Source organism: Stenotrophomonas bentonitica (genome assembly GCF_013185915.1).
GTDB classification, from domain to species: domain Bacteria; phylum Pseudomonadota; class Gammaproteobacteria; order Xanthomonadales; family Xanthomonadaceae; genus Stenotrophomonas; species Stenotrophomonas bentonitica.
On sequence record NZ_JAAZUH010000002.1, the window covers coordinates 333,728 to 389,478 of the forward strand.

Consider the following 55,751-nt stretch of genomic DNA (forward strand, 5'->3'; position numbering starts at 1 on the left):
GCCCGAGCTTCTTGAAGAACTCCGGGTCCTTAGGGTAATCCGGCAGTTCCGGCTCCTCTTCGGCATTGAGGTGGTAAAGGTTGCCGTAGAACTCGTCGAAACCGTGGACCGTGGGCAGGAACCGGTTCTGGTCGCCAAGGTGGTTCTTGCCGAACTGGCCGGTGGCGTAGCCCTGTTCCTTGAGCAGTTCGGCGATGGTCACGTCCTCGGCCTGCAGGCCGACCGGCGAGCCGGGAATGCCGACCTTGGTCAGCCCGGTGCGGAAGCCGCTCTGCCCGGTGATGAAGGAGGCGCGGCCGGCGGTGCAGCTCTGCTCGCCGTAGGCGTCGGTGAAGCGCATGCCCTCACGGGCGAGCCGGTCGACGTTGGGCGTGCGGTAGCCCATCAACCCATCGGTGTAACAGCTGAGGTTGCTGATGCCGATGTCGTCGCCCCAAATCACCACGATGTTGGGTTTGGCCGCGCTTTTGGAACTCATGGGGATTGCCTCCGATGGATGCTCCCAGAGTGGAATGCCGGCCGGGGCTTGGCATCCGAAGGACTACTGGCATGCGCTGCGTAGTTGTACTGGAGATGGCCTGAATGCGTTACCGTCAGGACACGCTCCCCCAAGGCCTTGTCATGAAGACTGCAGTTTTCAGTGCCCGCCCTTACGACCGCCATTTCCTGGAAGCTGCCAACCAGCAGAGGGGTACGGCAGATGCCTTCACGTTCGAGTACTTCGATGTGGGCCTGGACCTGGCAACTGCCACGCTGGCGCAGGATTGCCAGGCCGTCTGCGTATTCGTTAACGACCGCCTGGATGCACCGGTGCTGCGCGCCCTGCATACCCTGGGCGTGCGTGCGGTGCTGCTGCGCTGCGCGGGCTTCAATAATGTGGACGTTGCGGCGGCCGAGCAGCTGGGCCTGTTCGTGGCGCGGGTGCCGGCGTACTCGCCTGAGGCGGTGGCCGAGCATGCGGCGGCGCTGATCATGACGCTCAACCGGCAGACCCATCGAGCCTACAACCGCGTGCGAGAGGGCAACTTCATGCTGGACGGGCTGCTGGGCCGCACCCTGCATGGCCGGACTGTGGGCATCGTGGGCACCGGCAAGATCGGGCTGGCTACTGCGCGCATCATGAAGGGCTTGGGCTGCACGGTACTGGGGTTCGATCCGTACCCGTCGCCCGCGTTTGCACAGATTGGCGAAGCGGTGGCGCTGGAGGAGCTGCTGACCCGCGCGGACATCGTCTCGCTGCATTGCCCGCTGACCCCGGAGACCCATCACCTCATCAACGAGGAATCGCTGGCGCGGATGAAGCCCGGCGCGATGCTGGTGAACACCTCGCGCGGTGGGCTGGTGAATACCGATGCGGTGGTGCGCGCACTGAAGTCACGCCACCTCGGGCACCTGGCCATTGATGTGTACGAGCAGGAAAGCGCGCTGTTCTTTCAGGACCTCTCGGGCGAGATCATCGACGATGACCTGTTCCAGCGCCTGATGACGTTCCCGAACGTGCTGGTGACCGGTCACCAGGGTTTCTTCACGGTCGAGGCGCTGCAGGAAATCTGCAGCATCACCTTGGGCAACCTGGCCGACTTCGCCAATGGAGTGGAGTGCAGTAACAGGGTGTCGGCTGCTTAGGCAGCTTTGGAATGACCGTCACTCAGTCGCGTCCTTCTTGCCCGCGAAGGCGGCGTCGAGGCGTGCCTGCAGGCCGGCCTTAACCTGATCCATGTGCCGCGCAGCTTCTTCCCTGGACAAGGCCGGACGGGGATCAGCACGTGCATCCCGCATGCCTTGGCGCAGAGGTTCGGTGTATGCGGTATTTTCGCGAGCCCGCTTGAGGGCGTCGTCGCGATCGGGGCGACGGCGACGGTTCTCTGGATCATCCGAGTAGCCATTGGCATCCACTTGGGAGTAGGAGGGCGACTGCCTACGCAGCTTTTGCCTCCCGGTCTTCCACGCCGGTGTAACGGACGGCGGGTTTTTCGGGCTCGCCATTCACGAGCCCAAGGGGCTCGCCGTTCCATAACGGTGTGATGACAATCCGGCCCTGGAAGGCTTCTATCCGCACCTGTGCGCCGACGGCGAAGCCGAAGGTCCGCATCCAGGCACCGCTCAGGGTGATCAGGGGGAGGGGGCCGAACTCGTCGCGGCAGTGCTCGTCGATCTGCGGCACGGCGCGGATGTTGTGGGCGTAGCGGGGCCGGTAGCGGGGCAGCAGTGGCAACGGCGGGGTAGGCGGTTCTAGGGGCGACTGGTCCGGAGCGAGCGTCATGTGTTTGCCTCCATCAAGGGAATGGCCCTCGCCGTTTAGGGCGAGGGCGTCGGGAGGTCAAAACCGTGCAAGTCATACGGCGGGCATATTCCCCGTGAAGGGTCTTGTATTAGCCGCCCTCCCGACATGGGACACCACTAGTTTCGACTTGCGGAGTTTTGAGCTCCGGGGCCGACCTTCGGCAGATCTGCCCGACGAGGCAAAGTGATTGTTTCTGTTGAATTTTCGATTTCGATAGGCTGTGCCTACTGATTGACGTGACTGACCCGTGCAGCGCGTGAAATGGTGCTTTGGGGTGTGACCGTGGGCACAATTGGGGGTGGCGGCCGTGGCGACAGCCTCGACGTGGATCGGTTTGGGTGGTGTCGTGAAAGGCGCAGGCTCGGTGAGGGTTGCGTCGGTCGTTCAGCCGGGCAGAGCCCGGCTCTACCCGGTAGGTAGCCAGGGCGGGACGCAACGCCGACCGGGCCACGCCGACGCCCCGCCGTCATTCATGTCTATACATGTGCGCAGGATTGCCGAATTCGTCACTTGCCCGCGCAGTGCGACAACGTGTCGCAGCCAATTCAGGCCTCTTCCTGCGCTGGATCATTGTCAATGGACTTCTTAAATGGTGCATAACGGCATAAAATCAGGGGGCTGACATGTACGTCCTCCGTGCCGCCCCTTGGGACCGGTACACCTGCCTTTGGCTGGCGGGGCGCGCTTGAGATGGCATTCCCTACGCAATTGGATCGACCGATGATTCCGTTGAAACCCCTTGGGCGCTGGTTGCGCCCGGGCCTGCTGTTGGCTTTGTCCGTGTTCCTGACGGGCTGCAGCTCGGCCATTCTCGACCCGAAGGGCCAGATCGGCCATGACCAGAAGACGCTGCTGATCACGGCTACCGTGCTCATGCTGCTGGTGGTCGTGCCGGTCATCATCATGACCCTCGCCTTCGCCTGGAAGTACCGTGCCTCGAACACCAAGGCCCGTTACGAGCCGAAGTGGTCGCATTCCACCGCCATCGAAGTGGTGGTGTGGTCGATCCCCTGCATGATCGTGCTGGTGCTGGCAGTGCTGACCTGGCGCTCCTCGCACTCGCTCGACCCGTACCGACCGCTCGAGTCGGACACCAAGCCGGTAGTGATCGAAGCCATCTCGCTGGACTGGAAGTGGTTGTTCATCTATCCGGAAGAGAACATCGCGACGGTCAACGAGATCACCTTCCCGGTCGATACCCCGCTGAACTTCAAGATCACGTCCGACTCGGTGATGAATGCGTTCTTCATCCCGCAGCTGGGCACGATGATCTACTCGATGACCGGCATGGAGACCAAGCTCCATCTGATCGCCAACGAGATCGGTGAGTTCCCGGGCATGTCCTCACACTACAGCGGCGCGGGCTTCAGCAAGATGCACTTCACGGCGCATTCGGTGACCAACGAGCAGTACCAGCAGTGGCTGGCCAAAGTACGCGCCGAGTCCAATACGCTGGACAAGACCGCCTTTGCTGCCCTGGTGGACGACAAGAACCACGACTGGCACCCGGTGACCTATTTCGGCACCAGCGAAGCCGGCCTGTTCGACTGGGTCATCGCCAAGCACATGGGCAACAACCAGCACTACGGCATGGACCACAAGGCGATGTCGCACGAAGGCCATGAAATGCCGGCCGGTGACCATGAAGGCCACGACGCAGCTGCCGCTCCGGCAGGTGCCGACGCGGCCGACCATGCCGAACACACTGCAGACGAGCACGCCGCCGCCGGTCACGCCGGCCACGCGGGCTCGGGAGAATAAGCATGAATCTGTTGGGTAAACTGACATTCGCTGACATCCCGCACGACCCGATCATCATGACCACGCTGGTAGGCGCGGGCATCGGTGGTCTGCTCCTGCTGGCGGTCATCACCAAGTTCAAGCTGTGGGGCTACCTCTGGAAAGAGTGGTTCACCTCGGTCGACCACAAGAAGATCGGCGTGATGTACCTCATCGTCGCCTTCGTCATGCTGCTGCGCGGCTTTGCCGACGCCATCATGATGCGTGCCCAGCAGGCCATCGCCGCCAATGGCGCCGAAGGCTTCCTGCCGCCGCATCACTACGACCAGATCTTCACCGCCCACGGCGTGATCATGATCTTCTTCGTGGCGATGCCGCTGATCACCGGCCTGATGAACGTGGTGGTGCCGCTGCAGATCGGCGCACGCGACGTGGCCTTCCCGTTCGTCAACTCGCTCAGCTTCTGGCTGTTCGTGGCGGGCGCGGGCCTGGTGATGATCTCGCTGGGTGTCGGTGAGTTCGCGCAGACCGGTTGGCTGGCCTTCCCGCCGTTGTCGGGCAAGGAGTACAGCCCAGGGGTAGGTGTCGACTACTACATCTGGGGCCTGCAGGTTGCAGGCCTGGGTACGACACTGAGCGGTATCAACTTCTTCATCACCATCTTGAAGATGCGTACCCCGGGCATGAAGCTGATGCACATGCCGGTGTTCACCTGGACCGCGCTGGTCACCAACGTGCTCATCATCGCTGCGTTCCCGGTGCTGACCGTCACCCTGGTGCTGCTGACCCTGGACCGTTACCTGGGCACGCACTTCTTTACCAATGACGGTGGCGGCAACGCCATGCTGTACATCAACCTGATCTGGATCTGGGGTCACCCGGAAGTCTATATCCTGGTGCTGCCGGCCTTCGGTGTGTTCTCGGAAGTGATCGCGACCTACTCGCGCAAGGCGCTGTTCGGTTACAAGGGCATGGTGTACGCCACTGCCTGTATCGGCGTGCTGTCCTTCATCGTGTGGCTGCACCACTTCTTCACCATGGGTTCGGGTGCCAACGTCAATGCCTTCTTCGGCATCACGACAATGATCATCTCCATTCCCACCGGCGTGAAGATCTTCAACTGGCTGTTCACCATGTTCCGCGGTCGCGTGCAGTTCACCACCCCGGTGCTGTGGACGATCGGCTTCATGGTGACCTTCACCATCGGCGGCATGACCGGCGTGATGCTGGCCATTCCGGCCATCGACTTCGTGCTGCACAACAGCCTGTTCCTGATCGCGCACTTCCATAACGTGATCATCGGCGGCGTGGTGTTCGGCATGTTCGCGGGCATCAGCTACTGGTGGCCGAAGATGTTCGGCTTCCGCCTCAATGAAACCTGGGGCAAGGCTGCGTTCTGGTGCTGGTTCATCGGCTTCTATGTGGCCTTCATGCCGCTGTACGTGCTCGGCTTCATGGGCATGACCCGTCGCATGCAGAGCTACCCGAACCCGGAATACCAGCCGTTCCTGATCGTGGCTGCCTTCGGTGCGGCGATCATCGGCGCCGGCATCCTGTGCCAGGTGATCCAGATCGCTGTGTCGATCCGCGACCGCAAGAAGACCGCCGACCTGACCGGCGACCCGTGGGACGCCCGTACGCTGGAGTGGGAAACCTCTTCGCCGCCGTCGTTCTACAACTTCGGTTCGCTGCCCAAGGTCACCGAACTGGACGACTTCTGGGAGCGCAAGCAGCGTGGTGAGGCGTGGGAACGCCCGGCGAAGTACACCGATATCCACATGCCGCGCAACACCGGCACCGGTGTGGTGATCGGCGCCTTCAGCCTGGTGTTCGGCTTCGCGATGATCTGGCACATCTGGTGGCTGGCCATCATCGGCCTGGTCGGCATGATCGGTACCTTCATCTGGCGCACCTTCGACAAGGACACGGATTACTACGTGCCGGCTGCCGAAGTGGAGCGCATCGAAACTGAGCACCGCCGTCACCTGCAGGCGCAGGGTCTGGTGAAATCGGAGTTGCAGGCATGAGCAGCACTATCGCCAACACCGTGAACCACGGGCACGCCGCACACGCGGCGGCCCATGGCCACGACGACCACGAGCACCACGACACCGGCGAGAACACCGTCTTCGGTTTCTGGGTGTACCTGATGAGCGACTGCCTCATCTTCGCCAGCCTGTTCGCGACCTACATCGTGCTGGCCGGCGGCACCAACGGTGGCCCGGGTCCGAAGGACCTGTTCGACCTGACCTTCGTAGCGTGGGAAACCACGCTGCTGCTGGTGTCCTCGCTGACCTTCGGCCTGGGCATGATCGCGCTGCACAAGCACAAGGTTGGCCAGATGTACCTGTGGCTGGGCCTGACCTGGCTGCTGGGCTTCGGCTTCATGGTCATGGAAGTGTGGGAGTTCAACCACCTCATCCATGAGGGCTTCGGTCCGGACCACAGTGCTTTCCTGTCGGCGTTCTTCGCGCTGGTGGGCACCCACGGCCTGCACGTGAGCGCCGGCCTGCTGTGGCTGCTGATCATGTTCATCCAGATCAAGCAGAACGGCCTGACCCCGACCAACAAGACCCGCATGGCGTGCCTGAGCCTGTTCTGGCACTTCCTGGACCTGATCTGGATCGGCGTGTTCTCCGTCGTCTACCTGAAGGGAGCGCTGTAATGGCACATGACAATCACGCACACGACCACGGCCACGGCGCCGCTGGCGAGAGCCACGGCAGCGTCAAGTCGTACCTGGTCGGTTTCCTGTTGGCGGCGGTGCTCACCATCATCCCGTTCTGGGCCGTGATGAAGGGCGGCCTGCCGGTGTTCACCACCGGTGTGATCATCATCGTGGCGGCAATTCTGCAGATCTTCGTGCACCTGATCTTCTTCCTGCACCTGAACCGCTCGTCGGAACAGCGCTGGAACGTCAGTGCGGCGGCCTTCACCGTCGTGGTGATCGGCATCATCGTCGCCGGCACGCTGTGGGTCATGCACAATATGAACGTGCACATGATGCATTGACGTCTTCGGATGTCGCGCAAGCAGAAAGGCCGCCCGGAAGGGCGGCCTTTTTGTTTGTAATTGCATGAGATGAGGCATCGGTAGGGTCGGTTCCCAAACGACCGCCGATAACGCATCAACGTCCGGTAACGCATGACCTGTGACGGAAACGCGCCTTCGTTTGGAGGTCATGCGTTAACGAACCTGGCATCGCTATCGGCGGTCGTTTGGGAACCGACCCTACCGGTGACGCATCTCTCCATTTCCATGCATCACGCCGCGTTGCGCAGGAACTCTTCGGCGTCTACCGGCCTGCCCAGGTGATACCCCTGCAGCAGGTCGCAACCCAGCTCATTGAGGTACGCGCGCTGCCCGGCGGTCTCCACGCCCTCGGCCACGATCTGCAGCTGCAGCGAACGGCCCAGCGCAACGATGGAAGACACGATCGCCGCATCTTCCGCGTTGTCTTCCAGATCCCGCACGAACGCGCGGTCGATCTTCAGTTCGGTGGCCGGCATGCGCTTGAGGTACAGCAGGCTGGAATACCCGGTGCCGAAGTCGTCGATGGAAATCTTCACCCCCATGTCGGTCAGGCCATGCAGGATCTGCAGGCTCGCTTCCACGTCCTGCATCGCAGTGGTTTCGGTGACTTCCAGGGTCAGGTGGTGCGGCGCCAAGGCATGCTTTTCCAGCGTGTTCTTCACCGTTTCAAGCAGGTTGGTGGAAGAGAACTGGAGCGGCGAAAGGTTCACCGCCATCGACCAGTCCGGATGCCCGGCGTCATGCCACTGCCGCAGCTGCGCACAGGCCTGGTCCAGCACCCAGTCGCCCAGCTGCAGGATCAAGCCGCTGCGCTCGGCGATGGGAATGAAGGTGTCCGGCCCCAGCAGCCCCAGCCCCGGGTGTTGCCAGCGCACCAGCGCTTCGGCGCCGATCACGCCGCCACCGTCGGCACGGAACTTGGGCTGGTAATGCAGCACCATCTCGTCGCGCTGCATCGCGCGGCGCAGCTCCTGCAGCAGCTTGAGCTGGCGGTTGGCGCTGACGTGCATGGATTCGGTGAAGAAGGTATGCCCGTTCCGGCCTGAATCCTTGGTGTGGTACATCGCCGCGTCGGCGTGCGCCATCAGCTCGCGCTCGGTGGTGGCGTCGGTCGGGTACATCGCAATGCCCAGGCTGGCGGTGACCTGCAGCTCCACGCCGTCGATCTCGAACGGCTCGCCCACCGTGGCGATGATGCGCTCGGCAATTTCGGCCGCATCTTCCGGCACGTCCAGCTGGATCACGATGACGAACTCGTCGCCGCCCAGCCGCGCGAAGGTGTCGTGGCCGCGAAGCAGCCCCTTCACCCGCTCGCTGACCTGGATCAGGAGCTTGTCGCCGGTCTGGTGGCCGTAGGCGTCGTTGACCGCCTTGAACCCGTCCAGATCGCAGAACATCACCGCGAAGCTGAAATTGCGGCGCTTGGCCTTCTCGATGGTCTGCTCGATCCGGTCCTGCAGCAGCATGCGGTTGGGCAGCTGGGTCAGCGGGTCGTGCAGGGCGGCCTGCATGAGCTTCTCGTTGGCCTGGGCCAGCGACTCGGCCAGCAGGCCGGTGCGGGTGCGCATCTGGCGGTCGAACAGCGAGGCGATCAGCGCGATGCCCAGCGTGCCCAGGGTGGTGACGATGACCAGCACCGCCAGCCATTTGGTGTCCAGGCCGCCCGCGTAGGCCGCCCCGCAGATGCTGCCTTCCGGAAAATTGGCCGCCGCCATGCCGGTGTAGTGCATGCCCACGATGGCCAGGCCCATCACCAGCGAGGCCAGCCCGCGCAGCAGGGTGGGGCGGCGCTGTTCGGTTCGCAGCCGGAAGGCGATCCACAGCGCGGCGCCGGCGGCGACAATCGCGATCACCAGCGAGGCGGCGAACCACAACGGGTCGTATTCGATGCCCGGTTCCATGCGCATCGCCGCCATGCCCAGGTAGTGCATGCAGGCAATGCCCAGCCCCATCAGCACCGCACCGGCGATCAGGCGCGGCCATGGCAGAGCTGGGCGCGACACCAGCCACAGCGCATAGGCCGAGGCACCCACCGAGGCTGCCAGCGAGTACAGGGTGATGGCCAGGTCGTAGCCGACCGGAATGGGCAGGTGGAAGGCCAGCATGCCCACGAAGTGCATGGACCAGATGCCCAGGCCCATGGCGGCGGCGCCACCGGCGAGCCACCAGCGGGCCACGCGGCCTTCGGTGCTGGCCAGCCGGCCGGCCATGTCCAGCGCCGTGTACGAGGCGAGGATGGCAACCAGCAGCGCGAAAACGACGAGACTCTGGCTGTAGCTGCCGGTCATGGAGAAGCCTGGGGGGACATGGGGAAGGAAAGGCGCGGGCGCCCGCCACGGTATCGGCCGGGACGGCACAATGTTGAGCGGGGGCATTCAGCCGGCGGTTGGGCGCACGTCTCGGTTGCTGCGACGCGGCTCGGCTATCCTGCCGCACAGACGATGAATTGGATTTGACATGGCCAAGCGGCTCACCGCCTACGTGTGCACCGAATGCGGCGCGGAATACAGCAAGTGGCAGGGACAGTGCACCGAGTGCGGCGCCTGGAACGTGCTGAGCGAAATCACGCTGGAAAGTGCGACCGCCGCCAAGTCGCCGGCGGCGCGCCGCTCGGGCTGGGCCGGCAAGGTCGACGCGCCGAAGATCATGGCGCTCAAGGACGTGCAGCAGACCGAGCACCTGCGCGTGAGCACCGGCATCGGCGAGTTCGACCGCGTGCTCGGTGGTGGCCTGGTCGAAGGCGCGGTGGTGCTGGTCGGCGGCGACCCGGGCATCGGCAAGTCGACCCTGCTGCTGCAGGCGGTGGCGAAGATGGCCGCCGGGTTGCCGGTGCTGTACATCACCGGCGAGGAGTCGCTGTCGCAGGTGGCCGGGCGCGCAGTGCGGTTGGACCTCCCGCTGGACAACGTCAACGCGCTGGCCGAAACCCAGGTGGAGGCGATCCTGCAGCATGCGAGCGCGGCCAAGCCGAAGCTGATCGTGGCCGACTCGGTGCAGACGCTGTGGACCGAATCGCTCACCGCCGCGCCGGGCTCGGTCAGCCAGGTGCGCGAGAGTGCGGCGCGGCTGGTGCGGTTCGCCAAGGAAACCGGCACCGCCGTGTTCCTGGTCGGCCACGTGACCAAGGAGGGCGGCATTGCCGGCCCGCGCGTGCTCGAGCACATGGTGGACGCGGTGCTGTACTTCGAAGGCGAGAGCGGCAGCCGTTTCCGCCTGCTGCGCGCGTTCAAGAACCGCTTCGGTGCGGTCAACGAGCTGGGCGTGTTCGCGATGGGCGAGAAGGGCCTGAAGGAAGTGTCCAACCCTTCTGCGATCTTCCTCTCCGGCGGCAGCACCCGTCAGCCGGGCAGCTGCGTGATGGTCACCCGTGAGGGCACCCGGCCGCTGCTGGTCGAAGTGCAGGCGCTGGTGGACGCCTCGCCGCTGTCCAACCCGCGCCGGGTGGCGGTGGGCCTGGACCAGAACCGGCTGGCCATGCTGCTGGCGGTGCTGCATCGCCACGGGGGCGTGCTGGTCGGCGACCAGGATGTGTTCGTGAACGTCGTGGGCGGGATCCGCGTGCAGGAAACCGCCGTGGACCTGCCGGTGCTGCTGGCGGTGCTGTCCTCGCTGCAGGACCGGCCGCTGGCCGAGAAGACGATTGCCTTCGGCGAAGTCGGCCTGTCCGGCGAGATCCGCCCGGTCCCCAACGGCGAAGACCGCCTGCGCGAAGCGGCCACCCACGGCTTCAAGCGCGCCATCGTGCCCAAGGCCAACGCCCCGAAGACCGGCAGCGTAAAGGGCATGGAAGTAATCGCAGTAGAGCGCCTGTCAGAAGCGATCGACGCGATCTGACGCGGCCCGTTACCCGCGCTTGAAAACCAACTCAATCGCAAACTGGCTGCCAAAGAACGCCAGCAACAGCAGCGCCATCGCCGTCAGCGTCCAATGCACGGCCTTGGCGCCGCGCCATCCATAGCGGCGGCGGCCGACCAGCAGCACGCCGAACACCACCCACGACAGCACGCTCAGCACGGTCTTGTGCACCAGCTTCTGCGCCAGCAGGTCGTCCACGAACAGCACCCCGGTGACCAGGGTCAGGGTCAGCAGCGCGAAGCCCGCACCGATCACCCGGAACAGCAGCGACTCCAGGTCCGCCAGCGGCGGCAGCGCACGCAGCCAGGGCCGGAAGTCGCGCCGGCGCAGGGCGCGTTCCTGCAGCCACAGCATGATCGCCAGCAGTGCGGCCACGCTCAGCGTGGCGTAGGCCAGCAGCGCCATCCAGGCGTGCGTGGCCAGCTGCCAGCCCAGCGGCTTGCTCGGCGCATGGCCATAGGCGTGGTACGCGCACAGCAGCACCGCAGCCATCGGGAACACCAGTACGCCCAGCGTCGCCATGCGCCCGCGCGCGGCCACCAGCGAGGTCAGCCAGGCCATGCCCAGCCCGACCAGCGACAGCGCCGCGAAGAAATGCATGTCCGGCCCGCCGCTGGTGCGGAAGGCCACCAGCGCGTGGTAGCTGCCATGCAGGACCATGGCCGGAATCGCCGGCCACAGCCAGCCCGGGGAGGCGGCGGCGTCATCGCGCACCACCGCGCGCACCAGCAGGCCGGTGGCGGTCAGGTAGAGCAGGGTGGCGATGAGAACGATTGTCATCGTGTCAGTTTCTCATACAACGCGCGGCCCCGGGCCCGGCCCGGCGACCGGCTATACTGTGGTTCTCTTTGTCTTTCGTTCTGAACAGGTTGCCTCCATGTTCGAGTCCCTGACCCAGCGCCTCTCCGGCACCATCGAGCGGCTGCGTGGCCGCGGTCGCCTCACCGAGGAAAACATCCGCGAGGCCACCCGCGAGGTCCGCATCGCGCTGCTGGAAGCCGACGTCGCCCTGCCGGTCGTGCAGGCGCTGGTCGAGCGCATCAAGGTGCGCGCGGTCGGCCAGGAAGTGCTCAAGTCGCTGACCCCCGGCCAGGCGCTGATCAAGATCGTCCGCGACGAGCTGACCGCGGTGATGGGCTCGTCCGCCTCGGACCTGAACCTCAACGTGCCGGCCCCGGCGATCATCCTGATGGCCGGCCTGCAGGGTGCGGGCAAGACCACCACCGTGGGCAAGCTGGCCAAGCACCTGAAGGACAAGCGCAAGAAGAAGGTGATGGTGGTGTCGGCCGACGTCTACCGTCCGGCCGCGATCGAGCAGCTCAAGACCCTGGCCGACCAGGTGGGCGTGCTGTTCTTCCCGTCCACGGCCGACCAGAAGCCCGAAGCCATCGTGCGCGCGGCGATTGATGACGCGCGCAAGTCGTTCGTGGACGTGCTGCTGGTCGATACCGCCGGCCGCCTGGCCATCGACGACGCGATGATGGCCGAGATCAAGGCCCTGCACGCGGCGGTCAACCCGGCCGAAACCCTGTTCGTGGTCGACGCCATGACAGGCCAGGACGCGGCCAACACCGCCAAGGCCTTCGGCGAGGCGCTGCCGCTGACCGGCGTGGTGCTGACCAAGACCGACGGTGACGCCCGTGGCGGTGCCGCGCTGAGCGTGCGCTACATCACCGGCAAGCCGATCAAGTTCGTCGGTGTCAGCGAAAAGCCGGACGGCCTGGACGTGTTCCACCCGGACCGTATCGCCAGCCGCATCCTGGACATGGGCGACGTGCTGTCGCTGGTGGAGCAGGTCGAGCAGCAGGTCGACAAGGACAAGGCGCAGAAGCTGGCCGAGAAGGTCGCCAAGGGCAAGAAGTTCGACCTGAACGACATGCGCGACCAGCTGGAGCAGATGCAGAACATGGGCGGCATCGGCGGCCTGATGGACAAGCTGCCGGGCCTGGGCCAGATCCCCGAGCATCTCAAGCAGCAGGTCAGCCAGGGCAAGGAAGTGCCGCGCATGATCGCCATCATCAATTCGATGACCAAGAAGGAGCGCCGCAACCCGGGCCTGCTCAACGGCTCGCGCCGTGCCCGCATCGCGCGCGGTTCCGGCCTGACCCCGGCCGACGTCAACAAGCTGATGAAGCAGTATCAGCAGATGGAAAAGATGATGAGCAAGATGGCCGGCGGCGGCATGAAGGGCATGATGCGTAGCATGAAGGGCATGATGGGCGCCATGGGCGGCCGCGGCGGTTTGCCGTTCCGGTGAACCCGCGAATCCTCGAACGCGCCGACAGTTTCTGTCGGCGTTTTTCTTTGCAGGCCCCGATCCTCTTGGCGCCGATGGCCGGCGCTTGCCCAGTGTCGCTTTCGGCTGTACTGGCCAACCACGGCAGCATGGGCGCAATGGGCGCAGTGCTCTCGCAACCTCAGGACATCGTGGCGTGGATGGACGCGTTCCGCGCCCAGTCCAGTGGCCCGGCCCAGGTCAACGTGTGGATTCCCGACGACGCACCGCTGCGCGACGTCGCTGCCGAAGCGGCCAGCCGCGCGTTTCTCGCCCAGTGGGGGCCGGAGGTACCAGCCGAGGCGGCCGACGGCGGCCCGGCCGATTTCGATGCGCAGTTCGACGCGCTGATCGCGGCGCGCCCGGCGGTGGCATCGACCATCATGGGCGTGTTTTCCGCAGTCCAGGTACAGCGCCTGAAGGACGCCGGCATTGCCTGGTTCGCCTGCGCCACCACGCTTGCCGAAGCCCTGGCCGCCGAAGCAGCCGGTGCCGATGCGGTGGTCGCACAGGGCTTCGAGGCCGGTGGGCACCGTGGCGCTTTCGACCCGGCCGCGGCCGAGCGACAGCTGGTCGGGCTGTTCGCGCTGGTGCCGCGCCTGGCGGACCGCCTGCAGGTGCCGGTGATCGCCGCCGGTGGCATCGCCGACGGCCGTGGCGTGGCGGCGGCCTTGATGCTGGGCGCCAGCGCGGTCCAAGTCGGTACCGCGTTCCTGCGCACGCCCGAATGCGCGATCGATCCGGCCTGGTCGCAGGCACTGGCGGCGGCCGAACCGGAAGACACCTGGCCCACGCGCGCCTTCAGCGGCCGACTCGGTCGTGGCCTGGCCACGACCTATGTGCGTGCTGCGGCCGATCCCGCCGCGCCGCCGCCGCGCCCGTATCCGGTGCAGCGCGGGCTGACCGCGCCGATGCGCGCACAGGCCAATCGTGAACACCGCATCGATGCGATGCAGGCGTGGGCAGGGCAGTCGGCCTGGATGGCGCCGGACCGCCCTGCGGCCGACGTACTGCAGGACATGTGGGCCGACGCCCGCGAGCTGCTCGGATGAGCGTGTACTGCAACGGGCACCCTGCGACTGCTGCGGACCTCGCGGCTGCACTGGTCAATTACGGCCACTTCACTTCGCTGCAGGTGCGTGGGGCCGCAGTGCAGGGGCTGGACCTGCATCTGCGCCGGCTGCGGCAGGGAACGGAGGAATTGTTCGGCACCGCGCTGGATGGCACCCAGGTGCAGGCGTGGATTGCGGCGGCGCTGCAGGCCGAAGGGGTGTCCGATGCGTCGGTACGGGTCACCGTGTTCTCGCGCGCGTTCGATTTCCGCCAGCCGCTGAAGGCGGTGCCTGTGGATGTACTGGTATCCGTGGCGGCGCCGGCATCCATGCCGGGTACGCCGAAGCGCGTGCGCAGCGTGGTGTACCAGCGCGACCTGCCGCACCTGAAACACGTGGGCACGTTCGCGCTGTTCCAGCACCGTCGGCAGGCGATGCAGGACGGTTTCGATGACGCCTTGTTCGTGGACGCGAAGGGCAGGATCAGCGAAGGCAGCACCTGGAACGTGGCGTTTGCGCGCGGCGGCGAACTGGTGTGGCCGCAGGCGCCGGCCCTGCGCGGCACGCACGAGCGGCTGCTGCAGGCGGGGTGGGGCGGGGAACCGCAGCTGGCGCCGGTAGGATTGGATCAGCTGGGCGGGTTCGACGCGGCGATAGGCCTCAACGCCACCGGCGTCTGGCCGATCGCGGGCATTGACGGGTACCGGTTCGCGGAATCGGAGGCGCTGTCGCAGCGCGCAGCCGAAATCCTGGCCGCCCAGCCGTGGACCCCCCTGTAGAGACACGCCACGTGTGTCCCGCAGGGCCCTATTCAGGTTCGACGATCTTCCCGGGCTTGGAATGCCCAGCCCCCGCCGCTATAATCGCCGGCTTACCGCGCCATCCTGGCGACTGGGCAATAGAGGAAATACCACCATGGTCAAGATTCGACTGACCCGCGGCGGCGCCAAGAAGCGTCCGTTCTACCACATCATCGTGACCGACTCGCGCAGCGCGCGCGACGGCCGCAACATCGAGCGCGTCGGCTACTACAACCCGGTTGCCCAGGGTGCCGAGTCCCGCATCGTGCTGGACCTGCCGAAGGTCGACGCATGGGTCGCCAACGGCGCCCAGATGACCGACAAGGTCCGCAACCTGTACAAGGAAGCGACCAAGGCCCAGGCCGTCGCGGCCTGATCCTGAAGGGCCGCGCCTGGCGCGGCCCGTCGGCATACGCAGATGAAAGATACCGAGCGCCGCATCCTGCTGGGCAGGATTGTCGGCGCTTTTGGTGTGCGAGGCGAGATCAAGCTCGAGTCCTGGACCGAGCCGCGTACCGCCATCTTCAACTATCAGCCCTGGATCCTGCGTACACCCGCCGGCCAGGAGAGCACCCTCAAGGGCGCGCGTGGACGCCAGTCCGGCAAGCATCTTGTGGCGGTGTTTCCCGATGTCACCGACCGCGACGTGGTCGAGTCGATGTTCGGAACCGAAGTCTATGTAGCACGCAGCGCACTGCCGCCGCCGAAGGCCGACGAGTATTACTGGGTCGACCTGGAAGGCCTGCAGGTGCGTACCGTTGAAGGCGTCGAACTGGGCCGGGTCTCGCACCTGTTCTCGACCGGCTCCAACGACGTGCTGGTGGTGCAGGGCGACCGTGAGCGGATGATCCCGTTCGTGCAGCCGGACTTCGTGGTGTCGGTGGATTTCGAGGCCAATCTGGTCGTCGTCGATTGGGACCCGGAGTTCTGATCGATGCGCATTGACGTCATCACCCTGTTTCCGGAATTCATGGCGCAGTCGGCCGCGTTGGGCGTGGTCGGCCGTGCGGCCGAACGCGGCCTGCTCGACCTGCACGGTTGGAATCCGCGTGACTACGCCGAGGGCAACTATCGCCGGGTGGACGACCGTCCGTTCGGCGGTGGCCCGGGCATGGTGATGCTGATCGAGCCGCTGCGCGCCTGCCTGGCCGCGGCCAAGGCGGCGGACCCGGCCCCGGCCCCGGTGATCTACCTGAGCCCGCAGGGCAGGCCGCTGACCCAGGCCAAGGTCCGCGAACTGGCCGCGCTGCCGCGCATGATCCTGCTGTGCGGCCGCTATGAAGGCGTGGACGAACGGTTCCTGGCCGCGGAAGTGACCGAGGAAATCTCGATCGGCGATTACGTCCTGTCCGGCGGTGAGCTGGGCGCGGCGGTGATCGTGGACGCGGTGACCCGGCTGCAGGAAGGCGCCCTGAACGACGCCGAATCGGCCGCCCAGGACAGTTTCGAAGGCCCGCAGGGGTTGCTGGACTGCCCGCACTTCAGCCAGCCGGCACACCATGAATGGGGCGATGTCCCGGACGTGCTGCGCTCCGGCAACCACGCCGCCATTGCCAACTGGCGCCGCCAGCAGTCGCTGCTGCGGACCTGGCTGCGCCGCCCGGACCTGCTGGACGAGTCCACCCTGTCCAAGGCAGACCGCAAGCTCCTCGACCAGGCCAAGGCAGAGCACGGGGCCCGGTAGCGCCGGCCGCCCAGATACGCTAGAATCGCGGATTCCCATCAGGCCTCAACCGGCCGGATGCCGGAAACCCAACAAAAAACGTGCAGCACAGTCCGGTGACTGCATGAGCCCACGTTGTCAAAACGACACGACCACCCGAACACTATCGGTGCACCCATGAGCAAGCTGAACAAGACCATCCTCTCGGATTTCGAATCCGCCCAGATCACGCGCGAGCTGCCGAAGTTCAGCCAGGGTGACACCGTCGTCGTCAACGTGAAGGTGAAGGAAGGCAACCGCGAACGCGTCCAGGCGTACGAAGGCGTTGTCATCGGTACCAAGAACGCCGGCCTGAACTCCGCGTTCACCGTCCGCAAGATCTCGCACGGCTACGGCGTCGAGCGCGTCTTCCAGACCCACAGCGCCATCATCGACTCGGTCGAAGTGAAGCGTCGTGGTAAGGTCCGCGCCGGCAAGCTGTACTACCTGCGTGGCCTGGAAGGCAAGGCTGCCCGCATCAAGGAAGATCTGGCTGCCGCTGCGCAGGCCAAGGCTGCCCGCCTGGCTGCCAAGAACCAGTAATCCCGACAAGCACCTTCGGGTGTCGCGTCAACGAAACGGCCACCTTCGGGTGGCCGTTTTCGTTTCTACCGCGGATCAGGGTCCGCAACAGGCGACGGCGGAGCAGCCGGAATCTCCGCCGGCACCGCCATCTCTTCCCGGTGCGTCGGCAGCATCGTCGCCTTGCGCCAGCCGCCCCAGCGGTAATACGCCAGCGACATCAGCATCGCGCAGAACGAACTGATCGGGAAACTCCACCACACCGCATCTGCCCCCCAGCGGTCCTGCAGCAGCTCGGCAAACGGCACGCGGATGCCCCACAACGACGCGGCCAGGATCAGCAGCGGCGGAATCACCGCACCAGTGGAGCGCACCACGCCGGAAATCACGAAGTTCACGCCGAAGAACAGGAACGACCACACCGCGATGTGGTTGAGATGGCGCGCCACGTCCAGCGCTTCGCTGCCGCTGGGCAGGAACAGGGCGAGCGTGTAACGGTCGAGCAGGATCAACGGCAGGATCAGCACGCCGGTCAGCAGGAAGTTGTACATCACCCCACTGCGTGCGGTGCCACGCACGCGCGACCAGTTGCCCGCGCCCACGTTCTGCGCCGCCATCGACGAGCACGCTGCACCGATCGCCATCGCCGGCATCTGCACGTAGGTCCACAGCTGCAGCGAAGCGCCATACGCAGCGGCGGTGTCGGTCCCGTAGCTGTTGACCATGGTCATCATCATGATCATCGACAGCGAGATCAGCACCATCTGCAGGCCCATCGGCACGCCCTTGACCACCAGCGCGCGCAGGATCTCCGTATCGATCTTGAACAGCGCCATGTCCTTGCGCCCCAGCCACAGCACGTGGCGCTTGTTGCGCATGTACCAGAGCAGGCCGACCAGCGACAGCGTCTGCGCGATCAGCGTCGCCCACGCGGCACCGGCGATTCCCAGCTGCGGGAACGGACCGATGCCGAAGATCAGCAGCGGGTTGAAGACGATGTCCAGCACCACCGACAGCAGCAGGAACCGGAACGGCGTGCGCGAATCGCCTACGCCGCGAAGCGCCGAACTCAGGAAGGCGAAGGCATACAGCGTAGGCATCGCCAGGAAAATGATGCGCAGGTACGCCTCGGCCAGCGGCAGCGACGCCGCCGGCGTACCCATCGCCGCCAGTAGCGGATGCGACAGCCACCAGCCGGCAATGGCGATCACCACCGACAACCCGATGAAGAACGTGGCGCTGGTGCCCATAACCCGTCGCGCCTGGCCGATGTCGCGCGCCCCCATCGCCTGGCCGATCAGGATGGTGGCGGCCATGCCGATGCCAAACACCGAACCAATCAGGAAGAACATGATGTTGTTGGCGTTCGCGGTCGCGGTCAGCGCCGCCTCGCCAAGGAAGCGGCCCACCCAGACCGCATTCACCGAGCCGTTCAATGACTGGGCGATGTTGCCGGCCAGGATCGGCAGGGCGAACAGGAACAGGTTGCGCCCGATCGGGCCGGTGGTCAGGTCAAGCGGCGCTTTGGCCATGTGCTATGGAGATCAGGTCCGGACAGCGGCACACTAGCACCAAGCCCGTCAGTGGGATATCGCGATGAACACGCCCTCCCCAACACCCCGCGCCGTGGTGCCGGTTGCCGGCCGATTCCTGCCTGACCGATTCATCCGCACCGCGCTGCCCCTCTTGATCGCCGCGCTGCTGGCCGCATGTTCCAGTACAGACCGCATGCGCGACACCCAGGTCCGGCCGGGCGACCGCCCCGAGTGCAACGTGGGCAGCCAGCGCCAGGATTTGAATGCCGGCGTGCCCACCCTGATCGGCGGCACCGGCTGCCGTACCGACCCGTCCCAACCGATGCCGCTGAACAAACGAACGGAGTAGCGATTCACCGATGACCGACGTTTTCGTGCCCGAACCGAGTGTCCGCCTGGATGTGTGGCTGTGGGCGGCGCGCTTCTTCAAGACCCGCAGCCTGGCCAAGCAGGCGGTGGAGACCGGCAAGGTCGACGTAGCCGGGCAGCGCCCGAAATCCTCGCGCGCGGTGCGCGTGGGCGAGCAGCTGCAGATCAGCCGCGGCGATGAAGTCTATGAAGTGCAGGTACGCGGCCTGAGCGACCTGCGCGGACCGGCGCCGGTGGCGCAGCAGTTGTACGCGGAAAGCGAGGCGTCGCTGGCACGTCGTGCCGAAGCGAGGGCGCAGCGTGCAGCGGCGCGGAATGGGTACCAGCCGCCGGAGCATCGTCCCGACAAGCGCGCGCGGCGGTTGATCCGTGCGCTGGGGGATCTGGACGCGTTGTAGGCATCGCAACCAGTGACCGCGATTTTCCACACGCGCCCATGACCCGGTAGCGTCGGTCGCTGGCCGACCCAGGCGGTGCCCGGGATATCGCAAACGCCGGCCCACCGCCAACCTTCCGGAGAGGCCCGCACCTGCGGACCTCTCCTGATGCCTCACCGGTGCAGGTCGTACCGGTCCAGCTCCATCACCCGTGCCCAGGCGGCCACGAAGTCCTGCACGAACTTCTTCTCGCCGTCGGCGCTCGCATACACCTCGGCTACCGCACGCAACACCGAGTTGGAACCGAACACCAGGTCGGCGCGGCTGCCGGTCCAGCGCTTCGTGCCGCTGCCACGCGTGCTGCCGACATACCCGTCGCCGCTGGCCTTCCACTCGGTGCCCATGTCCAGCAGGTTGACGAAGAAGTCGTTGCTCAACGTGCCAGGGCGTTCGGTCAGCACGCCATCGGTGTTTCCATCGACGTTCGCCCCCAGCACGCGCAGGCCACCGACCAGCGCGGTCAGCTCGGGACCGGTCAGGGTCAGCAGCTGTGCGCGGTCGATCAGCAGCGCCTCGGCCGGCACCTTGTAACGGCCCTTGGTGTAGTTGCGGAAGCCATCGGCGTACGGCTCCAGTACCGCGAATGATTCCACATCGGTCTGTTCCTGGCTCGCATCGGTGCGGCCCGGCGTGAACGGCACGCTGACCGTGTGGCCACCGGCCTTGGCCGCCTGCTCCACACCCACTGCACCAGCCAGCACGATCAGGTCGGCCAGCGATACCTGCGCGCCACCGTCGCCCTTGAAGCCGGCCTGGATCTTCTCCAGCGCGGCCAGCACCTTGGCCAGCTGCTTCGGCTGGTTCACAGCCCAGTCCTTCTGCGGGGCCAGGCGGATGCGCGCACCGTTGGCACCGCCGCGCTTGTCCGAGCCACGGAAGGTGGACGCCGACGCCCACGCGGTGGACACCAGTTCGGCCACGCTCAGTCCTGCCGCCGAGATCTGCTGCTTCAGCGCCGTCACGTCGTTGCTGCTGACCTGCGCCTTCGGCGCATCCGGCACCAGGTCCTGCCAGATGAAGGTTTCGGCCGGTACTTCCGGACCGAGGTAGCGCGCACGCGGCCCCATGTCGCGGTGGGTCAGCTTGAACCACGCGCGGGCGAACGCGTCGGCAAACGCCTGCGGGTTTTCCAGGAAGTTGCGCGAGATCTTCTCGTACGCCGGATCCAGGCGCAGCGACAGGTCGGTGGTGAGCATGGTCGGGCGATGTTTCTTCGACGGATCATGCGCGTCGGGAATCACCGCCTCCGCATTTTTCGCCACCCACTGGTGCGCACCGGCCGGGCTCTTGGTCAGTTCCCATTCGTTGCCGAACAGGATCTCGAAGAAGTCATGGCTCCACTTTGCCGGGGTGCGCGTCCAGGTCACTTCCAGGCCGCTGGTGATGGTGTCGCCGCCCTTGCCGCTGCGGAACTTGTTGGTCCAGCCCAGGCCCTGGTGTTCCAGCCCGGCCGCTTCCGGTTCCACGTCCACGTTGTCGGCCGGGCCGGCACCGTGGGTCTTGCCGAAGCTGTGGCCACCGGCGATCAGCGCGACGGTTTCCTCGTCGTCCATCGCCATGCGGCCGAAGGTGTCGCGGATGTCGATGGCGGCCTTGATCGGGTCGGGATTGCCGTCCGGGCCTTCCGGGTTCACGTAGATCAGGCCCATCTGCACGGCGGCCAGCGGGTTTTCCAGGTTGCGCGAGTGGATGTCGCCGTCGGCGTCGTCATCGGAGACCAGCACGCCATGGTCTTCGACCACGCCTTCGGAGCCATGCGCATAGCGCACGTCGCCGCCGAGCCAGGTGGTTTCGCGACCCCAGTACACATCCTGGTCCGGTTCCCAGGTATCCGGGCGGCCGCCGGCAAAGCCCAGCGTCTTGAAGCCCATCGATTCCAGCGCGACGTTGCCGGTGAGGATCAGCAGGTCGGACCAGGAAATGGCCTGGCCGTACTTCTGCTTGATCGGCCACAGCAGGCGGCGCGCCTTCTCCAGGCTGACGTTGTCCGGCCAGCTGTTGAGCGGGGCGAAGCGCTGCTGGCCCCGGCCGCCGCCGCCGCGCCCGTCACCGATGCGGTAGGTGCCGGCGCTGTGCCAGGCCATGCGCACGAACAGGCCGCCGTAATGGCCGAAGTCGGCCGGCCACCAGTCCTGCGAATCGGTCATCAGCGCGGTCAGGTCGGCCTTGAGCGCGGCGTAGTCGAGCCCGGCGAAGGCCTTGGCGTAGTCGAAGTCCGCATCCAGCGGGTGCGAACGGGAGGAATGCTGGTTGAGCAGGTCCACGCGCAACTGGTTGGGCCACCAGTCGCGGTTGGTGGTGGCGTCGCCGACGAGGGCGTGGTTGAACGGGCACTTCGCTTCGCTTTTCATGGGTCGTTTTACCTGTGGACTGGCGAATGTGGGAGGGGCCCCGCGGCGCATGCAAGGGCAGCCCATCTACCCTATGCAAGGCGTTGCTATCGGTAAATTTGATTGAAACTAAGGAATCGATAGTCGTGATCTATCAAAAGGGCGCCGGCCAAGGGAACCGGCGACCGGGTCAGCGCTTGAAGAGCATTCCCACTACGTCGCTTGCGCCGAATTTGCCATCGCCATCCTGGTCGAAGGCGTCGAAAATGCTGCCTCCGGATGCTGGCCGTTCGGCGGTCAGTGCCTGGCTGAGGTCACCGGAATTGCCCTGCTGGGCAAACTTCTGGGCGAGGAACGACATGACGATGGGCGCCAGAATGGCCAGCAGCTGGCCGGAGCGGCCACTGTCGAGCCCCGTCTGCTGCCCCAGCATCTGGGCGGCCTGCGGGGTCCGCCCGCCGAACAGGTGGCCCAGAATGCCGTCGCCGCTGGTGGCATTCCCGCCGCCGCCGCCCAGCACGGCACCAAGAATGCCGCCAAGGTCGAACCCACCCCCGCCGCCTCCGCCGCCCAGATGGTCCTTCTGAAGGGCGTTGAGCAGGGACTGGGCCCCCTGCGGCTCGCTGGCATTCTTGCCCAGCGCTCCCATCAGCAGTGGCAGCGCGGCGCTGATGGCCTGGGACGCCTGGCCTTGATCCACGCCAAGCTGTTGGGAAACCTGCTGCACGGCTTGGCCGCCCTGCAGCTGCATCAAAAGAGCATCAGTGATCGAATTGGTGTTCACGACCGACTCCTTTGCCCCGGGATGGGACGGCCGGAGCATAACGCCGCCTGCACGAAGGGCATGCGAAGGCTTCACGCGCACCCGGTAGCGCCGGCCGTTGGCCGGCCCACGGATCGCCTGGTCCGGCCAACGGCCGGGGCTACCGGCCAGATGGCCCGGTTGCCTTCTTAAACCAAGGCTTTCAACCGGTACAGCGCCTCCAGCGCCTGCTTCGGGGTCAACTCGTCCGGGTCGATCGCCGCCAGCGCCTCCTGCGCCTTGCTGGACGGGGCGGTGAACAGCCCGAACTGCTGCGGCGCATCCAGTGCCTGCGCGGTCACGCTGGCGGTCACGGTCTCGCCGCCACGCTGCTCCAGCTCCGCCAGCCGGCGGCGGGCCTGGGCCACGGTGGCCCGGGGCAGGCCGGCCAGCGCCGCCACCTGCAGGCCGAAGCTGCGGTTGGCCGGGCCGTCCTTCACCGCGTGCATGAACACCAGCGCCTCACCGTGCTCCACCGCGTCCAGGTGGACATTCGCGATGCCGCTGGTGCCCCCCTGGTGCTGCTCGTCGGCCAGCGCGGTCAGCTCGAAGTAGTGGGTGGCAAACAGCGTGTAGCAGCCGTTCTCGAAGGCCAGGTGGCGGGCCACCGCGTCGGCCAGGGCCAGGCCGTCGTAGGTCGAGGTGCCACGGCCGATCTCGTCCATCAGCACCAGCGACTGCGCGGTGGCATGGTGCAGGATGTAGCTGGTCTCGCTCATTTCGACCATGAAGGTCGACTGCCCGCGCGCCAGGTCGTCGCCGGCGCCGATGCGGGTGAGGATGCGGTCGATCGGGCCGATCACCGCGCGGCTGGCCGGCACGAAGCTGCCGATATGGGCCAGCAGCACGATCAGCGCGTTCTGGCGCATGTAGGTGGATTTGCCGCCCATGTTCGGGCCGGTGATCACCAGCATGCGGCGGTCCGGGTGCAGATCCAGGTCGTTGGGTTCGAACGGCTGCTCACGCACCGCTTCCACCACCGGGTGGCGGCCGCGCTCGATGCGCAGGCACGGCGCGCTGTCCAGCTCGGGGCGGGCCCAGTCCAGCGCCTGCGCGCGCTCGGCGAAACCGGCCAGCACGTCCAGTTCGCTGAGCGCGGCCGCACACTGCTTGAGCGGCTCCAGTTCGCCGCCCAGCGTGTCCAGCAGCTGTTCGTACAGCAGCTTCTCGCGCGACAGCGAGCGCTCGCGCGCCGAAAGCACCTTGTCTTCGAATGACTTCAGTTCTTCGGTGATGTAGCGCTCGGCATTGGTCAGGGTCTGGCGGCGGGTGTAGTGCACCGGCGCCTTGTCGCTCTGGCCCTTGCTGATTTCAATGTAGTACCCGTGCACGCGGTTGTAGCCGACCTTCAGCGTGGCGATGCCGCTGCTGGCGCGCTCGCGCTGTTCCAGGTCGATCAGGAACTGGTCGGCGTGGGTCGAGAGCCGGCGCAGTTCGTCCAGCTCCGCATCAAAGCCCTCGGCAATCACGCCGCCGTCGCTGAGTTTCATCGGCGGGGTAGGGGCGATGGCCGAGGCGAGCAGGTGCGCGCACTCGTCATGCGAGCCCAGCGACTCGCGCAGTGCCACCAGGCGCGGCGAATCCAGCGGTGCCAGCACCGCACGCACCTCCGGCAGCAGCCCGAGGCCGTCGCGCAGTGTGGAGAAATCGCGCGGGCGCGCCGAGCGCAGCGCCACGCGGGTCAGGATGCGCTCCAGGTCGCCCAGCGCACGGAACGCATCGCGCACATCGCCGTCGGCACCACGGTCGATCAACGTAGCTACCGCATCGTGGCGCTGCTGCAGCACCTCGCGCAGGCGCAGCGGACGGTGCAGCCAGCGCCGCAGCAGGCGCCCGCCCATCGGCGTCACCGTGGTGTCGAGCACGCCGAGCAGGGTGTTTCGGGTGTCGCCGTCAACGCGCGTATCCAGTTCCAGATGGCGGCGCGTGGCCGCGTTCATGGCGATGGCTTCGCTGGCCGACTCGGTGGCGATGGCGGTCAGGTGCGGCAGACGCTGCTTCTGGGTTTCTTCCACGTAACCCAGCAGCGCGCCGGCGGCAGCGGTGGCGCGCGGCTTGTCGTCGATGCCGAAGCCGGTGAGGTCATGCAGCTTGAAGAAGGCCAGCAGCTGGCGGCGGCCGCTGTCGGCGTCGAACAGCCACGGCGCACGGCGGCGGATGCCGCTGCGCTGCTTCAGGAAGTCCGGCCAGTTCTCTTCGTCCGGCACCAGCAGCTCGGCCGGTTCCAACCGGGCCAGCTCGGCCTCCAGCGCGTCGTCGGAATCCACCTCGTTGACCAGGAAGCGGCCGCCGGCCAGGTCGGCCCAGGCCAGCCCATAGCCGTTTTTGCCACGCGACAGCGCCATCAGCAGGGTGTCGCGGCGCTCGTCCAGCAGCGCCTCGTCGGTGACGGTGCCGGGGGTGACGATGCGCACCACCTTGCGCTCGACCAGGCCCTTGGCCAGCGCCGGGTCGCCGATCTGCTCGCAGATCGCCACCGACTCACCCAGCGCCACCAGCCGCGCCAGGTAGCCCTCATACGCATGCACCGGCACGCCGGCCATCGGAATGGGCGCGCCGCCGGAGCTGCCGCGCTGGGTCAGGGTGATGTCCAGCAGCCGCGCCGCCTTGCGCGCGTCGTCGTAGAACAGCTCGTAGAAGTCGCCCATCCGGAAGAACAGCAGCAGGTCCGGGTAATCGGACTTGGCGGCAAAGAACTGCTTCATGGCGGGTGTATGACCCGATAAGTCGTTGTTTTTCATGAATTATTGAAGCTAATCAGCACGTTAGACGAGGCGGCGCGGCGACAACTTGAGACACCAGAGGGCGCCGTAAGACGCTTGTGGGCACAAAAAGTGTCCATCTGGTGTCCATGGGAGACGGCGGAGCTAAAACAGTGTGTCCACGGGCGTTTTGCATAGTACAGTCGGCGTATGCCGCAGCGCCATGGACACAGCAATGTATCCACGACAAGGGTGACAGAGATGAGCAAGCAGCGATACAAATTGAGTGATCGGCAGTTGCGTGCGTTGACCATCAATGAGCGTCCGGCATTGGACGCCAACGGCAAGACCGTCATTGAAGCCAACCCCGATCCTAAGCCCTACCGCTTTGTGGACGACACCCAAGGAGCGCCCACCGGGTTTGGTGTGTACGTTGGCACCAGCGGCAATTCATTTGAGGTGCGCAAGCGGGTGGGGGAGCGTGTTGTACGCGTGTCACTGGGGTCCGTGGACGACATGTCGATTGTCCAGGCGCATGAAAAGGCCCGATTGGAAATTGCGTACATCGTTCAGTCGGGTGGAGAAAGCCCCCGGCGCAGGGACGCACAAGAGCGCAGAACGACGAGCGCAAAGCACATTACGGTGCGGGCGTGTATGGAGCGCTATATCGAACGACTGGACGCCCAAGTTGAGGCGGGCAAACGCAAAGCCAACAGCACAAAGGCCGTGCAAAACAGCTTGGCGCGACTGGCGCGCAATGAGGTGGGGCTTGCGGACATCCAAGTCAGGGATCTGACCCACGATCAAATTGTGAAGGCGTGGAACGCCTTGCGCACGTCGGCAATGCTCAAATCCAACCGGATCCCCGCAGAGGTCAAGCCTCTGTTGGCCGCAAAGGACAAATGGTGGTCGTTGCCAATGGACGAGTACGCGGCCATGGGCTTGTCGGGCAAGTACATTCAACGGGCAAAAGCAGCTGGAATTGAGGCCGTTGAACACACTTTTGCCGATTTGAACCGGGCCATTGATATTGTGTTGCGCCAAGAACGACTGGACGCGCACAGGGAAGGACGTGAGGTCGCAATTCAGTTCAACCCCGTCGAGTCTCTTTTTGATTTGGAATTGTGGCGCGGGGCAAAAGAGAAGCGCGAACACTACCGCAAAGCCCAGGTGCGCAATCCGCTGGGCAAAGAGGACGGCACACTGTCCACGGTGCTAAAGACGTTGGTGTTCCGCCGGAATTTGCAGAACAAACACAACGCCGTTGCCGTGGACTATCTGCTATTGACGTTGCTGTGGGGCGCACGACGCAACGAGGCCACGCAATTGCAGTGGTACGACAAGGTGTCCAAAGACGACCTCGCCAACGAGCGCGTGTCGTGGGTGTGGCTTGCGCCCAACGCTGGTGATATCAATCCCAGCACCAAGCGTCCAGGCTCACAAGTGTTCTTTCACGACACAAAAAATGGTGAAGTCCGTTTTTTGCCGGTTGCCTACTTTGCAGAAAAAATCCTCATCCAACGCTTGAATGATGCCAAGGACGCCGAAGCGCAATTGCCCAGTGAAATGGACCGGGCCAAGCGTGCGGTGGAAGAGGTTAAAAAGACCACATCCGATTACATGACAATTGCCAAAGCGCAGCGTGAGGTGTATCGGGTTGAGCAAAAGGCCGATCGCATGAAATGGGTGTTCCCAGCCCGCTCCACGCGTTCAAAGGAAGGTCACTACAGCGACAGCAAATCCATTATCAGAAATGTGCGTGTGGACGCGGGCATGTTGGATTTGCGTCAGGAGATTGACATTGGCTTGACGCCACACGATTTGCGCCGAACCTTGGGGCGATTTGCCGAAGCTCTTATGTCCGGCCGAATTGTCTCCGACATGCTCAATCACAAAGTCAACAATGGGTCAGCCAATGTCACGGACCTGTACAATGAGCAGGAGTGGGGGGCGTTGCGGGAGGCTTTTTCCAAAGTGGAAGAAGTGATGATTTCGACCAGTCCCCGTGTCTGGAATGTTTTGAAGGGCGCAGATAAGCCGTTCTTGGATGAGTTGAATGACAAGATGCCTGTCATTCATTCGGGCCTGAGGCCCGTGAAAAGCGGCGAGGAAGAGTGATGAGCAATGGAATGCTTTTCGTTGACGAATACACGGAAAAAAGAAAGGTGCGTGACCATTCCGTTGAGGAATTGAGGGTTCTGTACCGTGATGTTCGCGACTTCAAAAGATTGATTGAAGACGCAAGGCGCATGGATCAACGCACCGCTGAAACCACGTACACCCAATTTGGACACAGGCGCTTTCAAGAGTTGAGGCGCTTGTTTCATCCCATCAATGAACGGTTGGCAGCGCTGGACAGCGATGAGATACGTCGAAGCCGGAATTGGATCCTAGAGAATTTTTCAAACGCTCTGACTGTTCAGCGCAAAGATCGGTTGCAAGGGAAGATGGGTTCAACGATTGCAAGTCTGAGTTGTATCTTGGATGAAATTCAGGCTATTGGCGTGGACATACAGATCAAAGAGGTTTGACCAATGAGTGCTGTGACACTTAAGCGTGACGCTGATGGCTACCAAGCATTGCGTGCGAGCGAATTGGAGGCCGAGATTGAACGCGCCAAATCCGGGGCAATTCAGTCCGTGGGGCGCGAAGCAGCGTCCTATTATTTGGGGATCCACACACGCACGTTGTCGCGATACAACGCACAAGGCATGGGTCCAAAGTCAACCAGTCTGAGCAGCAGCGGTGGCCTGGGCCAAACGGCGAAAGTGTTCTATAAGCTCTCCGATCTGGACGAATGGCGCGAGCAGTTGTCGGCATCAAGCTACAAAGAACGCAAGATCAAATCGTCCGTGGCCGCAAAGAAGACGGAATTGGCATTGCTGGAACTGGAACTTGAGAACAAGGGGCTGCAATCTGAAATTGCACGGTTAAGGCGTCTGTTGGATAAAAAGGGCATGGGTTTTGCTGGGATCCACGACGCCACTGCAACGCTGCCTTGGATCTTTGACGACCAGTCACGCGTGCTGGGCACGGTCTACGATTTGAACGACGCGGACGTAATTTCGGCACTGACGCAAGCCCGCATCGAACACCTGTCCGCACTGGACGCATTGGAGCTTCAGTGGGCCGACATCAATGTGTTCGTGCAGTGGGCAGACGCCGTTCGTGCAGCCCTTTCCTCTGGAATTCAGGATCTGGACGAGTTGCGCGCGGCAAGGGTCCAACGGCACGAACTGATGAGTCACGTTGGAGGCGGCGATGGCCAAAGTTGACGAACAGCAGCGCCAAGCGTTGGCCCAAGCGCCTGGGGATCTGCACCTCACCGCTGCACAAGCCGCTGTGTTGATGCAGGTCAGCACCAAGACGTTGCAGCGCCTGCGCAACCAAGGGATGCCGCCACCGCCCATTGGAGAGCGTCCAGCACGCACCGACGAGCGATGGTCAACCACCCCTGTGCGCTACCGCAAAAGTGATGTGGACGCATGGCTCCAACATCCCGTAATGCCCAGCGTGCAATTGCATGCGTTCCAGATGGCAAACGGCGTCATCGCTGACCACGCCAGCATTTTGGACGACAACACGGTTGTCGGCTGCATTTTTGACTTGCTCACGGAGTGTGCGTGGGGCAGCACAGACATGATGATTGAAGCGCAAGAGTCGTTGTTGGATGAGCAGCGGCAGCAACGCGAAGTGGTGCAAGAGCGTATTGCCTTGCACGAAAGAAACGTCCTCACACAAGCACTGAGATAGACGGCGTTAAGCCCCAGTCCCTAGTTGTCCCTTGCAGTCCTTTGCAGCCCCCAATTTGGGGGCTTTTTTTGTGTGGAGAAATCCATTCGCCATTGTCAACATTTCTGTGTCGCCCCATCGGGCAAAAGTGGAGATAGGAAATGGAGAACTATAACAAGCGGGGGAAGTCTGTCCTGGGGCTGGCTGTTTGTAAGGGAAAGCTGGAACTGCTTGAAAAGAGGTTGAAGCTCGGCGTTGACCCAAATTCAACATACTTCAAAGAAGGGGATTGCCGCAGTCTTGTGGAGCTGGCTTTCAATTCCAAGCAAATGGAGTCGCTGGAGCTTTTGGTTCGATATGGAGCGAATGCAAACATTGTATTTTCCTGTGGCTACGCAATGGTCCACTACTGCACCCGCTTTTATGAGTGGCAGCTTGAAGACATTCTCAAAATGGGTGTGGATCCAAACACGTGCGCGTCGTTGAGGGATGGTGAGCGCCCAGGTCACGCCGCTTTGCACATGGCAGTGAGGCAGAGGGACATCAAGACAATGAAGTTGCTGATTTCGTACGGAGCTGATGTCAACTTGCATTGCGACTATCGCGGTTTTACCCCGTTGCATGCTGCGTTCTTGTTTCCTGAAAGCGAGACAATCAACTTTCTTTTGGACAACGGCGCGGATTTGAATGCGCTGGATGACTACGGACGCATGCCGGAACAGATTGCGGACACGTATTACACAAATGAGGCGCAAAAAATCTTGGGCGAGCGAATGGCGCGGAAAATCATGGGGCAGGTTGAGGGGGGGACTCCTGAAAGCGCAAAACAGCGGCGGATGTAAAGGTATTGGCCGTCTGATGTTTGATTGAAAGCAAGGGGCGTCTAAAAAACGCAATACAAATTATTGCGTGAGTAGGGCCAATGGAATGTGACCCTACTCACTGAAATCATTGGGGCAGTAGGGCTGTCGGTGCTGAGTAAGTGAGTAGGGTGGTTGTTGAGAAATAGTTAAGGAAAAAATGACACATATGCCAAAATTGTGTTCTCAGAATAAACTTTTATTTGTTTCACCCTACTCACCCTACTCAAGAAGAGTGAGACCTTTATATGCCAATGGTTTTGGTTGAGTAGGGTGGTTCCAAAAGACCCTACTCAACACCCTACTCAAGACCCTACTCACGCAATAATTTGTATTGCGTTATTTGGCAGAAATTACCCTCAAACCCTTGCGCTGTAAGGCTTTGAAAGGGAAATTCAAGTTGGCGATATAAATGACAGTTTAGATGATGAACATTTGGGTAAAAATGATTGGCGGAATATCGCAAATTCATTGCGGCGCAAGGGTTTTGAATTTTGTATTGCAAAATATGCTTGACAAGACAAAGAAATATATTAGAACTAAATTGTATTTACTCAAAATTGGAGGTTCAAATGGGCGAGGTTTTGCAATTCAAGCTCACTAAAAAGAGAAAGCCCTACCGTCGCCGTGCCCGCCCTCAGAAGGTCAATCGGACATTTCGGTTTGACCAGGAGAAATTGGCGCTATTGGAGGACGTGGCGCAACGAAGTGGATTGACAGTTTCAGAGTACATCCGTGAACTCACAGATCTTGCTGTACGGGACTGCTGGTTGTTTGAGTCGGCAAAGAACGCATAAAAAAACCGAACGGCTGCAACCGATCGGTTTTCAAAGAGGTATTCATATAGGAGAAAAAATATGTCTAAAATCAATGTATCAAATAATGCAGGTGTGTCAACCCCTGCGCCCACGGTTGCGAAACAAGTCAAACCCAAAGCTGGCCAACCGAAAATCAAGAAAATCAACAGCGCGAACATCATCCCATCAAATACACCCGCGTGGAATTGGTTGAATTATTTGAACAGTGGGAAGTGTGGCGATTGGGCGAAGGCCAATGGGCTGGCGTACAAATGGAACGGCGTGTTTTGGGATACGGTATCGCTGTCCGAAGGCACCGCGTTGGCATCCCAGTTCCTGTTCAATCATATGCCAGACAAGGCCACCAACGCCGCGTCCATGGACTGCTTCAAATTTGCCGTCAATTCGCTTGAGCCACTTCCTGAGCGGGACGGATCCACCTTTGTCATCGCTGCAAAGAACGGTTACCTGCACGTTGGCAAAGACGGTGCGATTTCAGTTCTCCCCGCCGACAAAAAGCTCGGGCTCACGTTCGGCGTAAACGCCACTGTCAGTACGTCTTACAACAAGCGCCACACACCTCAAGCGGTTCCCGCCAACTCGCTGTTTGGGCGCTTCCTTGCCAGCGCATTGCCTGATTTGGATATTCGCGCCCTGGTGCAAGAGCAGTGCGCCTTGACTCTGATCCCCGGTCCTCATCAGCTGGTCTGGTGGTGGGTGGGCACCGGAGGCAACGGCAAGGGCGTGATGTCGTCCATTGTTCGCGGCTTTCACCACCGCACGGCGCAAATTTGGCTGGATAAGTGTGGCGAGCCGCAAGCGTTGGCAAGCTGCATCAATTCAAGTCTGATTTTCACTCCCGAAGTGAAAAGGGGCGCACGCGGTATCGATCAAGAGGCATTTAAAGCGCTCAGCGGCGGCGATTTGCTGACAGCCAAATTCTTGTATCGAGACATGATTGAGTTCGTTAATACATCGTGCCACATCGTCAGTTCCAACGACGAACCCATGATTACCGACGCAACCGACGGCATGTATCGCCGCTTGTGTGTGGTGAAGTGGAACCAACGCCACGGCACGTACGTCAAGATCCCCAACCTTGCCGAACGCATTCTGAAAGAAGAAGCGCACATTGTTCTCGACTGGCTTTTGGAAGGGGTCAGTCGAATTGTCAAACGCGGTGGCTTTTTGCCAGAAAACGAATGGCCCGAAGCTACACAGATGTTCAAGAAATCCATTCGCAATAAGAACGATTGCGTGGGCGCGTGGCGTGAAGAGGTGGGAATTGTTCCCGACGCCCAAACCCTGACACCAAAGAAGGATGTGTACAAGTCGTACGTCCAGTTCTGCGATGGGGATGGGCGCTACGTGCTCAATGAATCCCAATTTTGGACGCGCTTTTGGGCCATGCCGGGGTTTGAACGCCCACAGTCAGCGCGGGGCGACACACAGCGTATTGCGGGGGTCCAGGTCAATTGTGTGCGCGCACGCATTCCTGCGGAAATTTCTTGGGAACTTCCCACGGGTGAAATCATTGTCCAACGGTCAATCAAGAGCGCGACACCAACTGTTGAACCAAAGGCTGCTGACAACGAACCGATGCTGATTACGCTGCCCGACAAGGACTTTTCTGATGACCAGTGGAGCTTTTAATATGAGCACTAATAAAGACATTGAAGAAGCGTTTTGCGCGGCATTCAGTCATCTTTTTGATGACGGTGATGAACTTGTGCGGCGGGCTAAGTGGGTTGCACGTGGCTTCTTTTATCTTGACGATCAGAAGGTAGGTGGCAACGCTACATGGGATGCTCTTATTTTGCAGCGTTATGAATTCAAAGTGGGGCATGGGAAAACCACTCCCGAATTGGACGTGCGATTGCTTGAGCTTGTTTGCAGTAAGGCCAATCATGGACATGCAATCAATCTTCTGAACACAATGAATAAACATTGTGCGCCCAGTGGCGTGGGGTAACTCAAATGCAAAGCAGAACAAGAACAAGCCGCCGAAATGCGGCTTTTTTGTTTTTTGATAATAATGAAATTTCGTTTTCCTTAAAGCTTGACTTTCATTTTTCCGCTCGTTTAATGATTTTACTTTGCGAATGCGGAAGAGATATGAATCAAGATGTAGAGGACTGGTGGGACGATCTTATCGCAGCGGAGCGTCTCGCTGTGTACAAAGTCGGTGGTGACTTAAGAATTCTCTTGCATCACGACTTTGACGACGCAAGCGTGCAACTTCTCACGGTTGATGAAGTTCTTTACCGCATACGGCAAGCACTTGAAAAAGGGGTAAGCATTTCTATCAACTTGGAGACACGGTTATGAGCGCAGCAAACGAATTGAAGCAGGACATTGCGGAGCGGTTTTACGACCAACTTAGAGAGCGCCGGTCCATCTTGGACTACGGCTTTAATGAGAACGAGAAGCCACTGCCCGTCATAGGCGGTTGGCCGATTGGGGCAAGTGGTTACCCATTCAAAGACTTCAATGCACTGCAACTGATGACCGTTGCGCTCGATCGTGGATTCACCAGTCCTATCTACATGAAGTCTGAGCAGATCAAAAAAAATGGCTACTACATCGCCAAAGGCGAAAGCAAAGCCACAAAGATTGAAAGCACCTACAAGCAGGAGGACGGTGAAATCAAGTCTGTGATGTCTGTGTGCTTCAACGGCGATCAAATCAAAAATTTGCCGCTAACCCAGCCAACGTTCGCCTGGCACGAAAAGGCCGAAAGCCGCGACACATTCTTGGACGAACTGATTGCCAAGACTGGCGCCAAAATCTCGTTCGATCCGATGAACGCACCGTATTACGAGCGTTCGACAGACACGTTGTACATGCGCCCTCAGTCGGAATACACCTCCAAGCATCCGGGCGGAAAGAGCGCGTACTACCACGATCTGATGTTCGTTCTGACCGATTGGGCCACGCACCCCAGCCGCTACCAGGGAGTTCAACCGGGTGAGCAGGGCAGCGAGCAAGACAGCCAGTACCGCTTAGGGCGCCAACTGGCGCTGTTGCAGATCGCCAGCCGTTTGGGCATGACCTACGAACCCGACGACAGCGGTTGGACACAAAACTACATTGACAGCCGGCCCAACTGGCAAGAGTTGCTTCGCGCAAGCAAAGCTGCAGAAGCCATTTTGAAGACCATTGGCGTTCCCGAAATCCAACACGAACCTGTGCGCTCCAAAGTCTGGAAGCAAGAGACATCACAGGCGTTCCAGCCCACCGTAAAGCCCGCCGAGCAAGAGCAAGCTCAACCCGATCCTGTGCAGTCGTTTGTGGACGACAAGATTCAGGTGATCCACGTGGCCGACAAGCCCAGCAAAGAAGTGGGTAAGGCCGTCAAAAATGCAGCGGCTAAAAAACTCAATGGAGCGGCGAAGAAAGAGCAAACACTGACAATGTGAGGTGGCAATGAGTAAGCAAGACGAAGCACGAAGCATTGCCGCTGAATACATCATCGAGCAAATGCAACAGGGTGTGATCCCCTGGCGACGCGATTGGAAACAGCACAGTTCGACAGGAGCATTTGGAAGCCTGCCCTACAACTACGCCCGAGGAAACACCTACCACGGCAGCAACGTGATGATGCTGATGATGGCCCAGGCGGCGCGCGGCTTCCAAAGCAACGGGTGGTTGACCTTCAACCAGGCCAAAGCCCTGGGCGGCACGGTACGCAAAGGAGAGAAGTCGTCAAAGGTTGTACGAGTCATCAATGTATCTGACAAGCAGGGCAACCCCGTTCTTGACGAGAACGGGCGGCAGAAAATTGCACTGATTACATCGGCGGTGTTCAACAGCGAACAGTGCGATGGCTTGCCCATACGCGAGGCGAAAATACCCAAGCCGGTGGAGTGGAGTCACGAGCAAGCCGAGCGTCTGATGAAAGACAGCGGGGTTACCTACCGCTACGGCGGCAACGCGGCGTACTACACCGTCGCTCACGACTACGTGCAACTGCCGCCCAAAGAGCAGTTCCGCACGATGGAGGGGTTCTACGCCACCGCGTTGCATGAGACGGGACACGCCAGCGCTCACCCCACACGATTGGGGCGCGATCTAAGCGGCAAGTTTGGTTCGGAGAAGTACGCAAAAGAAGAGTTGATCGCAGAATGCTTTTCTCTGATCGTGGCCGACCGTTTGGGTTTGTCTGTCGATCAAGACTATGACCCAGGCAACCACATTGCTTACTTGCAGTCGTGGATCAAGGTTCTGAAAAACGACCACTCTTTGATCTTCTCGGCGTTTGCCGAGGCCGAAAAGATCGCGACGTACTACAACGTCAAAGAGTACACGCGCAAAGCCTTTGAAATGGAGCGCGACGAAGACGAAGTGCGACCATCCAGTGAAGAGTCTCCCAAGCCCACCATTCAAGTCGTGCGCCGTCCACAGAAGACTGAAATGGAGGTGGCGTGATGTGGTACTCAAGCGCAAAAGAAACACAACAACTTCTTGAGAGCGAGATTTCCCGACTGTCCGCCGTCTACGACAAAGCAGGCAATGCACCATCACTGGAAGGAATGGTTGACCAAATCAAAGAACTAGCTGGATTGAACCTGCGGCTCAAGTTGTTTGAGTCAAAAGTGGAGCGTCACCGCGAAGCATTCGACAACATTTCAGGCGACTTTAACGATTTGGAAATCGGCCGGCAGATCATGACCAACACCGGCATAGCTGGCCCCAAGTCGCGTGCAACATTGCCACAGAATATGCGCGACATGATTGACACAAGCATCCCATTGTTGAACGCGCAGTTGTGCGATGTCTTTCTTGAGCGGGTCCGTGACCGTTTCAATCTTCCCAGCGACGCACAAGTCTTTGTTCGTGGCAGTTGGGAAAACCACGCCGTGCGAATGCAATCCGTGAAAGACGATGTGGTGACCTTTGTGCACAACGACACAGGCGCCACTCACACTGTGGCGGCAAGCAAAGTCTATCTGGACGGTGGAGAGCGCAGCGTTTCGCTTTCCAGTGCCTTGCGTCAGATGTCTCCAGGCCGACACGCCAATCACCATCCGCAGATGTGAGGGGACGCATGGACAAGCCTACACTTGCCGATGAGATGACGCTGATTTACAGCGTTAAAGCAAAGGCCGCTGACTACGCCCAAAAGCGCAACGAGGAAGCGTTGAAAGTCATGGTTGATGAAGTGTGTAAGCTTACGGGGCTTCGCTTTAGAGCCCGGTTGCTTGGGCAGGCCACTTCCAAAAGCGCTTTGGAGGTGCAGGAGCTGTGCGACCGGCTAACCGATGAAGAGATAGGCCACCAAGTTATTTCACGCAACGGTATTGGATCGAGTGACACCCGCAGATCGTTCCCAAAAGAGTTCGGTGATTTGCTGGATATGAGTATTCCGCCCATCATGCCTGTGTTGTGCACCGTTTTTATGGGGCGTCTGTCGGAGCGCTTCGGATTGGGGGATGACGTGGTTGCATCAGTTCAGCGCGCACGGGTCGATCGCCAACCCATAGAAGTCGCGGCCATTCGCGATGAATACGTGGAGTTCAACGTCAAAGGCGACGATGAGAACCGATGGTACGTTCCAATCAAAGACGTTCTGTTGGAAGGCAACGGTAACGCCATCACCATGGACAGCGCGCTCGCGCAGATGTCTGTGGGGTTCCAGACACGGCAAGTGGTGCAGCAGCAGTTGATTTTTTAGAGTTTGCTGCTTGACAAAATCTCCCCTTTTGCAATTGTATGAAAAACAAGGGGAAACTATGGACAACTTATCGCTTCAAGATGTACGTGTGCTTGCCAAGCATTCACACCACCACCTCATCACGCATACAGACGAGAACGGACGAACGGCGTTGCATTGGGCTGTCATTAACAAACGCTTCGATGTCGCCGACGCTTTACTTGCCCTGGGTGCCAACCCACTGGTCAAAGACAAGTTCGGCAAGACCCCGATGGGGTACACGAACCCTATGGTGTTGTCCGAACGAGACTGGCGGATTAGAACAAGCGTCGTTGTTCAGTTCTGGAAAAAGAACGCCCCGCGTGCGCAGGAGCTGCAGCAGTCGTTCGCGTTAAGTATTAGCCACAACCAGACCATTCATGCATTGGTCCGCGCACAAGCAATTCAAATGCGCATGCAATGAGCTTGACAGAAATCAAATGTGTGCTTGATTGGGGGCATCATTACCCACAGGAGATTGTATGCGCACAACTTTAATTTCAATTGCGGTGGCTTTAAGTTTAATGTCGGGAGTTGCAGTGGCTGGATCCAAGACTTCATCGCAGAATTTCGGACGCGATCAGGCGTTGTCCCAACGAAACATCCAAGAGGGGGTGGTTCTCATGGTTCGTGAGGTGCGGATTGAAGACCGCTCTAAGGTGAACACCGGAACGTTTGTTGGTGGTGCGGTAGGAACCGCGATCGGTGACCGCACAAGCCGCAAGAACCGCGACACACGCAATGTTGCACGTGTGGTTGGTGCAGCCGGTGGGGCGTTGATTGGAGGCGCCACACAGCGCGCTGTAAGCGGGCACAAAGGCTATGAAATCGTGATCCGCACACAGGACCGCCGTGGACGTTCTGAAGTCATCTCTATTGTCCAGGATGCGGATGTCAGCGTGCGCCAAGGCCAAAGTGTCCTCATCAGCGGCAGTGGTCGGGATGTACGTGTCGTTCCGATACCAGACGCTCCAATTAGCTCGCTTTGACATATCAATCAAGCCCCCAATGGGGGCTTTTTTGTTGCAATGAATCCAGAAGCTTAACGGCCGGACAAAAGATCATTTGTCAGCTAGCTAAATTGGTATTGATTGAATAGATTCAATTCACTGCATCGGGCAGGGGATAAAGGATCACCAATGAGCACTGTTGTCTCTGAGATTGAAAAGCAGCTTGCCGACGCCATCAAGCACCAAGAGGCGCTTCAAGAAAAGTTGCTCAAAGAGCGCACGAAGGAAGCTGGCAAGTTCTTTGAAAGCCTCACCGCTGGGCTAACAAAATACATCGATGTACTGACCAGCGAGCAGCGTTCGCAAGTGGCGCGTATGGTTGGGTTTGTCCACACCAAGCACAAGGCTCATGTCAGTCGCGCTGTCCGTGGGGGCGCTCCCACGCATAAGCTGGCCAACGCCCAGGGGAGCCAGTTCCACTACCGTGGACGCGGGCGAAAGCCTCAAGTGCTTGTGGATTTTGAAGCAAGCCCCGAGGGGCAGGAGTTGTTGAAGGCTGGGAAGCCCACACACATCGCGCTTTAAGAACTCAGTCCAACAGACCCCCACATTGTGGGGGTTTTTATTGTCTCAACAAAAGGTATTGACAATGTTGGTTTGTGTGTTTTAGTCAAAATACAAATCAACAAAAGGAGTCTCATATGAACTATATGAAAAAACTATTGGCGAAGTACATCTTGTATGTCGGATTGCCTCTGTTCGTGCTTCACTTCGCCGGAGCGGCGTTTGAAAAAATCGACACCATTGAAACAGCGGTGGGCAATCTTCAACACGCAGCAGGGCGGTAAACAATGTTCGGGTGGATGGATCTGGTGGTGGTCAACGCTTTGTCGCTTGCGGCCTTTGCGTTCTACTTCATTGCAGCCATTCGTTACGGTGTGAAGCGCAATTGGAAATCGTCTGTATTGATGGTGGCGTTTTCAACGGTTCCGTGGCTGGTGCTGATCTGTGTAACCCGAATTTGTTTGTTCTACTGCCTTGATATGTGGGGGGTGTGGATCACCCTGGGCGCGATGAAAATAGCGTTTAGTTGGACGTGCGGAGCGTGCATTGCTTGCGTTCAATTCCTCCCCATTCGCGGCGCCACGCTGCCATCACTGTTTGTCGGGCTCGGTGTTGCGGCCGTGGGCACGGCGTTCTCACTCATTGAATTATTTGGTCGGATTGATCTGTAGGAGGGTCAATGAACTACTCACATTTGGAGAAAAACGAAATACTGTTGTCAAAAGCTATTTCAACGCACTCAGACAACCTTGACGCTTTGCGCTGGTATGTGCGCGTGGCTTGTGAGGATTTTCCAGGCCGTGCGCCTCGCATTTGCGAACACGCCATTGGGTCGATGATCCACTTTGGACCCGATAATTTGCATGTGTTGGTTGGGGCGCTCATCAACGCTGGTGAGGAAATGCCGCAAAACGTACTGTGGCTTATGTGTAAAGAGGGGTTTTTAACGGGCGAGGTTGCGCCCCAGGTGGTGGAACTTATGGGACGTATTTTGAACAGCGACAAACCGGTTTCTCTGTATGAAGTGGAGTCCACATTGCATGTTGCTCAAATTGTTGGATGCAAAGATGTCGTTGCATTGTTAAGTGAGTACATCGACGCACAGCGTGAAAAGCAACGGGAAAATATTTGCAATGCACTGTCAAGCGCACAGGGGAGGTCTGGTGTTGGTCGCAAGATTTGATTTCAATAAAACGTCTTGACTTTGTTTGCGTTTGTGTTTGTATGAATAAACAGATGAGGGTATCTATGGTGCGAAAAACATATTATTTATGGGAGCATGCTTCGGGAGAACTGTTTTGGCAGTCAAAGGGGGTTCATGATTATTTGCTCAAGGGCGAGTTAAATCGGCGCTATATGAAGATGGTAGGATGGACGGGGAGGCGGAAGCTCTTCACCAAGTTGGAATTGATAGAAACTAAGGTTGGGAGGGTCAATGAGTAAATCGAAACAGAGAAATCATCGGGTTAAGCCGTCGGGCAATTGGGTTCCAAAGACCTGCGGGTATGCAATGTTCTATGAGACGGCTAAGTATTACGCGCGTCTGGATGCACGTGCGACAAAGCTTGATAAAACGATGACGGGAACGTTGCGCGAATTTATTTGGGATTTTGTCGAGAACCCTGATTTTGATCGGGATGAGTTCTTGAACTTGGGCTGTGAGCCACAGAAGCCTAAGCCTTTAAATAAAAATCATTTGGATAACGTGCGTAGCGAGGGCATTGGGTTTATATCCGACGCCAAGCCGGTTGTCAGCAAGGTTGAACAATTGGCGAGTGATTTTGGTATCAGCAAAGCTTCTCTTGTGCGCTATATCTTGCGGAAAAATCTGCAATAGCTAGTTTGGTCGGTTGTTCTTGAATAAGCCCCGTTTCGGGGCTTTTTTATTGGGTCATCCGCTTTGCGGACCGCGCATATGGTCTACGACGCGCGCCACTGTCGCGCCCCTGCGGGCTTCAATCGCTTGCCCGATTTGGCAACATCTCAATAAAAGGTATTGACAATATTCGGATATGTGTTTGATTAAATAAAACAGGGGATGAATTATGAAACCACTCATTGCAATATTCATTTTATTGGCTCCGCTGTTGTCGGTCGCCGAAGAGGTGCGTGGACGTTTTGTGGTGTCAATGACCATCGTTGAGTCGTGCGTATTGACCGATCACGGCATTCAAAAATGCACGACAGGAATGCGCGAACCCACCGTCGCCAAGGAAAAAATTGCGATCAAAACCCCGGAAGGATCCGATGAGCGGATCGTCACTGTAGTCACTTACTAAGGAGTCGTATGGATAAAAAATTCAACAAACACGAGACGCAAAAATTCATCAATGCAATCTTGGCTGTGGATCCAAATGGCGTGCGCAGCGCTTTAAAGAACAACGCGGACCCGACGCCTGTGTTGAAGACAGAATTGAACGTTTGGCATGCTCAATTGCGGGTGCCGGCCAACGAGGTGGCTCCACACGACACGTGCACTGTGCTGGACAAAAGCGCCGCACTGCTCACAGACGTTCTGCCACTGGACAACATGCAATCCGTGAAGTGGCTGGGTTTGGCTGGACACGTACCGATCGCATCGGCGGACGCCAATGAAGTGCGTATGGGGCCAAGCTCGTTTTCCAATGCCGTACTGGCGGCGGTGTTTGACATGTTCACTTCCATCGTTGGGGATCGCCCCGACGTGGACTCAGACGAGCAAATTGCTGCACTGGCACGTGCCAAAGAAATCATTGATCTGTGTTTGATCCACAAGTGCAACCTGGCTGGGTCCGACGCCAGAGGCATGACCGTCTTGCATTGGTGCTGTGCTTTGTACGACGACAAAGAGCTTGTCGAACGGCTGGTGGCTGTGGGTGGCACGCCAACGATCAAAGACAAGGAGGGGTACACATCAATTGACGTTGCCGCGCAATACGGCCATCTCAACTCGTTTGCCGGTTTGAATGTTCGCGAGCAAGAAAAAAAAGACGGCAACCTTGCAACCGCTCCAACCAAAGACGATCTGGAAAAGATCGATTGGAGCGAGCTGGAGCCCTGCAACGACTTCATATCCACGCACCCCAGCCCATCTGCGGCCCCGCCCACAGCGCCAGCCAGCAAACCACCCAGCCGCTTGGCGATGTTCTTCAACGTTCTCCTGGGGCGGACCAGCCCTTTGGACAACGAACACTAATCAACTTGAAAAGGAGACACATATGAAAAATCTATTCTTTGGATTGACCGCAGTCCCACTGTTGGCTCTTGGCGTCCAATCTCAGAACGCCGACCTGGGCGCGGTCCTTTCGGTCAAGCAAACCTGTGCATTCGTCTCAGGGTCAGCCGCCGAGTTCCTGCGCTGTGACACATACGAGCAGCCCGATTGCGGCAGCGCTTTTTGCGACGGTGTGGGTGGCTTGCCGATATCAGTTTCCGTCGAGCGCAACACCGAACAGTTCGACCCCGAAGAGATGCCGTTGTGGTGCGACCGCCAGCAGTGTTACGCCAACACAGGGCCATTCAAGGTCACTTTGGACTACGGAAATTTGCGCGCCACCGATGGATCTAAATAAAACGTATTGACAATGTTCAGTCTTATGTTTAGCTCAATGTATACATAATTTTATAGGAGGATTTGATGATTAAAAGCATTGTTGTGGCTTTATCTTTAGCACTTGTTCCGTTGGTGTCATCGGCCGCATCTGTTGGTCCGGTTTTCAAAGTCAACACCGCAGGGGAGAAAAGCGGGGTGTTGACGATATCCAACGATGGTCCTGATCGTTCGTATCAGATCACTGTTGACGAACTGACCGTTGAAGGCGGTGTGTCCCGCAGAGGGCCATCGGAGAAAATTCGTTTTGCGCCGTCGATTGTTACGGTGAAAAAGGGCGCCACCCAATCCATTCGTTACATCAAGTCCGACCAAGTTGGACGTGAAGAATTTTTCCGCGTGAGCGTGGCCGAACTTCCCACACCTGGGGAGGTTGGGTTAATCAAATTGGTCAAGCAAGACCTGGCGTGGATTTGGCGTTCGCCATCGGCCAAGGCCAATCTCACAGGTCGTTGGGTTGCGGATCAATTTGAGGTGACCAACACGGGTGACGCATCTGCACGTTTGGTGTCGCCGTCATCGGGATCCGCAACCCGCAGTGGCTTGCTGGGCTATGTCCTGCCCGGTGAAACACGCAAGTTCGCGCTTGCGAATTTCCCGCACGGCGTGGTGTCGGTTGAAGTCAACGGACAACGCCAGGACATCAAATGAAAAGATCGGTCATCGCCTTGGCGATGGCTGTCTGCTTTGGACAAACCACTTGGGCCTCAGACGCAACCATCGCCGCTGTATCAATCAATGGGTCGCTCAAAAGCGACGTTGAAGAACTGCACGTTCGCGACGATGGGCAGTTGCTCATTGCCAAAGAGCGTTGGGCGCAATGGGGAATTCAGTTGCCCGCATCGTTGTCCGAGCGCGACGTGGTGTCGCCATCCGATTTGAACGCGGATGTTCAGTACGATCCAGCCAATCAAAGCTACAACATCCTTGTGCCCGCAAAGTATTTGCCGGCGCGCAACTACAACCCCGCCTCGCGCATGCGTACGGACATTGGTCCTTCGCCCAAAGGGGTGATGCTGGGGTACGACTACCGTGCGCAAGACAGCGATACGTACGGCTTCACACAGTCGTTTTCGTACGACATTAGATCCAACGTCCTGGGTGGAACGTTCTATGGTGCCGGACAACTCAACGACGACAGCAACGGACTGAGCCACGAACGCTCTTTAACGACGTGGAGTAAGGATCTGTATGCCTCTCAGACTCGCGTGCAGATCGGTGATGTCATCAACGCCACGCCCAACGGCGCATTGCTGGGCTCGCGCAACATGCTGGGGGTTCGCGTGGGCACCGATCGATCGTTGAGTAACGACGCATTTTATCCAGTCCCGACATTCAACGGGGTGGCCGACACGCGCTCCACAGCCGAAGTCTTTGTCAACAGTGTGCGTTCGTCCCAACAGCAATTCCAGCCTGGGCCGTACCAGTTCGCAAGCCTCAATGCGCCGATCGGCTTAAGCACAGTCTCTATGGTGGTTCGCGACGAATTGGGCCGCGAATACTGGACAACACGGCAGTTCTACAGCACACCCAAAGCGCTTGCCAAAGGCCGCAGCGAATGGGAAGTCTCGGCCGGTTTGATGCGCAACGGAGGGTTGGGCAACGACTACGCTGACGTGGCGTGGAACGCGGTGTACGCACGCGGCATGTCTGACCGCTGGACCACAACGGCTGCGTTCCAGGGCACGGCCAAGGGTCAGTCGGCCATGTGGGGCAATCTTTGGAGCTTTGGGCGCTGGGGCGCTGCAACGTTTGATATCGCAACAAGCGGGGACGGCATGGCCGCCACGGTTGGATACGAGCGGCGCACCAACGGCTTGTCGTGGTCCGCTTCGCACACTCATGTCACCGACGACTATTGGAACTTCAACCGCGAACGCTCCCGCTTTGCGCTTGAGTCGCAAACCACCTTGGGCGTGGCCTACCGCCAAAATAATTTCAGCGCAGCATTGAACTACAGCGATGTGCGCTATTCCAACCGTTCCACTCAGTTGCTTACCGCACAGTCGCGCTGGCAGTTGAACTCCCGCGCCGAACTGTCTGCATTTGCGCAGCACGACTTATCGCTGCGCGACACAACATTGAACGTTGGTTTCCGCTACCAATTTGGATCCGGCTCGGCCAGTGTCAATCGCAACGATGGCGAATGGTTTGGACAAGCCAACGGTTCCACCACACTGAAAAACCGCCGGCTGACGTGGAACGCAAGCGCAAGCGCCGGCAATCACTATGTGGCGGGGCGCTGGGATCTGCCGATGTCCACGTTGCTGCTGCAAAACAGCACAACCAGCACTGTGTTTGGAGCCAACGGTGGGGTGTGGATCGGGGAGGGCGGTGTACTGCCAACGTCCAGGCCGTTTGGATCGTACGCGCTCATTCGCGTTCCCAACATGCCCAACGCACGCGTTCAACTCACGGGCAAAAGCGTCACCACCAACGCCTTAGGCGTGGCCGTGGTCCCCAACGTCTCCGCATTGTTCGATCAAACAGTGACGGTGGACGCTTTGAGTCTTCCGTTCGGTGTGCAACTGGACAGCCTGAGCAAGAAAGCCGTGGCTCCGCGTGGGGGCGGGACAAAGCTGCAGTTCGACGTTCTGAGCAACACCACGCGGGAGTACGTGGTGGTGCGCAATGGGGTTCCGATCGATATGGCCAATGTCGTGGGCAAGCAAACCGTTGTTGGGATGCGAGGGGTGTTGGTGCTGGAAGCGCCCATCGCTGGTGACGTACTCACCATTGAAAAAGACGGTTCCACATGCGCCATCACCATCCCTCAGTCGGGGGAACTGGACAAACCAATTTTGGAATGCAAGGAGGTTTTATGAAAGCGCTTCTTATTGCGTTGCTTTTGTTCTCAGGCACCGCCTGGGCGGACTGTTCGATCACCCCCAATCAAGACTTTGCGGTCTTGGATCAGGACGGAGGCGTGAACGTGCAATACGTCATCGAATGCGACGAACCCACCGCCGCCACATTGCAAATTGACTCAAGTCAAATGGTTTTGCGATCGGCGAGCAACCACGAAATCCCATTGTCGGCGGCGCTATCCGGAGAGCCGTTGATTGATGAGGTGTCCATCGATGTTGCCGACGCGCCACTGCTGGTCACGATTGAATTCCGAAGTGTGTTGTCCACGTCGGTTCGCTACAAAGCTGCTGGTGTTTACAGCAGTTCTGTGCGTCTGGATCTGAACTATTAGTTTGGGCATTGACAATATGATGTTTTATGTTTTTCTAACCATGATGCAACACTTCAATCACTAAAAAAGGAGAGTAAATGAAAACAGCACTATTAACCGCAGCAACAGCCGCAGCCTTACTGGTTTCGGGTTCCACGTTCGCCGCAACAAAATCCACAACCATGAACTTCTCAATTTCTGTCGCGGCTACATGCGAAATATCACTTGAACAAGACACGTTGGAAACAGCAGCAACAGGCGGCTATTACACAGGTGGACGCTTTGAAGACAATCTTGGCGTGTTGTGCAGCGAAGATTTGCCCTACATTGTGGAAGCTTCCACAGATGCAAACGGACAGGTCATTGCAACATCGGCCACCTCCGCACGCCAATACCCAGTGACGTTCACACGTGGAACCGATCCATCGAGCAGCAACTATTTTGGTACGGACGCCAATGGACTGGCGCATGCCGCCGTGGGGACAGGGGCGTATCAGGCCATTCCATTTGGTTGGACTTTTGGCTACATCGATAAAGTGCTGGCCCCTGGCACTTACACAGGCAGTGTGACTTTTACGGTGGTGTACTAATCGCACGCCGATCAAACAAAACAATCAACTTATAAGGAGAAATAAACAATGAAAAAAACACTAATTCTTGCTTCTACGGCCGCCGTTGCCTTACTGGCATCCGGATCCTCGTTCGCCGCTTCCAAATCCGCAACGATGAACTTTTCGTTCTCCGTGGCTGCAACATGTGATATCTACTTGTCTGTCACTGACACCGTTAACCAGTCGGACGTGGTTGACGTTGCCGGGGAAGGTTGGGACGACAACTTAGGAGTCTTGTGCAGCGAAGATTTGCCCTACATTGTGGAAGCTTCCACAGATGCAAACGGACAGGTTATGGCTACATCCGCCACATCGGCGCGCGAGTACCCCGTAACATTGTACCGAGGGTCGGGCACCCGTTCCGTCCCGAAATTCGGTACCGACGCCAATGGCTTGGCGCTGTCTGGTGTTGGAACGGGTGCCCACCAAGCCATTCCGCTGGCGTATGAATTTGGTCAGCGCGACGCATACTATGGCTACTACAAGTCGTTGGCCGAAGGGACTTACACCGCAAGTGTGACCTTTACGGTGACGTACTGATCCGGCATAAAAGAAAAGCCCGCTTCGGCGGGCTTTTTTTGCCTTGACAATGTTGGCTTCTGTGCTTGGATGGAACATCATTCAAGCAAGGGGGTAACAATGAACGAGGTAATTAAATCCATTTCAATACAAAAAGAGTTGGCGCGGCACCAGCAGGCGAAGGAGAAGTTTGAAGCGCTCATGGCGACGATTGAAAGCGCGCTGCGTGAAGCGGACGAAATGAATGTGGGCGGCGCGATGCGCAACGCCCTGGGTCAACTGAACTTCCGCCACTTCGACTGCTTGCAAGATGCGCGAAAATCGCATGCCAAAGCCCTCACTGAAAACGGTTGGTCAACAATCATGCGCGAGACGGGCCTGAAAGACTTCATGTGCCATAAAAAACGTGTTGAGTGGGGTAGGGCGTTCTATGAGAACACAGTGCCAGAGTTCAACTACGACAATGTTGTTGCCACGTTCGCCCAACTGTACGACGCACGAGCAAGCATGTTTGAAGACGGCATTGTCGGGGTGTTTGAAGGGCTATCGTGGGACTACAAAAGCCACCTGCCCGTGCGCTTTGGACAGAAAATCATCTTGCAGTGCATAGACAGTTGGTCTTACTTCATTGCAAGAGACGTTGTGCAAGACATGATCCGTGCGTTTCACATGTTCGACGGCAAGCCGCATCCTGATTTCAGACGCTCAGCATCAAGCCCCGAAGTGTTCTCAGAGTACATGGATGTCACGTTCTACAAGAACAGAAACGCCCACGTTGTATTCAAACGGCCTGATCTTGTGGACAAGCTCAACGAAGTGATCGCCCGACGCTACCCAGGCGCATTGCCGCCCACCCGATAAAAAAAGCCCGCCGAAGCGGGCTTTTCTCTTATTTGCGCGGTTCGTTATAGCATATCTCAAGAAGCGACCTTGCAATTCCCAACTGGTTGCTCATGCTTTCAAAGAACAGTGACTTGCCATACTTTTCGTCGTACAAAGAAAAGAATTCATCCCAAACTTTGCGGTGATTGTCGTTGACGGTGTTGGTGATCGTTTCCACCACGTCTTTAAGCCGCGCAAGAGTTGCATCAACGCCGGCTTCCGACATCACAAACTCGATGTTCTCGTGTGTGATATCGCCCCGCAGAACATGACTTTCAAAAATCGATGTGGGGTTCATGGAGAAGGCCAGGAACGGGATGACATGCTCCCCGGAGCCGTCTTCCAGCGTGTGGTACAGATTCACCACGTGACTGTCTATGCGCAGCAGCACGTAGTTTGGATCCTTGCTGTTGGCGTAAAAGGCCAAATCTTGAACCGTGCGTGATCCAATAACAGCAAGAGCGTAGTTGAAACGAGCAATCAGTTTCAGCAACACCAATGATGCAACGTCATTGCCGGCGTCCGTAGCTGGGTTCGCAAGCTTCGTTATCGCCTCATAGTGTCCGCCCAACGCCAGTGTGTACGCGCTTTCGTAATAATTGGAAGCACTAGTCAATACCCCTTTGGGATTGTCGGTCAGTTGCTTTGGGACATCATCTAAACGCAGATCGTACACTTCTCGTATGTCGAAGTAGGGGCGGTCGTCTGAGTAACGGTTGTGGAAAACAAATTTACACAGCCCGTCCAGCCGAATGTGGCGCGCACGAAATATCGACAAATCCGCAGTCACAAACATATTGCCCCCTGCATGAATGGTGCTTCCATTCTATCATCAAATGCACTGGGACTTGACAATATTCATTAAATTGTTTTGCTGAATACAGTCAAACAACGGTTAGGGGGTGTTATGTATATCGGATCAAATTTAAAAGATGTCCAACAGGTTATTGCGTCGGGTCGCAATATTCAGGAGCGCAGTGGCATAACACAAAGCACTGCATTGCACCGCGCGGTCGATGGTAAGTTTTACGAGCCCGGTGTCGTGACTGCCTTAGTCAACGCTGGGTTGGACCCCAACGTCCGCGAGGTCAACAAACGCACACCGTTGCACTACGCACGCCACCCCGAGGCGATTGCCGAACTCATCGCAAATGGTGCTGACCCCAACTTGGGTGACGTGAACGGCCAGACCCCTTTGCAGATCAATTTGTCGAAGGAAAAATCCATCTGCCGCATGCCCCGTGTCCAGGCTCTTTTGGAGGGCGGGGCGGACATCAACCAAGCAGACAACAACGGTGTCACGCCGCTTCTTTCGGCGCTGGAAGCACGTCGGCCCTCAGAGTTCATTGAGGCACTGGTTGACGCGGGCGCCGAAATCAATGCTGTGAGCAACGACGGACAGGGTGTGTTGTGTTGGTCTACGGCGGAAGGGGACGTGGAGAACACAGCACTGCTGATCGCCATGGGTGCCGATATCAACGCGGTTTCCAACACCGGCATGAGTGTCCTGAACTACTGTGCGCGGTTTGAGCAGTTGGATTGCGTGAGAGTGTTGTTGGAAGCTGGCGCCGATCCCACCATTGCCAACCACGACAACCTCACGCCGTTGCATTTTCTGGCCTGCGGACCAATCAATCAGTGGGATCGGGTGATGTGCGAACGCTCACAGCGGGCAGAGTTGGTGTCAAAGATGATCGAGGCCGGCGCCGACATCAACGCCGTGGACAAGAACGGCAACACCGCTCTCCACTTCGCAGCGAAAGCAGAACAAGACGACGTTGTACGAACCTTGATTGACCAGGGCGCTACGGTGTCCATCCAGAACAACCAAGGGATGACGGTTTTGGATGTGGCAAGACAGCACAGCAAGCACACAACACAGGGCAAGTCGCACGACGAAGGTGCCAACGGTGAAGGGGTGGTAACACTGCTTCAAAACCGCGCTCAGAAGGAAGCATTGCAGGATGCCTTGAACATCCAGCGGGATGAGCCCCAAGCCGTCTCACGGTGGCGACGGATGTGACCATGAGAGCTTAGGGTTTACAGTGTTTTTTTTGTTCTTGCTTGGGGGTGGGTTGCTGTCAGGGGATTCACACTGATACCACCTGTCAAAGTCCCGTTTTTCTGGCTATCATGCGTGCCTTCAACCTCAAGGATGACGATATGAAGCTGACGCCGGATATGGCGCTGGATCTTGTGCGGCTGCGACCCTTGATGGATAAGGCCAATGACCCTGGCGCTGACGGTGAAACTGTCGCGTCCGCGTTCGCCGCCAGTCAGGTGTTTGTGCGGACCTACAATCAAGCTTTTGCTGAGTATTTCGCTGGTCGATTGAATGGTGTGGCGCTTTCGTTCAATCGCGGGGAGTTCAACTACAGCTTCAGGGACACGGCAGACGCTGCGCACGCATTTACGATGCTTTCGATGCAGCAGGTCAACGACGCCAAATCAAAAGCAATCTGCGTGGGTGTGGTCAACCTGCTCCTGAGAGATATGAAATACAAATCAAGCTTCGATAGCGACCAGTCTTACCTCGCGGCGGTGTTGATGATTGCCCATTCAATGCACGCATTCCGCCGAACTACCATCAATCAGTTCGTTGCCGAAGGTCAGCGCACTCAGCGCGCCACGTTCTGGCGCTACTTTGTCATTGGGGCGGTCACTGTTGGGATTGCCTATCTCATCTTTGGTTAATTTTTCTCTTAAGCGCAGTCTCTTGTGAGAGGCTGTATATTGAGGAGTTCCAATGTTTAAGCGTTTTGTACTCTTGTGCATCGGCATGGCTGTAATTCCCCTTTGTTTTGGTGCGCCCAAGTCCAATGCCCAAGGCTCAGCCGGAGGGTACATGCCTTTGACACAAAGTTGCGTGTTGGAGGAGGGGATGAGGCTCGGTCCCAACTTCAAGGGACACTCGGTCATGGCTGTGGCTGCGGCGATTGGGAATGTGCCGCCTAAAGATCAGTACGAAACCAACGATGAATTCAAGGCGCGCACGGAGAACGTGCTGTCCACGAAGCCGTCTGCTTTGCGTGACGGTCATCTATGTGTAATCAGTGCTGGTGCGCGTTTGACGGATGACTTCGACGCGGACGCACAAGTTCTTCGGGTGCGCACACTTGGTACGTACAGCAGCCGATGGTTTGATGGCGAGAAATACCACGATATCGCCAAAGTCTACGGTGGGGAGAGAAACGTTCACAGAAGCGTCTACGACGCAAACAACGCCTATGGTGTTTCCTTGTCAGTTACAAAGAAGAAACGCGACGCCTATTACGTGGCCTTTGATAAGCAATCAGTGGTGGACGCCGGGGAGCTTCCAGGGCTTTCATACAAGGAGTTTTCACTGAGAGCTGATGTGGAAATGAGTGGTGCTGATGCACGCGCTCAAAAGGATGATATTGACGTAGTGTACTTGTACGGTGTGGTTCGCCCGTATGTGGGTAACCACTCTGAGTATGAGTTCCCGAAAATTGATTGGCCCTTTGAGTCGGAAGAAAAACAAACACTGGTAACCGCATCCCTCAAGAAGTTGGCTGTCATCAATGTTCGTACTGGAATGATTTTGAAAGTGTTCGATCTGACCGGCCAGCAAACTTCGGCATCCACCAGTTCTAACACCAATAATGGTGATCTTAGGAGCTTGGGGCCGTCTTCAATCAAGAAGCCCTTTGTGGTCAAGTGAAGGATCGAGGGGTGATTGGCTTTTCGTAAGCTTTGTGGATGAGGTCTGTTATGTCCACCACATCAGGTTCGCTGAGAAGTTTTCGGCGAAAGTGAAGCGTGTGCGCGTTCGTGTGTACACGGTAGCGGCCAACCCTTTTCACCACGTCCAGTGGAATGAGCGCGGCGTATTCAACGTGCAGATTGCTGTTGAAAACCACTGCGGCAAGTTGATCGAAGGGGTTGGACGCCAAGTTCCTCAACGCGCTCAACTGCGTACTTTTATTGGCTGCGGTTAGTCGCCTGCCTTTAATCTGATACCGCGTTCCGTCAGGTCCGACAGCATCAAATCCTGCCTGGGAACCCGCCGCCAGCGTGGCATTGAGTGCGCGCGCCACCAGTGTCTCTGTGTAGTCTGCCACAGGGTTGTTCGCTGAGCGTATGACTCCCCGCTGCCGCAAAGCGTCCATCACGGCGCAATGAAGATCGAGCAATTGCCTGTCGGTGAGGTCATCTGTGTTCACTGCATGGTCCCTGTCCACTGTTGCTCATAGGAGCGTTGTCATCATATCGGGGGCTACAGACTTCGCCCACTAAGCCGCTAGACTGACATCCTCTAGGGAGGGGGCGCTATGGCTGGATACATTGGTTTCTTGCTTCTTGTTCTTGTGCTGGTTGTCTTGTTCAAAGTCGTGGCGTCCAGGGATCAGGTGATCCGCGAGCTGCGTGAGCAGTCCGCCCAGCATGGCAGGGACATCGCAGCACTTCGACAGGTGGTAGATGCAGTTGCGGATCGCGTGCTTCTGAGCCGCGAGCAACGACGTGTGAAGTGGTTTGACGAACTGCCGCCGTTCTCGCTGGATGACTTCAAGGCACTGTCTGCCGGCTCCGAGCGCGAGTTGATCGTTGCTTTTGGGGGAAGCGACGACGCCGAGGTCGTTGGCCTGCACTACCGCCACGAACGCCTTGAGTTCCGCACAGACGGTGAGAAGGACGCTGTGGCCTACGGTTATGCCCGCCCGTGGGCCACCGTTCAAGATCTACCAGTGAAGATCTATCTCAATCAGTACGCGCTTACGTCCAAAATTGTAGGCTTGGAGCAGGACGGCTTTGTGAAGCTTGCTCCCTACAGGGCGCGGTTGCCCGAATAATTCTTTGCCGTTCGGATGATGGATCAAACTTGAAGGAGTAAGGATATGCCGCATTCCCCGGACATGGATACCCAGGTCAAGTTGTTCGTGCTGCGGTCGCGCGCGCGGACTGCTGATATCCAACGGCGTTCCATGATGAACCAAACGCTGGACATTGAAGAGGAGACCCGTCATCGGATCTCTGCTGAAGGTTGGGAGCGATGCCTGTTGCGCGAAGGGCCGCGACAGGCGGAAGAGGTCATTCAGTTGTGGTGTGTGTTGCAGGCAAAGAAGTCGGCTTATGCTGATCTTTCCGGCGACCAAGAGATTGTCGATCAGAAAGTTCAATCCATGCGCATGGATGAAAAATTGATCGATGATATCGACAAGTGGATTATCGCTTCCGCTTTTCATGACACGCTTCGATCAACGCAGATCAAGACCGCCAGTGGCCGCTGTCCGCCTTTGCTGCTCCAAAAAAGTCCGCAGTTGGAGCAAGGCAAGGTCCGGGTTGTTGAAATCTTGAACAAGGAGTTCAAGGTGGATGGAGTTGCTGATTTTGACTATATGGATCGCAACTACGAACTGGAAGCCCAAGCTAAACGTAACCGTGAAACGCTGTTGCTCTACGCCAAAGCGCTGTGGTTCGATCACACGGTTTATTCGCGCGCCATCAAGGCCGTGGCCGATGGGGATACGGATCTTCTGTTGAGGTACGACCAAGCTGTCTACGCCGCGTACGAACGGGCAGTGTCCCTGCCGGCACTGGGGGACATCATGGTCAAAGTCTTTGCCGCACTGTGCGCGCAGAAGCCTTACAGCGCGCACCTGTTCGACACTGAGTGATCGGGCGCGTAGAGGGTCATGGCGTCCAACGATCGCTGCACTGCGGCCGGCCCAAAGCAGCCACCTGGACATCAAACTAAGCCCTGCATTGCAGGGCTTTTCCATTTTTGCTTATTACTTAATTGGTGATTGTTGTCGATCAATGTTGTCTGGATGCATGATAGATCTGCCTGAATTACAAATACCAATTCATTGAGCTGGTTATTGTCAAGCCGATGTCTTTTTGATGCGGCAAGTGCAAGCTCGATGGATTGAGCCATTGATGCAATCAGCCTGCCAAGCGCGGAGCAGGCTTCATGCGATAGTGATTTGCTGGAAATTAGCTGTTTGGCTAAGGAGGCGGCCCGAGCCAGCCTGCCGACACTGGAAGCAATTTGGGTTTCCAAATCTTTGAGTATGATATCAGGGGATTTATCAGAGTGGAACCCGACGTACATCTTTCCTTGGAGTTTTTTGTACAGGCTTTTGGGTGTGGTTGCGATGATATGTAAAACCTCCGTGTCTACCTCTACGAACTTGAGGGCGTTGTAGTCCAGTGTTGACGCAACTCCGTCCTTTAGAAGTTGATCGACGGATGATTTTAGTGGGTGCACGTTTCGACGGTCGCTGTTGAAGATCGTTGAACACAAGGTCGTTATCTTGAAATCAGAAATCTTTGCTGGCTTGTTCCCTTCAATTGCGCTCGCCATTTCCTGAATGGCTTTTTCGGTTTTTATGCGGGTGCTTGTAAAATCATATTGCGGGGTGATGCTATAGACGTGCAAAACGCTTTCGTGCAACCCCCAGGCGTCGAAGTTGCAAGATGCTAAATTATCTTTGGTGAAAAATGGCGATTGGTTGTGATGCGTGCGCAAGGAGGTTTCAATGGCACTTTTGCAATATTTGGTGTCGGCCTCATTTATGTCGCCTGTCTCACTGGCTTTTTGATATATCTCACCAAAGCGCGGGTCTAGTAGGTCGTGTTCCAGTAGGTGTTCTTGGTAAAAACCCAGTTGCGCGATTTGCTGGGCAATCATGCCGGGGAGGAAATCATCTGTCAGGCGCGCGACAAGTGAGTGCGTTTTATCATCAGCAAGTACGGTTGGCAGGTCACGGGTCGTTATTAGGTGTTCGTTTGGTGGGAACTTTAGGATGGATGTCTCCATTGCGCTTGCATTGAATAGGTTGCATATCAATGTGTTGAGATTTCTTGAGTGATTGCGTAGTGCTTCGGTTAATTCGTTGGGCTGCGCCAAGTTCAACTGAGTGTCCGCCAAATAATTAGCTAGGGCGGATGGTGAGTGGTTGTGCAGCTGCAAAAGTTCTCTGCAAGCAGACTCAATGTTTTTTTCTTCAAATGGCTGGCCGCCACGTTCCTGCATCGATCTTTCGTAATCATGCATGAGTGATTTGAAGTCGTCGCTTTCTAGTTTTGATTGCATATCGTCATCCAATACATTTGTTTGCCATGAATAGTTGGCGCGCCAAATTGCCTGTCTGCACGGTTTTTCGTCCCACGTTCGTGTCTAATAATGTCGGTTGTAAATTTCGATCATAGCCGTCTGTGCGGTCGGAGTCTTATATCCAACGTGCTGGATGTCACTCTACGCACTCTATGCCTGCTGCCCGAGTGACCGGGCTTCCGGTCGGGCGGATGTGAAGGCGTTCAGCGCAAGCCGTTAGTAATGTTGCTAACGATGGCTGTACTATGGCCGGCCCACCAGCGACCGCAGCCATGGACAGCACCAATAGTCCCACAAAGGCCCACCAGCAGCCGCCAGAGGCCGCGCACCCTATGCTGCCGGTACGCGTGACCTGTGGCTTCCCAAGCCCCGCTGAGGACTTCTACGGCGCTGGCGACGGGCTGGACCTCAACCAGCACTGCATCTCCAACCCTGTGGCTACCTTCTTTGCCCAGGCCGACACCGGCACCTCAATGGTGGGCTTTGGGATCCAGCCTGGGGACACCTTGATTGTCGATCGCTCGCGCACGCCCAGGAGCGGGGACATCGTGATGGTGAACTGGGAAGGTGGGTTCACCGTGAAGAAGTTGGTACAGAGGCGCGGCCACTTTGAATTGCATTCGTCCGCAGAAGACATCCCGCCCATCATCGTGCCGCCCGACATTGAATTGGATGTGTGGGGCGTGGTCACGTGGTCGTTTACCCGGCACGCTTGACAATATTGGCTCCTGTGTTTGCTTGAATGTATTCAAGGCAAATAAGGGGGTTTTATATGGTGATTTTTCAAAAGATTAAGGCGCTATTCATACGGGCAGCTGTTGAGCCGGTCAAGGCATTGCCTGTGGCAGTAGAAGATGTTCCTACCGTAGAAGATTGCGTGCGTGATAGTGGCGCTGACGAAATGAGAAATTCTTTGGTTCTATTGGGGTATCGTGAATCTCTTGTTGATCTTGTGTTGGAGGGGGATTTAGAAAAAACAGATGACTACTTGTCTGTCTACCGCTACGACGCGACGCGCGTGTTTAATTGCGCCGTGCGTTTTACGGAAAAAACCACGATCTCCCGGTCGGATTTTTTGAGGGTTTCTGCAAAATATGTTGCCGACTTCCCGCTCATTCATGATTTATTCGTTGTGAACGCAGTCGGCAATCTTGATGTTATTACGGCTATTGAGATGGTGAAGCAGGGCGTTTTAGGCAATCGCGGCAACTGTGAAAGACTTCTTGTTGATCTATCCACGCATATCGATTGCCACCCGCGCATGGCGGATCTGCTGGCTGCGATCATTCGGCACCGGCCATCATTGGATTTTGGGCGGATGCTGTACATGGGACTGGGCAATATGGCGTCAGTGCACAGGTTGTCCAAGATAATGCAGAATAATGGATATGATTTCCCAGGCTGCGAGCCAGTTACGGTCGCGCCATTTTTGTTGAGTGTAATAGACCATGACGACTTCGAGCCTGGCGTGATTTCCGATTGGCTGGCGTGGGGGCTTCGCATTGAAGATCCCGAGAACTACTACCTATCCAGTCAATTCATTCAAGAAAGCAAATCAAAATACAAGCCGATATTGCAGTCCATTGTTAATGAAATGCTTGAAGGCGAACGACGTAACAACGAACGACAAGCCGCCAATATCACCACGGCGCTTGCCGACGCCGGCTTGACGCAAGATGACACCCCGAAGCCGAAAAGAAGGATGTGACTGAGCTTGACAATATCGGCTTCTGTGTTTGCTTGAATGTATTCAAGGCAGGCAGGGGTTCAATATGGAAATTATCCGCGCATTAAAATCATTCATCCTGAAATCTAAGTTCATAAGGAGGCTCGCGTTTATTATTTCTTTGCGTCATTATTT

The 55,751-nt window shown here is 58.7% G+C and carries 62 protein-coding genes (2 of these 62 running past the window's edge); 51 read left to right on the top strand and 11 right to left on the bottom strand.

Annotated elements, in window-relative coordinates; translation table 11 throughout:
- On the bottom strand, positions 1–478 hold the beginning of the coding sequence (locus tag HGB51_RS12605; RefSeq protein WP_070208366.1) for an arylsulfatase. It extends 1,064 nt beyond the left edge of the window; only the first 478 of its 1,542 coding nucleotides appear in the window; it begins with the start codon at positions 476–478; its stop codon lies beyond the left edge, outside the window.
- A gap of 143 nt (positions 479–621) precedes the next feature.
- Here HGB51_RS12605 and HGB51_RS12610 point away from each other — a divergent pair, with 143 nt between their 5' ends.
- Positions 622–1,626 (top strand): 2-hydroxyacid dehydrogenase, encoded by a 1,005-nt coding sequence (locus HGB51_RS12610; protein ID WP_070208365.1) that lies wholly within the window; start codon positions 622–624, stop codon positions 1,624–1,626.
- A 292-nt stretch (positions 1,627–1,918) separates the two neighbouring features.
- Here the strand turns inward: HGB51_RS12610 and HGB51_RS12615 are convergent, their stop codons facing one another.
- Positions 1,919–2,263, bottom strand: coding sequence for a SymE family type I addiction module toxin (locus HGB51_RS12615; RefSeq protein WP_070208364.1), 345 nt, complete (start codon positions 2,261–2,263; stop codon positions 1,919–1,921).
- A 741-nt stretch (positions 2,264–3,004) separates the two neighbouring features.
- On the opposite strand from HGB51_RS12615, the gene cyoA reads away from it, so the two are divergent.
- Genes cyoA through cyoD form a run of 4 tightly spaced genes read left to right on the top strand, consistent with a single transcriptional unit; the run spans position 3,005 to position 7,036 of the window.
- On the top strand, positions 3,005–4,045 hold the full coding sequence (gene cyoA / locus HGB51_RS12620; protein ID WP_070208363.1) for a ubiquinol oxidase subunit II: 1,041 nt from the start codon (positions 3,005–3,007) through the stop codon (positions 4,043–4,045).
- 8 nt (positions 4,046–4,053) lie between these two features.
- Positions 4,054–6,051, top strand: coding sequence for a cytochrome o ubiquinol oxidase subunit I (gene cyoB / locus HGB51_RS12625; RefSeq protein ID WP_070208376.1), 1,998 nt, complete (start codon positions 4,054–4,056; stop codon positions 6,049–6,051).
- Positions 6,048–6,689, top strand: a complete 642-nt coding sequence (gene cyoC, locus HGB51_RS12630) for a cytochrome o ubiquinol oxidase subunit III (RefSeq protein WP_070208362.1) — start codon at positions 6,048–6,050, stop codon at positions 6,687–6,689. The genes cyoB and cyoC overlap by 4 nt, the downstream gene beginning before the upstream one ends.
- Positions 6,689–7,036 (top strand): cytochrome o ubiquinol oxidase subunit IV, encoded by a 348-nt coding sequence (gene cyoD / locus HGB51_RS12635; protein ID WP_070208361.1) that lies wholly within the window; start codon positions 6,689–6,691, stop codon positions 7,034–7,036. Before cyoC ends, cyoD begins: the two co-directional genes overlap by 1 nt.
- Before the next feature lie 251 nt (positions 7,037–7,287).
- On the opposite strand, the gene HGB51_RS12640 is transcribed toward cyoD, so the two are convergent.
- Positions 7,288–9,345, bottom strand: a complete 2,058-nt coding sequence (locus HGB51_RS12640) for a putative bifunctional diguanylate cyclase/phosphodiesterase (RefSeq protein ID WP_070208360.1) — start codon at positions 9,343–9,345, stop codon at positions 7,288–7,290.
- A gap of 169 nt (positions 9,346–9,514) precedes the next feature.
- On the opposite strand from HGB51_RS12640, the gene radA reads away from it, so the two are divergent.
- A complete protein-coding gene (gene radA, locus HGB51_RS12645) occupies positions 9,515–10,891 on the top strand; it encodes a DNA repair protein RadA (RefSeq protein WP_070208359.1) in 1,377 nt (458 codons plus the stop codon).
- Positions 10,892–10,900: 9 nt separating this feature from the next.
- Here the strand turns inward: radA and HGB51_RS12650 are convergent, their stop codons facing one another.
- Positions 10,901–11,692 carry a cytochrome C assembly family protein gene (locus HGB51_RS12650; protein WP_070208358.1) on the bottom strand — a complete coding sequence of 264 codons (792 nt, stop codon included), beginning with the start codon at positions 11,690–11,692 and terminating at the stop codon, positions 10,901–10,903.
- Between the two features lie 97 nt (positions 11,693–11,789).
- Here HGB51_RS12650 and ffh point away from each other — a divergent pair, with 97 nt between their 5' ends.
- From ffh to rplS, 7 genes are all read left to right on the top strand, one after another.
- Positions 11,790–13,169, top strand: a complete 1,380-nt coding sequence (ffh, locus tag HGB51_RS12655; RefSeq protein WP_070208357.1) for a signal recognition particle protein — start codon at positions 11,790–11,792, stop codon at positions 13,167–13,169.
- Positions 13,170–13,243: 74 nt separating this feature from the next.
- The gene (locus HGB51_RS12660; RefSeq protein ID WP_246233580.1) at positions 13,244–14,239 is read left to right on the top strand and encodes an NAD(P)H-dependent flavin oxidoreductase; all 996 of its coding nucleotides are present in this window, start codon (positions 13,244–13,246) and stop codon (positions 14,237–14,239) included.
- Entirely contained in the window at positions 14,236–15,018 is a 783-nt protein-coding gene (locus HGB51_RS12665; RefSeq protein ID WP_070208355.1) for an aminotransferase class IV family protein, read from the top strand. The genes HGB51_RS12660 and HGB51_RS12665 overlap by 4 nt, the downstream gene beginning before the upstream one ends.
- A 136-nt stretch (positions 15,019–15,154) precedes the next feature.
- Positions 15,155–15,415, top strand: a complete 261-nt coding sequence (gene rpsP, locus HGB51_RS12670) for a 30S ribosomal protein S16 (RefSeq protein WP_070208354.1) — start codon at positions 15,155–15,157, stop codon at positions 15,413–15,415.
- A gap of 42 nt (positions 15,416–15,457) precedes the next feature.
- A complete protein-coding gene (rimM, locus tag HGB51_RS12675) occupies positions 15,458–15,970 on the top strand; it encodes a ribosome maturation factor RimM (protein ID WP_070208353.1) in 513 nt (170 codons plus the stop codon).
- Positions 15,971–15,973: 3 nt separating this feature from the next.
- Positions 15,974–16,723, top strand: a complete 750-nt coding sequence (gene trmD, locus HGB51_RS12680) for a tRNA (guanosine(37)-N1)-methyltransferase TrmD (protein ID WP_171966846.1) — start codon at positions 15,974–15,976, stop codon at positions 16,721–16,723.
- A 156-nt stretch (positions 16,724–16,879) separates the two neighbouring features.
- Positions 16,880–17,284, top strand: coding sequence for a 50S ribosomal protein L19 (gene rplS / locus HGB51_RS12685; RefSeq protein ID WP_070209559.1), 405 nt, complete (start codon positions 16,880–16,882; stop codon positions 17,282–17,284).
- A gap of 65 nt (positions 17,285–17,349) precedes the next feature.
- Here the strand turns inward: rplS and HGB51_RS12690 are convergent, their stop codons facing one another.
- Entirely contained in the window at positions 17,350–18,795 is a 1,446-nt protein-coding gene (locus tag HGB51_RS12690) for an MATE family efflux transporter (RefSeq protein WP_070209560.1), read from the bottom strand.
- A gap of 64 nt (positions 18,796–18,859) precedes the next feature.
- Between HGB51_RS12690 and HGB51_RS12695 the strand changes: the two genes are divergently transcribed.
- Together HGB51_RS12695 and HGB51_RS12700 are read left to right on the top strand one after the other, a co-directional pair.
- Positions 18,860–19,147 carry a hypothetical protein gene (locus tag HGB51_RS12695; RefSeq protein ID WP_246233582.1) on the top strand — a complete coding sequence of 96 codons (288 nt, stop codon included), beginning with the start codon at positions 18,860–18,862 and terminating at the stop codon, positions 19,145–19,147.
- A 10-nt stretch (positions 19,148–19,157) separates the two neighbouring features.
- Positions 19,158–19,565, top strand: a complete 408-nt coding sequence (locus HGB51_RS12700) for an RNA-binding S4 domain-containing protein (RefSeq protein ID WP_070209561.1) — start codon at positions 19,158–19,160, stop codon at positions 19,563–19,565.
- Between the two features lie 152 nt (positions 19,566–19,717).
- On the opposite strand, the gene katG is transcribed toward HGB51_RS12700, so the two are convergent.
- From katG to mutS, 3 genes are all read right to left on the bottom strand, one after another.
- Positions 19,718–21,955, bottom strand: coding sequence for a catalase/peroxidase HPI (gene katG, locus HGB51_RS12705; protein WP_070209562.1), 2,238 nt, complete (start codon positions 21,953–21,955; stop codon positions 19,718–19,720).
- A gap of 169 nt (positions 21,956–22,124) precedes the next feature.
- On the bottom strand, positions 22,125–22,685 hold the full coding sequence (locus tag HGB51_RS12710) for a DUF937 domain-containing protein (protein ID WP_425505390.1): 561 nt from the start codon (positions 22,683–22,685) through the stop codon (positions 22,125–22,127).
- Between the two features lie 200 nt (positions 22,686–22,885).
- A complete protein-coding gene (gene mutS, locus HGB51_RS12715) occupies positions 22,886–25,477 on the bottom strand; it encodes a DNA mismatch repair protein MutS (RefSeq protein WP_070209313.1) in 2,592 nt (863 codons plus the stop codon).
- Between the two features lie 222 nt (positions 25,478–25,699).
- On the opposite strand from mutS, the gene HGB51_RS12720 reads away from it, so the two are divergent.
- The 28 genes from HGB51_RS12720 (at position 25,700) to HGB51_RS12855 (ending at position 46,791) form a co-directional block, all read left to right on the top strand.
- Positions 25,700–27,556, top strand: coding sequence for an integrase family protein (locus HGB51_RS12720; RefSeq protein WP_084739096.1), 1,857 nt, complete (start codon positions 25,700–25,702; stop codon positions 27,554–27,556).
- Positions 27,556–27,969: a hypothetical protein gene (locus HGB51_RS12725; protein ID WP_032969274.1), complete on the top strand. Its 414-nt coding sequence runs from the start codon at positions 27,556–27,558 to the stop codon at positions 27,967–27,969. Before HGB51_RS12720 ends, HGB51_RS12725 begins: the two co-directional genes overlap by 1 nt.
- Before the next feature lie 3 nt (positions 27,970–27,972).
- Entirely contained in the window at positions 27,973–28,713 is a 741-nt protein-coding gene (locus HGB51_RS12730) for a hypothetical protein (RefSeq protein WP_070209316.1), read from the top strand.
- Positions 28,700–29,191 carry a helix-turn-helix domain-containing protein gene (locus HGB51_RS12735; RefSeq protein WP_141739223.1) on the top strand — a complete coding sequence of 164 codons (492 nt, stop codon included), beginning with the start codon at positions 28,700–28,702 and terminating at the stop codon, positions 29,189–29,191. The genes HGB51_RS12730 and HGB51_RS12735 overlap by 14 nt, the downstream gene beginning before the upstream one ends.
- 140 nt (positions 29,192–29,331) lie before the next feature.
- Positions 29,332–30,012 (top strand): ankyrin repeat domain-containing protein, encoded by a 681-nt coding sequence (locus tag HGB51_RS12740; protein WP_070209318.1) that lies wholly within the window; start codon positions 29,332–29,334, stop codon positions 30,010–30,012.
- 875 nt (positions 30,013–30,887) lie between these two features.
- The gene (locus HGB51_RS12745; protein WP_141739224.1) at positions 30,888–32,480 is read left to right on the top strand and encodes a DUF5906 domain-containing protein; all 1,593 of its coding nucleotides are present in this window, start codon (positions 30,888–30,890) and stop codon (positions 32,478–32,480) included.
- Position 32,481: 1 nt separating this feature from the next.
- Positions 32,482–32,799 (top strand): hypothetical protein, encoded by a 318-nt coding sequence (locus HGB51_RS12750; protein WP_141739225.1) that lies wholly within the window; start codon positions 32,482–32,484, stop codon positions 32,797–32,799.
- A gap of 5 nt (positions 32,800–32,804) precedes the next feature.
- On the top strand, positions 32,805–33,155 hold the full coding sequence (locus HGB51_RS12755) for a hypothetical protein (protein ID WP_141739226.1): 351 nt from the start codon (positions 32,805–32,807) through the stop codon (positions 33,153–33,155).
- Positions 33,152–34,246 (top strand): zincin-like metallopeptidase domain-containing protein, encoded by a 1,095-nt coding sequence (locus HGB51_RS12760; RefSeq protein WP_070209321.1) that lies wholly within the window; start codon positions 33,152–33,154, stop codon positions 34,244–34,246. Before HGB51_RS12755 ends, HGB51_RS12760 begins: the two co-directional genes overlap by 4 nt.
- Positions 34,247–34,253: 7 nt before the next feature.
- Positions 34,254–35,255, top strand: coding sequence for an ArdC family protein (locus HGB51_RS12765; RefSeq protein WP_171966847.1), 1,002 nt, complete (start codon positions 34,254–34,256; stop codon positions 35,253–35,255).
- A complete protein-coding gene (locus HGB51_RS12770) occupies positions 35,255–35,866 on the top strand; it encodes a hypothetical protein (protein WP_171966848.1) in 612 nt (203 codons plus the stop codon). The genes HGB51_RS12765 and HGB51_RS12770 overlap by 1 nt, the downstream gene beginning before the upstream one ends.
- 8 nt (positions 35,867–35,874) lie before the next feature.
- Entirely contained in the window at positions 35,875–36,501 is a 627-nt protein-coding gene (locus tag HGB51_RS12775) for a hypothetical protein (RefSeq protein ID WP_070209634.1), read from the top strand.
- A gap of 10 nt (positions 36,502–36,511) precedes the next feature.
- On the top strand, positions 36,512–36,943 hold the full coding sequence (locus HGB51_RS12780) for an ankyrin repeat domain-containing protein (RefSeq protein ID WP_141739259.1): 432 nt from the start codon (positions 36,512–36,514) through the stop codon (positions 36,941–36,943).
- 58 nt (positions 36,944–37,001) lie between these two features.
- On the top strand, positions 37,002–37,508 hold the full coding sequence (locus HGB51_RS12785) for an outer membrane lipoprotein (RefSeq protein WP_141739258.1): 507 nt from the start codon (positions 37,002–37,004) through the stop codon (positions 37,506–37,508).
- Positions 37,509–37,658: 150 nt separating this feature from the next.
- Positions 37,659–38,054 (top strand): hypothetical protein, encoded by a 396-nt coding sequence (locus HGB51_RS12790; protein WP_070209631.1) that lies wholly within the window; start codon positions 37,659–37,661, stop codon positions 38,052–38,054.
- A 116-nt stretch (positions 38,055–38,170) separates the two neighbouring features.
- Positions 38,171–38,317: a hypothetical protein gene (locus HGB51_RS12795; protein WP_171966849.1), complete on the top strand. Its 147-nt coding sequence runs from the start codon at positions 38,171–38,173 to the stop codon at positions 38,315–38,317.
- A 15-nt stretch (positions 38,318–38,332) separates the two neighbouring features.
- Complete coding sequence (locus HGB51_RS12800; protein WP_141739257.1) at positions 38,333–38,704, top strand: hypothetical protein; 372 nt, start codon at positions 38,333–38,335, stop codon at positions 38,702–38,704.
- 8 nt (positions 38,705–38,712) lie between these two features.
- Positions 38,713–39,216, top strand: a complete 504-nt coding sequence (locus tag HGB51_RS12805; RefSeq protein WP_141739256.1) for a hypothetical protein — start codon at positions 38,713–38,715, stop codon at positions 39,214–39,216.
- A gap of 252 nt (positions 39,217–39,468) precedes the next feature.
- Positions 39,469–39,870 carry a hypothetical protein gene (locus tag HGB51_RS12810; protein ID WP_171966850.1) on the top strand — a complete coding sequence of 134 codons (402 nt, stop codon included), beginning with the start codon at positions 39,469–39,471 and terminating at the stop codon, positions 39,868–39,870.
- Between the two features lie 208 nt (positions 39,871–40,078).
- Positions 40,079–40,312, top strand: a complete 234-nt coding sequence (locus HGB51_RS12815; protein WP_141739035.1) for a hypothetical protein — start codon at positions 40,079–40,081, stop codon at positions 40,310–40,312.
- 8 nt (positions 40,313–40,320) lie between these two features.
- Positions 40,321–41,208, top strand: coding sequence for an ankyrin repeat domain-containing protein (locus tag HGB51_RS12820; RefSeq protein WP_070206753.1), 888 nt, complete (start codon positions 40,321–40,323; stop codon positions 41,206–41,208).
- Between the two features lie 22 nt (positions 41,209–41,230).
- The gene (locus HGB51_RS12825) at positions 41,231–41,584 is read left to right on the top strand and encodes a hypothetical protein (RefSeq protein ID WP_070206752.1); all 354 of its coding nucleotides are present in this window, start codon (positions 41,231–41,233) and stop codon (positions 41,582–41,584) included.
- A gap of 65 nt (positions 41,585–41,649) precedes the next feature.
- Positions 41,650–42,273: a fimbrial biogenesis chaperone gene (locus tag HGB51_RS12830; RefSeq protein ID WP_141739034.1), complete on the top strand. Its 624-nt coding sequence runs from the start codon at positions 41,650–41,652 to the stop codon at positions 42,271–42,273.
- The gene (locus tag HGB51_RS12835) at positions 42,270–44,447 is read left to right on the top strand and encodes a fimbria/pilus outer membrane usher protein (RefSeq protein ID WP_070206751.1); all 2,178 of its coding nucleotides are present in this window, start codon (positions 42,270–42,272) and stop codon (positions 44,445–44,447) included. The genes HGB51_RS12830 and HGB51_RS12835 overlap by 4 nt, the downstream gene beginning before the upstream one ends.
- Positions 44,444–44,821 carry a hypothetical protein gene (locus tag HGB51_RS12840; RefSeq protein WP_070206750.1) on the top strand — a complete coding sequence of 126 codons (378 nt, stop codon included), beginning with the start codon at positions 44,444–44,446 and terminating at the stop codon, positions 44,819–44,821. The genes HGB51_RS12835 and HGB51_RS12840 overlap by 4 nt, the downstream gene beginning before the upstream one ends.
- A 77-nt stretch (positions 44,822–44,898) precedes the next feature.
- A complete protein-coding gene (locus HGB51_RS12845; protein WP_141739033.1) occupies positions 44,899–45,390 on the top strand; it encodes a hypothetical protein in 492 nt (163 codons plus the stop codon).
- A 48-nt stretch (positions 45,391–45,438) separates the two neighbouring features.
- Positions 45,439–45,951 (top strand): Csu type fimbrial protein, encoded by a 513-nt coding sequence (locus tag HGB51_RS12850; protein ID WP_141739032.1) that lies wholly within the window; start codon positions 45,439–45,441, stop codon positions 45,949–45,951.
- 99 nt (positions 45,952–46,050) lie between these two features.
- A complete protein-coding gene (locus HGB51_RS12855; RefSeq protein WP_070206748.1) occupies positions 46,051–46,791 on the top strand; it encodes a DUF4942 domain-containing protein in 741 nt (246 codons plus the stop codon).
- A 28-nt stretch (positions 46,792–46,819) separates the two neighbouring features.
- Here the strand turns inward: HGB51_RS12855 and HGB51_RS12860 are convergent, their stop codons facing one another.
- Entirely contained in the window at positions 46,820–47,608 is a 789-nt protein-coding gene (locus tag HGB51_RS12860; protein WP_070206747.1) for a hypothetical protein, read from the bottom strand.
- 111 nt (positions 47,609–47,719) lie between these two features.
- Between HGB51_RS12860 and HGB51_RS12865 the strand changes: the two genes are divergently transcribed.
- From HGB51_RS12865 to HGB51_RS12875, 3 genes are all read left to right on the top strand, one after another.
- Positions 47,720–48,835 carry an ankyrin repeat domain-containing protein gene (locus HGB51_RS12865; protein ID WP_084738838.1) on the top strand — a complete coding sequence of 372 codons (1,116 nt, stop codon included), beginning with the start codon at positions 47,720–47,722 and terminating at the stop codon, positions 48,833–48,835.
- Positions 48,836–48,975: 140 nt separating this feature from the next.
- Positions 48,976–49,506: a hypothetical protein gene (locus tag HGB51_RS12870; RefSeq protein WP_171966851.1), complete on the top strand. Its 531-nt coding sequence runs from the start codon at positions 48,976–48,978 to the stop codon at positions 49,504–49,506.
- Between the two features lie 52 nt (positions 49,507–49,558).
- Entirely contained in the window at positions 49,559–50,494 is a 936-nt protein-coding gene (locus tag HGB51_RS12875; RefSeq protein ID WP_141739031.1) for a hypothetical protein, read from the top strand.
- Here HGB51_RS12875 and HGB51_RS12880 read toward each other — a convergent pair.
- Positions 50,487–50,996, bottom strand: a complete 510-nt coding sequence (locus tag HGB51_RS12880) for a hypothetical protein (protein ID WP_141739030.1) — start codon at positions 50,994–50,996, stop codon at positions 50,487–50,489. The two genes, HGB51_RS12875 and HGB51_RS12880, sit on opposite strands and share 8 nt — an antisense overlap.
- Before the next feature lie 108 nt (positions 50,997–51,104).
- On the opposite strand from HGB51_RS12880, the gene HGB51_RS12885 reads away from it, so the two are divergent.
- Positions 51,105–51,623: a hypothetical protein gene (locus tag HGB51_RS12885; RefSeq protein ID WP_070206743.1), complete on the top strand. Its 519-nt coding sequence runs from the start codon at positions 51,105–51,107 to the stop codon at positions 51,621–51,623.
- 45 nt (positions 51,624–51,668) lie between these two features.
- Positions 51,669–52,448 (top strand): hypothetical protein, encoded by a 780-nt coding sequence (locus HGB51_RS12890; protein WP_141739029.1) that lies wholly within the window; start codon positions 51,669–51,671, stop codon positions 52,446–52,448.
- Positions 52,449–52,519: 71 nt separating this feature from the next.
- On the opposite strand, the gene HGB51_RS12895 is transcribed toward HGB51_RS12890, so the two are convergent.
- Positions 52,520–53,869, bottom strand: coding sequence for a hypothetical protein (locus HGB51_RS12895; RefSeq protein ID WP_141739028.1), 1,350 nt, complete (start codon positions 53,867–53,869; stop codon positions 52,520–52,522).
- 293 nt (positions 53,870–54,162) lie between these two features.
- Here HGB51_RS12895 and HGB51_RS12900 point away from each other — a divergent pair, with 293 nt between their 5' ends.
- The 3 genes from HGB51_RS12900 to HGB51_RS12910 all read left to right on the top strand — a co-directional run.
- Positions 54,163–54,606, top strand: a complete 444-nt coding sequence (locus HGB51_RS12900; protein WP_070206741.1) for a LexA family protein — start codon at positions 54,163–54,165, stop codon at positions 54,604–54,606.
- Positions 54,607–54,662: 56 nt separating this feature from the next.
- Positions 54,663–55,598 (top strand): hypothetical protein, encoded by a 936-nt coding sequence (locus HGB51_RS12905; RefSeq protein ID WP_141739027.1) that lies wholly within the window; start codon positions 54,663–54,665, stop codon positions 55,596–55,598.
- A gap of 64 nt (positions 55,599–55,662) precedes the next feature.
- Positions 55,663–55,751, top strand: partial view of a hypothetical protein gene (locus tag HGB51_RS12910; protein ID WP_141739026.1) — the start only. The gene runs 772 nt beyond the window's last position; the window shows 89 of its 861 coding nt (coding positions 1–89); it begins with the start codon at positions 55,663–55,665; the stop codon falls past the right edge of the window.

Coding starts and splice junctions, on each gene's coding strand:
- HGB51_RS12725 (WP_032969274.1), top strand. CDS start 27,556: ATGAGCAATGGAATGCTTTTCGTTGACGAATACACGGAAAAAAGAAAG.
- HGB51_RS12835 (WP_070206751.1), top strand. CDS start 42,270: ATGAAAAGATCGGTCATCGCCTTGGCGATGGCTGTCTGCTTTGGACAA.
- HGB51_RS12700 (WP_070209561.1), top strand. CDS start 19,158: ATGACCGACGTTTTCGTGCCCGAACCGAGTGTCCGCCTGGATGTGTGG.
- HGB51_RS12750 (WP_141739225.1), top strand. CDS start 32,482: ATGAGCACTAATAAAGACATTGAAGAAGCGTTTTGCGCGGCATTCAGT.
- HGB51_RS12885 (WP_070206743.1), top strand. CDS start 51,105: ATGGCTGGATACATTGGTTTCTTGCTTCTTGTTCTTGTGCTGGTTGTC.
- HGB51_RS12660 (WP_246233580.1), top strand. CDS start 13,244: ATGGCCGGCGCTTGCCCAGTGTCGCTTTCGGCTGTACTGGCCAACCAC.
- HGB51_RS12850 (WP_141739032.1), top strand. CDS start 45,439: ATGAAAAAAACACTAATTCTTGCTTCTACGGCCGCCGTTGCCTTACTG.
- ffh (WP_070208357.1), top strand. CDS start 11,790: ATGTTCGAGTCCCTGACCCAGCGCCTCTCCGGCACCATCGAGCGGCTG.
- trmD (WP_171966846.1), top strand. CDS start 15,974: ATGCGCATTGACGTCATCACCCTGTTTCCGGAATTCATGGCGCAGTCG.
- HGB51_RS12895 (WP_141739028.1), bottom strand. CDS start 53,869: ATGCAATCAAAACTAGAAAGCGACGACTTCAAATCACTCATGCATGAT.
- HGB51_RS12890 (WP_141739029.1), top strand. CDS start 51,669: ATGCCGCATTCCCCGGACATGGATACCCAGGTCAAGTTGTTCGTGCTG.
- HGB51_RS12755 (WP_141739226.1), top strand. CDS start 32,805: ATGCAAAGCAGAACAAGAACAAGCCGCCGAAATGCGGCTTTTTTGTTT.
- HGB51_RS12865 (WP_084738838.1), top strand. CDS start 47,720: ATGTATATCGGATCAAATTTAAAAGATGTCCAACAGGTTATTGCGTCG.
- HGB51_RS12730 (WP_070209316.1), top strand. CDS start 27,973: ATGAGTGCTGTGACACTTAAGCGTGACGCTGATGGCTACCAAGCATTG.
- HGB51_RS12860 (WP_070206747.1), bottom strand. CDS start 47,608: ATGTTTGTGACTGCGGATTTGTCGATATTTCGTGCGCGCCACATTCGG.
- HGB51_RS12900 (WP_070206741.1), top strand. CDS start 54,163: ATGGACAGCACCAATAGTCCCACAAAGGCCCACCAGCAGCCGCCAGAG.
- HGB51_RS12760 (WP_070209321.1), top strand. CDS start 33,152: ATGAGCGCAGCAAACGAATTGAAGCAGGACATTGCGGAGCGGTTTTAC.
- HGB51_RS12805 (WP_141739256.1), top strand. CDS start 38,713: ATGAACTACTCACATTTGGAGAAAAACGAAATACTGTTGTCAAAAGCT.
- HGB51_RS12905 (WP_141739027.1), top strand. CDS start 54,663: ATGGTGATTTTTCAAAAGATTAAGGCGCTATTCATACGGGCAGCTGTT.
- HGB51_RS12790 (WP_070209631.1), top strand. CDS start 37,659: ATGAGCACTGTTGTCTCTGAGATTGAAAAGCAGCTTGCCGACGCCATC.
- rimM (WP_070208353.1), top strand. CDS start 15,458: ATGAAAGATACCGAGCGCCGCATCCTGCTGGGCAGGATTGTCGGCGCT.
- radA (WP_070208359.1), top strand. CDS start 9,515: ATGGCCAAGCGGCTCACCGCCTACGTGTGCACCGAATGCGGCGCGGAA.
- cyoD (WP_070208361.1), top strand. CDS start 6,689: ATGGCACATGACAATCACGCACACGACCACGGCCACGGCGCCGCTGGC.
- HGB51_RS12840 (WP_070206750.1), top strand. CDS start 44,444: ATGAAAGCGCTTCTTATTGCGTTGCTTTTGTTCTCAGGCACCGCCTGG.
- HGB51_RS12830 (WP_141739034.1), top strand. CDS start 41,650: ATGATTAAAAGCATTGTTGTGGCTTTATCTTTAGCACTTGTTCCGTTG.
- katG (WP_070209562.1), bottom strand. CDS start 21,955: ATGAAAAGCGAAGCGAAGTGCCCGTTCAACCACGCCCTCGTCGGCGAC.
- HGB51_RS12665 (WP_070208355.1), top strand. CDS start 14,236: ATGAGCGTGTACTGCAACGGGCACCCTGCGACTGCTGCGGACCTCGCG.
- HGB51_RS12650 (WP_070208358.1), bottom strand. CDS start 11,692: ATGACAATCGTTCTCATCGCCACCCTGCTCTACCTGACCGCCACCGGC.
- HGB51_RS12875 (WP_141739031.1), top strand. CDS start 49,559: ATGTTTAAGCGTTTTGTACTCTTGTGCATCGGCATGGCTGTAATTCCC.
- cyoA (WP_070208363.1), top strand. CDS start 3,005: ATGATTCCGTTGAAACCCCTTGGGCGCTGGTTGCGCCCGGGCCTGCTG.
- rpsP (WP_070208354.1), top strand. CDS start 15,155: ATGGTCAAGATTCGACTGACCCGCGGCGGCGCCAAGAAGCGTCCGTTC.
- HGB51_RS12770 (WP_171966848.1), top strand. CDS start 35,255: ATGTGGTACTCAAGCGCAAAAGAAACACAACAACTTCTTGAGAGCGAG.
- HGB51_RS12610 (WP_070208365.1), top strand. CDS start 622: ATGAAGACTGCAGTTTTCAGTGCCCGCCCTTACGACCGCCATTTCCTG.
- HGB51_RS12785 (WP_141739258.1), top strand. CDS start 37,002: ATGCGCACAACTTTAATTTCAATTGCGGTGGCTTTAAGTTTAATGTCG.
- HGB51_RS12795 (WP_171966849.1), top strand. CDS start 38,171: ATGAACTATATGAAAAAACTATTGGCGAAGTACATCTTGTATGTCGGA.
- HGB51_RS12710 (WP_425505390.1), bottom strand. CDS start 22,685: ATGCAGCTGCAGGGCGGCCAAGCCGTGCAGCAGGTTTCCCAACAGCTT.
- HGB51_RS12825 (WP_070206752.1), top strand. CDS start 41,231: ATGAAAAATCTATTCTTTGGATTGACCGCAGTCCCACTGTTGGCTCTT.
- HGB51_RS12695 (WP_246233582.1), top strand. CDS start 18,860: ATGAACACGCCCTCCCCAACACCCCGCGCCGTGGTGCCGGTTGCCGGC.
- HGB51_RS12855 (WP_070206748.1), top strand. CDS start 46,051: ATGAACGAGGTAATTAAATCCATTTCAATACAAAAAGAGTTGGCGCGG.
- HGB51_RS12800 (WP_141739257.1), top strand. CDS start 38,333: ATGGATCTGGTGGTGGTCAACGCTTTGTCGCTTGCGGCCTTTGCGTTC.
- HGB51_RS12615 (WP_070208364.1), bottom strand. CDS start 2,263: ATGACGCTCGCTCCGGACCAGTCGCCCCTAGAACCGCCTACCCCGCCG.
- HGB51_RS12765 (WP_171966847.1), top strand. CDS start 34,254: ATGAGTAAGCAAGACGAAGCACGAAGCATTGCCGCTGAATACATCATC.
- HGB51_RS12845 (WP_141739033.1), top strand. CDS start 44,899: ATGAAAACAGCACTATTAACCGCAGCAACAGCCGCAGCCTTACTGGTT.
- HGB51_RS12740 (WP_070209318.1), top strand. CDS start 29,332: ATGGAGAACTATAACAAGCGGGGGAAGTCTGTCCTGGGGCTGGCTGTT.
- HGB51_RS12820 (WP_070206753.1), top strand. CDS start 40,321: ATGGATAAAAAATTCAACAAACACGAGACGCAAAAATTCATCAATGCA.
- HGB51_RS12735 (WP_141739223.1), top strand. CDS start 28,700: ATGGCCAAAGTTGACGAACAGCAGCGCCAAGCGTTGGCCCAAGCGCCT.
- rplS (WP_070209559.1), top strand. CDS start 16,880: ATGAGCAAGCTGAACAAGACCATCCTCTCGGATTTCGAATCCGCCCAG.
- cyoC (WP_070208362.1), top strand. CDS start 6,048: ATGAGCAGCACTATCGCCAACACCGTGAACCACGGGCACGCCGCACAC.
- HGB51_RS12775 (WP_070209634.1), top strand. CDS start 35,875: ATGGACAAGCCTACACTTGCCGATGAGATGACGCTGATTTACAGCGTT.
- HGB51_RS12870 (WP_171966851.1), top strand. CDS start 48,976: ATGAAGCTGACGCCGGATATGGCGCTGGATCTTGTGCGGCTGCGACCC.
- HGB51_RS12640 (WP_070208360.1), bottom strand. CDS start 9,345: ATGACCGGCAGCTACAGCCAGAGTCTCGTCGTTTTCGCGCTGCTGGTT.
- mutS (WP_070209313.1), bottom strand. CDS start 25,477: ATGAAAAACAACGACTTATCGGGTCATACACCCGCCATGAAGCAGTTC.
- HGB51_RS12745 (WP_141739224.1), top strand. CDS start 30,888: ATGTCTAAAATCAATGTATCAAATAATGCAGGTGTGTCAACCCCTGCG.
- HGB51_RS12810 (WP_171966850.1), top strand. CDS start 39,469: ATGAGTAAATCGAAACAGAGAAATCATCGGGTTAAGCCGTCGGGCAAT.
- HGB51_RS12720 (WP_084739096.1), top strand. CDS start 25,700: ATGAGCAAGCAGCGATACAAATTGAGTGATCGGCAGTTGCGTGCGTTG.
- HGB51_RS12815 (WP_141739035.1), top strand. CDS start 40,079: ATGAAACCACTCATTGCAATATTCATTTTATTGGCTCCGCTGTTGTCG.
- HGB51_RS12690 (WP_070209560.1), bottom strand. CDS start 18,795: ATGGCCAAAGCGCCGCTTGACCTGACCACCGGCCCGATCGGGCGCAAC.